Below are 56,426 nucleotides of genomic sequence, written 5' to 3'. Positions count from 1 at the left end.
AGCAAGCCGCATTGATGCCAGAACAGCAATTTGTTACAGACAGCAATTACAGCTTTTTGTCTGTAATTGGTTTGGGCTAAACGTCTACACTAGTTAATGAGGGCGAGTGCCTCGCCCCACCGTGGGAGGGGGTGAAGCCCAGCAGCCACGCCGCAGCTTTTAGCAGATAATCACACGACACAACGGGTATGGAGCAGACCCTTTTCCTCACCTTCCAACTCACTGTTGAAGAGGGCGAGGAGCTGCTTGAACCCACCCTCCTCAAAGCCCGTCGCCTCCGAAACGAAATCATCTGTCTCCACTACCAAGGATAGAGTTGGGGCGAAATCAAAGACGCCGCGGTCGGGAAAGCCGCCCTCGTCAACAACACCTGCCAGCAAATAATCGACAAAGCCCAACAGGAACTCACGAACTACGACGAGGGCGATGACGAGGACTGGGGCGCACCCAACCCCTACATCCACGAACCCTATCCAATGCGGATGAACCACCGCGAAGGCTACCGCATCACCGAAACCGACGATAACACGCACCGCTTCCCCATCTCAGCGAAACCATACCACCACGCCAAAGGCAAGTTGAAGGGCAGTCCTGACCACCACAATCTTCTCACGACTGCTCTCAACAAGTCCGCGTGGCGTGTCGGTACCGCGGAACTCCTCCAACATCGTGGTGACTGACAGTTCCACATCACCGTCACCAACACAGGCGCCAATGTCCACACGCCAGCGAATCCAATACGTGGTCGGCGTGGACATCAACGAGAACCGCGTCGCACTCGCCGCGATGAACTGGGAAAGCGGCAACGTACAGGACTCGCTCGTTCTCGAATACCTGGACGTGAAGCGTCGACGGCATGAGTGCTTCACGAAGCGCAGGTGGATACGAGAGGCAGGTCAGACCGCGTTCAAGACGGTCGTGGGACAGGAGAAACGAGACTCTGTTCACGACCAACTCCACAAGATGTCACGTACCGTCGTTAGGTAGGTCTCGCAGTTCGAGAATCAGGTCATCGTCTTTGGAGACCCCAAAGACATGCGAGACTCGATTAACTACGGGACCCGGATGAACCGCCACCTGCACTCGGTGCCGTTCGCCAAGCTTCGAGATCTGATCACGTACAAGGTGGCTCGTGACGGTGTGTCGTCGGATGACGTAGACCCGGAGTACACGAGTCAGCGGTGTCCTCGCACCGCGTGTTTATACACGGAGCGTGGGAACAGGCGGGAGAAGCGGTTCAAATGCCGAGACCGTGGGTTTCAGAACCTGATCCAGAATCCTATCACAGATAATTACTACAGACGAGTATTACAGACAAAATTTACTTTGAAGCAGGCAAAGATAATAGTGGCCGCAGGCGGGGGGAGTGGCGTGCAACGCACCGTTTGGGGTCGTCATCTACGACGACAGGCTCTAGCCCCGGACCAGTCGATGCGTTTGGGGTGGAGTAGGGAGCGATTGAGCGGGGCCAGTACCTAACTAATCAGTATCTGGTTGGTATCGAAAAGTTTTGTGACTCGGGGTTACAATCTCTCTATCTGCCATTACGTCGCATTTTCTCCGCAAGGTGTGAATGCAACCACTCTCCACTCGCCGGCAACACTCTCAAAGACGCTCGCAACCGATGGTGTTCCGTGGTTGTCAGCGACAGGTTCGTTCTGTAGGTCGCGCTCCGACACTAAATTGATGCCACAGAACGAGCACCCGTCTGCTTCAAGTTGCTAGAGCAGGAGCTTTCGGCTCTGGTCGGTTTTGAGTTCGGCCAGCAATACATCGGCGCTACTCACACAACTTTCTGCCAGGCTGGGCTCGCTTCGAGTTCTTGAAGCGCCGAGCGGAGCTCTGACTGAATTGCCCCATAATACCGCTTTCGGCCAACTGGTGTCTGGATACGGATAATGGCGGTCTCACTTGTCACCTCAAACAGCGATAGCGACCACTGTCCAGCTTGATAGGACCATTTGCCGAGCTCCACCGTTTGCTCATCTTGAATAGAGCGTGTGCCCAATTCCCAGCTCTGCCGTGTCAAATGAGGTAAATGGAATGGAACAACATCAGGAAGCGTGGCAGCACGGCCGGTCTCACATCGATTGTTATCTACTGCCATAACACGAAATCTAGAATCGATCAGTAAAAACGTGTCTACTTCCCCGGCTGGAAGCGCCGACTGAGGTTCCCCTACGACGAGTCCTCGGAGGAAGGTATTTGTCGACGTTCAGATACGTGGGCTGAGTTTGAGGGCACGCTCGACTTTGTGGACAGACACGAACTCCGAGACGCTGGCCTAAGGGACATTCCAAAACAGGAGTACCACGCGGGACCCCTGAAAATCGCGATGGAATACCCCCGGCTTACAAAACTCGTCACGGAAGACCAGAAGTCGTGAAATAACGCGTATTGGGGCGAGTGGATCAGCCGACAGTCGCTGTTTATCACTTCGCATTGGGATCGAGCCAGTAGTAGACCACCGTCATTGTGAGTCCGAGCATCATTGCGTCGGAGCCGAGTGGCCTCCCGATGGCTACGCCAATCCCAAACAGTATCGACGCCGTCATGGCTCCTGTGAGGAGTGCGTATTCAGCGCGCGAACGGTTGCGGAGCCACTGGTCGAGACGGTTGTAGAGGTCGTTCATTGCTCTGTTGCATCCCGCTGATAGCTGGTGAGTACTGTCGGCAACACGACGCCAAAGCCAACGAGAACGGCCCAAGATACCCACGTGGCGACACTGCCCAGTGAGACGTACCAGAGCAGCATTGCGACGACAATGAATGGGAGGGTGGTTTTCGTCTGTCTGGAGACCATGACTTAGAGTTGTTGGATAGAAAGTGTAAGTCCACCGCTCCCGCAACCAGGCTGTTACTCGACCGACTCCAACCCAGCTATTGTGCAGTGCTGTGTTGTGTCGCTGGAAACGGCGCAAAGTTGCCCATACCATCCTATAGCTGGCCGACACTGCCGGGGTTGACGGCGAGTCCGTCACCGAAGGGCTCGGCGTATTGGATACTTCTAGACGGTCCCCTTCGGGAACTGGCCGTCCCAGAACTTCTCTGTAGTAAGGGTGTTATAGAACTGTTCACACACCATCTCCAAGACTCCTGAATCACTCAGCGCAGAGCAAAATTCTATCAGTTCGTGTAACAAACATTTGCTTGAAACGCAGCTCACGGCACTAATGCTCGGATTAGAACGCGGGACAGTCGAACTCGTCCCGCATCAAGAGGAGTGGAAACACCACTATGAAAATGAAGTTGCACACCTGAAAGCCGTTGCAGGTGAGCGACTGCTCGATTTCGAACACATCGGTAGTACCGCAATCGAAGGAGTGCCGGCGAAACCGATAATTGACATACTCGCTGTTGTCGAAGACTTGGAAGCTGTGAGAGACCTGATTCCGGCTTTTGAAGAGAGCGGGTATGAATACCGAGCCGATGACGACGTACGCGGCCGGCTATTCTTCGCCAAAGGACCACGCACGAACCGGACGCACTACCTTTCACTCGCGGAACGGGATAGTGACTTTTATGACGAAAAAATCGCCTTCAGAGAGTACCTTAGAGCCCATCCAGAGGTTGCCGAACAATATGCGTCGATAAAGCGGGCACTAGCGGAGAAGTACCCGGAAACGAGAGAGAAATACACTGCTGAAAAAAGTGATTTCATCCGGGACGTACTTGACCGTGCAATGAGGACGTAGCTCATATTGAGCGGGATTCGTTGCGGTCAGCATTCTTGGAGTCTCCCATCCACTCGGACAGTAAGGCCTTCTTCACGAGCGTAGTCTGCGACGGCCTTGAACGGGAGACCGAACGAATCAACGGTTGCCTCATGTGGGATTGGCCAGTCATCGCTGTAGGCGACATAGGAGTTGGTGGCAAGCCTGTACTCTCGACTGGCTTCGATAGGCTGCCCGTTGACGGCAACCCCCAGTAGCCGTCCAGCCTCGGTGTCGTACTCAACAGTCATTCCGCTGATGTCGCCGTGCCAGAGCCGTCCGTCCTCGCGGTGGGGACGGAAGGCAGCCTGCAAGAGGGTTCGTAGTTGTTCACCCGAGACATGGAGGACGTCTACCCTGCCGCCGAATGGGTTTACGCTGGCCACCTCGCCAGCGGTGACCTCGCCGGACAGGGGGCGACCCGTTCGGAGACCGCCATTGTGGACGAAGCTGACGTCGGTATCAGCCGCCCAGCGATAGGCGTCGGCCACGAGGTTGCCAACACGACTCTCGCCGCAGGTTCGCCGGTCAAGGTCCCGATGGATCGGGTCGTCGACAGTGGCAACAGTCTCCAGCAGACCGACATCGTCCAGCTGTTCGCGGGTCGTGTCAGCCACGGACTCGTCGATAGGTCCCTCGGCTGTCGAATGACGGGTGGCAATCGGCGAGCGATTCCCGTTGAAGAGTTCGACTTCCCAGACCACCTGTCCGTTCGCTCCGGGACGGACGACCAGTGTTCCGTCGACAACCTCGTGGCGTTCCTTGTGGACGTGGCCGCCAAGGACCGCGTCAACGCCGTCAACGGCCGCAACGTCGGTCTCTAAGTCGCTCCGTAAGTGTGCGAGAACAACGAACTGGTCGACACTGTGACCGAGTTCGCTGACCGCTGTTTGCACGCTCTCAACAGGACTGGTCACGGTCAGCTCTGACGCGCCGGTGGGTGCAATCCGGGGAGTCGCAGGATCGATTACGCCGACGAATCCGACTCGCTGGTCATCCCGATGCAGGACTGTCGTTCCGTCTAACCCAGCGAAGGGAACGCCACGCCCGCCCTCCCTCTCCCCTTCAAAAACGTTCGCGACGATCCACTTCTGTGGACTCTCTGAAACCACGTCCAGAATGGGAGCAGTCCCGAAGTCGAAATCGTGGTTCCCTACCGTCCCGATGTCGGTACTCACTGCCCGGAAAAACGGTATCACTTGACGCCCTTCGCAGTAATGGGCGAGGACACCCGGTGCAGTGTTGTCGCCGGTGCCAGCGACTACTGCGTCCTCCCCGCGGATCGACTGGATGGTTCCGGCAAGCCGACCCATTCGCACAGGGTCGTCACAGGCGTTCTCAATGTCAGAGTAGTGGAGCAACCGGACCGACATCGCTCAAAGCTGATTCCAGCGGGGCATAAAAGTGTATTTCGCTTGTGATATATTAGCCCAGGGCTCCCGCTCTGGCCCCCTCTGTGAAACCGCCTCTATTGCTGGGCGAGATACGCTTTCGAAAAATAGCCTTGACTGGCGCGTCCACCACCTGTTCCGATCCGAGTTCTTTAGCTCGATTGTTCGGCCAGCGTTTTGAGTTCCACCAGCCGCGGCAGTTCCGTGACGCCGCTAACTACGACCAGAACCGACAGCGTGTTCCGGTCGGGTGTCGGCATATCGCCGCTCCGCACCTCGGGTGACTGGAGTTCCTCCGTGAGCCATCGTCGCCCGTCGGTAACAGCATCCCGAATCAACCACGCGGGCGGCCCGGCAAACACAGCCAGGGCTCTATCGGCTGAATCCAGCTCGCACTGGGCCGTCAGTTTGCCACGCACCGCTCGGCGAAGTGTCGTCTCGACGGCGTTGTACGCCTCGATTTCGTCGACATCGTCTGCGTTGTCACCGAGAAAGCGGTTCTTGAGTTGGTCTATGACCGTTCCGTCACCGCTGCCAGCACCCGTTTGCAGATCCTGACTGGCGTAGCCAAGCGTTGTGAAACCCGCGTCTGAGAGGGTATTGATTATTTCGCTGGCGTCGACGACACTCTGGCCGACAGCGTCGGGTGCCGTCGCCTCACCTGCTGCGAATAGCGCCCCCAGCCGCGCCACAATGGTCTCGTTCAGCGTCTCGGAGGCCGACTCGACCGTCTGTCCACTCCCGAGCCACGCTTCGTTGTCGAACAGTATTTGCCCGTCGACGGTCGATTCCAGCGCCCGGAGTGCCTGCATCGTGTTCGCGGCTGCGTCGTCGTCCCTACCGGCGGGTAACACCGACAGACAGTAGACTGGAATCGAGTAAACCTCTCTGAGTGCATCAGCGATGTGGGCCGTGGCGCCGCTCCCCGTCCCGCCTGCAAGCCCCGCCACGAGGACGACGGCGTCGATATCGCTTGTCACCAGTTCGTCTATCGCCCGGCGAACTTCGAGCCGTTCGTCTTCGATGGCGGCGGTGCCGCTCGTTCGGTCCCCGTTCGTTCCGGTCCCATTTGTTTCGGAGAGTCCGAAGGCATACCGCCGGTCGGCCGGGAGTGCGTCGAGTTCGTCGAGCGCTTCGGTGTCCGTGTCGACGGCACAGGCTGCGCCGAGATACGTTGTTTCGCGGCGTTCATTGTCCTGCCATAGCCGCTCAACGATCCGGCCCCCAGCACCACCGATTCCGACTGCCGCGACTCGCATACGTCGAGTTTGGTGTAGACTGACATTAATAGTCCGACTCGGTATGACGCCCCACTGGCACTTCGTGGCATGATGAATTACAGCGGAATAGCGTCTGATTTGCACTGGCGCTTCCCAAAGCTGGTGTCCGGGAAGATACTGTCGCGTGTCGGAGGAACAGAGGCCTTTCATACGGCAAGCGCTGAGAGGGGCCGTGTCTCAGGACCTCGCCAACGAACCATCTGATACCCTCTCTGTTACTATCTCCGGCGGGTCGATGGGTGGCCTGTTTACCGGCATTGCGCTCGACAGTGCAGGTCACGACGTGACTATCGCTGAGCAATCGGCCGGCGACCTCCGAAGTCGCGGCGGCGGCATCGTCGCCCAGCAGTCAATCCGCCAGTTCCTCTCGCGCCACGACATCGTCGACCCGGCGAACATAACCACCCGAGCCAGTGAGCGGCGCTTTCTGACCGCTGACGGCGATGTGCGAACGTCGACGCCGGATTCAATGGTGTTCACCTCCTGGGACGCCGTCTATCGTCAGCTGCGAGCGGCGTTCCCAGACGACCGGTACCACACCGGCCAGACTGTCACGGGTGTCAGGGCCACAGACGGCACGGTTACATTTTCCGACGGGGACCGGACCACCGCCGATCTGGTCGTCGCTGCCGACGGCGGGCAGTCTACAGCCCGTGCGCAACTGTTTCCCGACGCCGACCCGGAGTTTGCCGACTACGTCGCTTGGCGTGGTGTCGTCTCAGAAGCGGAGCTATCGGACGCAGTCATCGACGCGTTCGACGGCCGGTTCACGTTTTATCAGGGGGAACAGATGCTCATCCTCGCGTACTTCATCCCCGGCGAAGACGGTAACACCGCCCCGGGAGACCGCCGTCTCAACTGGGTCTGGTACGACACACTCTCCGGGCGAGAGCGTGAGACCATCTTCACCGACACAACAGGCACGAGCCAGCAGTTCAGCGTGTCGCCGGGACAGCTCCGAGACCCAGTTGAAAGTCACCAGCGCGAGCGGGCCGCCGAGACACTGCCGCCCGTGTTTACCGACCTCGTTGCAACAACAGCAGCCCCCTTCGTGCAGGCAATTTACGACCTGCAAAGCCCCCAGATGACAGTCGACAGAGTCTGTCTGGTTGGAGATGCGGCGTTCGTCGCCCGTCCGCACACTGCCGCTGGCACTTCGAAGGCGGCGAGTGATGCCGTTGAACTCAAAGCCGCTCTCGACCGCCACAGTTCCCTTGGAGGCGCACTGGCGTCCTGGGATGATGCCCGAACCGACTACGGAGCGCGTCTCGTTGCCCAGGGCAAGCGAATGGGTGACGAACGGTTGTCCCTCGGGAGTTGATGGACTACCGTTCTGTGTGCAGGTTTTCTCGGGCAGATGCTTGGTACTGATTTTTAGACGCTGGCACTGTCTTCCCGCGCTGTAAGAATTGAGGGGGTGTTACTTGCCTGCTGCTTCGCTAGTCAGCATATGACACTCGTTGTGCCGTTCGACGGCTCCGAACTGGCCGAGGCAGCACTCGTCCGGGCGGCGGAGTTCGGCACCGTCTTCGAAGAGGATGTGCTGGCCGTCAGTGTCATCCGGAACGGGAATGCCAAATACGCACGGGAACACGACTGGATCGGGCCAAACGAGGACTTCGATCTGGAGGCGGTCGTCACCTCACTGCACGAACAGGTGATAGACCTGTGTCCGAGTTCGGATTTCCGCCATACAGTCGTGGATCGATACGCGCCGGCCGGGGCTGTAGCGAAAGCCATCCGCAAGCTGGCCAAGAGAGAAGACGCCTCAATGGTATTCATCGGAAGCGAAAACGCCGGGCATCTCGTTACAAGCATCAGCAGCGTTGGCGGGTCGATTGCCTCGGACGACGCCTACGATGTCGTCATCGTTCGACATCGTAACCCGTCCAAGATCGCCAAGCTCAGGAACACGTCCCCGCACAGACAATCGAAATCCGATTTCTATCTTCCGGAATAGGTAATGTTGGTTGTTCAAGCAAGCCAAGTGGTACGAACGGGCACGGCGACTTTCTGGAGCAGTGGTAGCGAGGCATCTATCTGGTCACAGCTTCGGGAAGCATCTGAACGACTTGGTGATGGGCACCCGAACCATCCGGTCACAACCGATGTGAGCGAGATGTGAATCGTCTAAAAGAGAAGCACTACCCGTGACACAGACAGAGAGGGTGTCACTCTGGGACTGTTTCGGTGTTCCCGTAAACGAGTGGGCATAATTGTGACAGTCTCGCTGACAGTTGACCGGACAATTCGCCGCTTCTGATAGCGCGTGCGTGCTGCACAGAAATCACAGAATCGACAGACAGCAAGCAGATATCACAACCGTTTTTATTACCAACTGTATACTGGTCGGTTGGGTTCTGGTCCTCGCTCCATTTCCCCTTGAATCCAATCCAGATCATCGATTGGCCCGAGTCCAGAACCTGTCGTCGTGGATGACGACTTCGAATGGTGCGTGCATGCCACTCCCCCCGGCTGCCCACCATTTCTTTGCTGACCTGCAGTGAGGAGCTGGTGGTTCTCGTGACACTTGTGCGGCTATTCGGCTGCCGCCATGCCGTGGCTCTCCAGCAGCGAAGCGGCTACAGTGCGACTTGGGCATGACGGCGTGGCTCTGGAATGCGTGTATACATTAGAATCAATCGTATACATAGTAGTGCAAGTGCCAGGGTCGGACGGGATATTCAATTCGGGAATCTAGCCTGCTCCAGTGAATCAGGGGCACTGCCAAAATCAAAACCACCGACTTGGACCCGTACTCGTAAGTTCTGGTTTGATCACTGCATAGCCTATCTGACCATGCTTTGCCCGGAGTCAGCGTGGTCAATTTTTCGGCGGCGAAAGCAACGAGCGGACTGTAGCAGACTGCTCTGGTATTCGGGCCCAGACAACAGGTCGATGTCCTATGCATCTATCCAGAAGGACCCATCTCGCGAAACTGTCTCTGGCGAGAAGAGGTCTGTCAAAACGGAGAAGGGGAAAACCAGGTTGGCAGACACTGGCGTTGGCCCCACTGGCTATATATACTCCAAATACATAAGTCTTTTGACAATAGTTCTATAATATTATCTAAGCAGATATCAGAATAATAGGCGATGCGAGCTGCGATCGCCTACATTACTTTCTTGCGCAGATAGGCCGAGATACCTTCACTGATGAGCACAAGGCCCAGAATCGAGATGAGGATCGTCAGGACTGCTTCCCAGTTGAAGTAGTTGATCTCAGTCTGCAGCGGGACACCGATACCGCCTGCACCGACGAACCCGATGATCGTTGACGCTCTGACGTTGATGTCCCATCGAAGCGTCGCGACGCTGATGAACGCCGGCTTGATCTGTGGAACGATACTGTAGATGAGTACATCAACGGGCGATGCCCCAGCTGCAGTGACCGCCTCAACAGACCCGCGGTCGATCTCTTCGATGGCTTCCGCGATTAGCTTTGCAGTGAACCCGATAGATCTGATCGAAATCGCCAGCACGCCAGCGAGGGCCCCCGGGCCGAAGATGACCACGAAGATCAGTGCCCAGATGATGACGTTCACCGAACGGGTAAACGAGATGATGAACTTACCCAGCAGGTACGCCGGCTTGTTGGGTGTCGTGTTGCTGGCACCGAGGAACGCGACCGGAATCGCCATCACGATGGCCAGTGCCGTGCCGAGGATCGAGATATTGATCGTCTCAAGCAGCGGCCCGACAATCTTTCGCGAGTATCCGACATTGGGCGGATACATCCGACCGAAGAGGTCAGCCAGCTCACGCGGGGCAGTCACGGCGTAGCCGTAATTCACTTCCATGGCGCGCCAGGCTGCGACCAGAATGACGAGGCCAGCCAGCAGCCCGAAGAACCGGAGTAAGCGCTCACGGCGATCGAACCGACTCCAGGAGTCAGTGCTGTTTGACATTATTGGATCCGCCTCCGGGCGAGAGCGCTGACACCTTCACCGACCATGACGATCGCGACGATGACAGCGATAATCGCCATGCTGAACTGGTAATCGTACTTATCGAAGGAGTTCAGCAGCGTGATCCCGATACCACCGGCTCCGACAATTCCGACGACAGTGCTGTGACGGAGATTGATGTCGAGCCGGTAAATCGACAGCCCGACGATCCGGGGCATCACCTGCGGGAGGACGCCGTAGAGATACGTCTGGACGGGCGTCCCACCGGCGGCAGTTATTGCCTCCATCTGCCCACGGTCGATATCTTCGATCTCCTCTGCGAGGAGTTTCGCGAAGAATCCGATCGTTTTGAACGCAAGTGCAAGGACACCAGCGAGTGGACCGAACCCGACCGCTTTGACCATGATGATCGCAACAATGAGCTCGTGGAGCGAGCGCGTGACGGCAACGATGCTGCGACCGACATAGTAGACTGGCTTCGGCGAGAGGTTATTCGAAGCCATAATCGCGACCGGCACGCTGACGATGATGCCGATTGTCGTGGCGACAATCGTCATCACGATGCTCTCGACGATGCCCTGAATGAGGAGTTCCCGTTGCGACGGAGTGTATGCCGGTGGTAGCATACTCGTGATGAGTTCGACACCGGCTCCGATCCCGCGAACAAATCGGCTGGGGGAAATCCGAAGGTTCCAGAAGCTATACGCGAAGAACAACAAGATAAGCCCGTAGATGAGATACTTGACTTTCTTGTTGTAGAAGACTGTGGGCCGCTCCCAAGATCCTTCAACGGTCGATCCAGATTCAGCAGCCATATTGATTAGTCACCTCGTTCGGCAATGACGTCATCAGCGTCAGTGCTGTTACCAGCACTCGGCTCTTCACGGTCCGCAATTGATTCACCGCCGCGATAGATCTCGTCTCTGGCTGCCTGATCTAGGTCGTCAGGTGGGCCGTTAAAGACGATTTCACCGTCACTGAGGCCGATTATCCGGTCCGCGTAGTCGACCGCTAGATCGACTTCGTGGATGTTGATGATGATCGGGATATCGTCTTCGTGGGCGATGTCCGTCAAGAGGCTCATGACCTCTCGGGAGGTGTCAGGGTCCAGCGCGCTCGTCGGCTCGTCAGCGAGCAGGATTTTCGGCCGCTGAATGACGGCACGGGCGATACCAACGCGCTGTCGCTGGCCGCCGGAAAGTTCATCTGCACGGTTGTTCTCGACACCCTCCAGATTCACCCGGCTGAGAATCTCGCGTGCGCGCCTGATGTCCTCCGGAGGGAAGTTCCGCCGGAACGCGTTCCACGTACTGAGATAGCCCAGGCGACCGGAGAGGATGTTCTCCATGACCGTCAGGCGCTCTACGAGATTGAACTCCTGGAAGATCATGCCCATATCGCGACGGACATCGCGAAGGGCTGATTTCTCCAGCCCGGTCACCTCTGTATCGTCAAGCGAGATGCGCCCGCCAGTTGGCTCGGTCAGCCTGTTGATGCTACGAACGAGCGTGCTTTTTCCGGCCCCGCTTGGCCCGATAATCGCAACGATCTCGTTACCACTGACTTCGAATGAGACACCTTTGAGTGCTCGATCACCGGAGTCGTACGTTTTTTCCAAATTATCTACAGTGAGCATTATTTGGGTCTCTTCTTAGCCTTCGATGTTGTCGATCTGGTACGTGATATCGTTGTTCTCCTGAATCTGGAGGATGATATCGTAGGTCGTAGCGTAATCAATCTCCGTCCACGTTCCGCGACCACCGAACACCTCCGCGATTTTGGTGTCCGAGTAGTCGTAGTCGATGAACGCCGCCCTGATACCCTCCTGAAGTTCCGGCTTCAGGTTGTAGCGGTAACAGAAACTCGTCGTGGGGAACGGATTGCTGGCCCACACGACTTTGAGGTTCGTCGGGTCGATGTTGTCTGCTTCTGCAACGCGCGTGACACAGGTGCTACAAACGGGGGCAGCGTCGTAGTCGTCGTTTGCAACGCCCAGAATGCTCTGTTCGTGGCCGCCGGAATAACTCACCTCGTAGTCTTCGCCCGGAGTGACGCCCTGGTTCGAGAACAGCGCACGCGGGGCGAGGTTCCCGGAGTTGGACGAGGGCTCGGCGTGTGCGACGCGCTTGCCTTCGAGGTCCGCCAGCGAGGAGATATCGTCGTTATCTGCCTGCGTAGCCAGCCACAGCCGATAGCCGAAGTCACCTGCCTTCGAAATCTGGAGCGAGAACGGGACAGCACCGGCCAGGTTCACAGCAAAGGGCGTCGGCCCAGTAGAGAACCCGGCGACGTGGAGGCGTTCGGACCGCATCGCCTCGACCTGGGACGCGTACGAGTTGAGGGGGAAGTATTTAACGGATTTCCCGGTCTCTTCGGCGATGTTGTCCATCAGCGGCTGCATCGTATCTCGATAGACCGCCGGGTCTTCCGTCGGCGTCATCGCAAACGCAATACGGTCCGGGTCAATGAGCTCGTCTTCATTATCGGGAGTACTCTGAACGGGGTCACCGTAGCGAGGCTTCTCGCGTTCCTCCATGTTCTTCAGGTCCTGTAGAGACCCTGTCTCGAACCCGGCCTCGATGAGCGTCTGCATCAACTGCGGGAACTCCGGATTCGACGGATCGAACTCGGGGTAATCGTTACTCTGTCCGGACCCACCGTCACCGCTACTGGACCCGTCACTACCGTCTCCGCCGGATGTTTCGGTGCTCTGACTGCTCTCCTGAGAACAGCCTGCAACGCCTGCTGCGAGCGCAGTAGCGCCGATTTTTAACACAGATCGTCGGTCAACTGGGTTCTGTTTCATTGTCGACGCAGACATATGCGAAATCTGGGTTAAAAAGTATTTATGTTTAAATCTGACAAAACCATAATTACCTCGTATCGAGTTTTAGGCTCTCTTCATATAGAATTTAGAATAAGTATCAGAATTCAGTATATGACAGGCTCTATATACTAGCCGGTAATCGAGGGAGATTTTCCGGTCTCCGCAGGGGCCATGGCGATATTCAAGCTAGCCTCAAGGCCAACACCTATTACCCATCAGTATATTTGTCTCCATATAGAACATAGTAGTATATAGACTATATAAAAATGACGGAACCACCGTTTGTAAGATAAGATGACTGTAATGAGTGCAATCGCGAATACGGCTGTTTTCGGAGGTATAGAGGGGATAACTGTCGATACTGAGATACTACACCTTTTTATTGCAGGTGCACTGGGTATGCTGCTTGGGCTTGAACGAGAGTGGGCAAACAAGTCAGCAGGAATCCGCACGTTTACGCTGACCAGTCTGGTCGGCGCTGCCGCAATGTCTCTCAACGAGACGATACTACTTGCCTCGGGAGGGGCACTGGTACTCGTACAGGGCGGATTACTCGGAATCCGGGGCATAGTCGCACAGTGGACCGGCGACGATGGTGAGCTAGATTCTGGCCTGTCCCTGACAACATCGACTTCACTCCTTGTCGCGTACGCGGTCGGGATTCTGGTTGGAGCCAACCACGTCCTTATCGGCGTCATTATTGGCATTACGTCGTCATTCCTGCTCGTCCTTCGAAGGGAGTTACACGAGTTTGCGAACCAGCTATCGCGAGAGGAAGTACGCAGCGCCGGTGAGTTTGCGATTATTTCGTTTGTCGTGTATCCGCTCTTGCCCGGCGGAACGTACGGGCCATGGGATGCGATTGATCCGAAACTGGTCTGGATGCTCGTGATCGCAGTCAGCGGGATCGGGTTTGTGAACTATATCGTGATGCAGCGATACGGCAGTAAAGGGATCGCTGTCACCGGCTTCTTCGGCGGCTTGGTGAACTCAACTGCAGTGATCGGCGAAATCGCGGGCCGGGCAAAGAACAACACTGGGATCACAGAGCTCGCGGTGGGAACGATACTGATCGCTGATGCGGCGATGGCGGTCCGTAATTTAGCGATCATCGTTGCGTTCGTCCCCGAGTCGGCAGTCAGTGTTGGACTACCACTCGGCCTGATCGCTATCAGTGGCGTCGGACTCGCATATTACGATAGCGACTGGGAGGGTGATCTGGAACTGGATTTTGACTCGCCGTTTAGCAGCGCGAACGCGCTAAAATTCGGCGTGCTCTTCCTTGCCGTCTTGATTCTCACTGCTGGCGCACAGCGCATATTCGGAACAGCCGGATTCCTGATTACGAGCTTCCTCAGTGGCATCGTCTCGAGCGGCACGACGACAACGACTGCAGTGACGCTGACGTCGACAGGACAGATATCGCCGACAGTCGCGGCACAGGGTGTGCTGGCCGGGACGCTCTCCAGTATCCTCGTGAAAATCGGGTTTGCAACGAGTATCAACCGTTCACTGCTGTCACCGGTCGTACGAAAATCGCTCTACTTGTCCCTCATCGGGATCGGTGGCGTGGTCATCAGCGTCCAATTAGTATGAACGGGCAAAGCTATCGGCGTGTTTCGAGGGTTGTCGCGGTCCCTACAGCCAAGAAAGCGCCTGTGATCTCGCCAGCAGCGGCTGCTGCGGAAGCGTCACGGTTTGAGACGGAGGATTCTAGATGACATACACAAGTGCAATTATCGACCTCGACGGTACGGTATATCGTGGTGATTCGTTAGTTGAAAACGCCGCCGAAGGCGTACAGACAGTGCGTGAAGCGGGGCTTTCGACGCTATTTGTTACTAACAAGCCGATTGACCGGCGAGAGAAGTATTGTGAGAAGCTGAACGCGCTGGGCATTGATTGCAGCAGTGATGACATAATCACGTCCGCCACTGCAGCAGCGGATTATCTATCCGCGCAGTATCCGGAGCGCAAAATCTATGTTATCGGCGAGGACGCCTTGGTTGCGGAATTGCGCGCCGCTGGGCTGGACACGACAACCGACCCAGAGCGAGCAGGCACCGTGATCGCGTCACTTGATTTCGGTTTTGATTACCAGACGCTACAGGATGCGCTAATTGCACTCACTGAGAACAACGCGGTTTTCGTTGCCACCAATCCGGACCGGACGTGTCCTGTAGAGGGGGGTGAGATACCCGATGCGGCAGGGATGATCGGAGCGATAGAGGGAGTGACTGGGCAGGAATTGGACCAGTTGATCGGTAAACCGTCCAACGTAATCCTGCAGATGGCTCTGGAACGGGTCGGTGGAGAGCCGGACCGCTGTCTTATGATCGGTGACCGGCTTGGGACAGACATCAGGATGGGAAACCAAGCTGGAATGGAGACGGTACTGCCACTAACTGGCGTTACCAGTCCGGCGGACTTAGCGGAAAGTGACGTGATTGCTGACCACGTTGTGACCGACCTGTCAGAGCTGGCAGCGATCGTAGAAAACGGATGATAGGGCCGGGCGGGAACGAGGGGCGGTAACCCGTTCCCACTGCGCCGCTGCATCAAATATCAGTCGAGCACGCCGGGGTAGTCAGCGATGATGCCATCAACACCGGCCTCGACCAGTTTCTCCGCCTGATGCCATGTCGTTATCGTGTACGGGATTACTTTCCGACCTTCCTCGTGAGCGGTCTCGACCAGATCGATCTCAGCGAAACCTGGGTCTTCGAGGTAATAATCCTCGTTGAAGAAGGGGGTGTTCATAATCATGTTGTACGGCGGCTGGATGTACTCTGCGTCCAGGTCACGGACAACAGCAAGGCCCTCTTCGATTGAATCCCAGAGCAAGTACGCTATCGGAATATCGGGGTCTGAGTTTTGGACAGACTGCAGCGCAGCCTTTTGGAACGACTGGACAATAAAGTCGTTCTCGTGAGTGGAGAGGACATCAAGTGCCTGTTCGGTAAACGGGTCCCAGGTCTCGACAGCGGATGCTGACGCGTCATCATCGGGCGAGACACCTGCAGCTTTCCACTCAATGTTGAGCGGGATGCTATCCGGAGTGGCTTCGACGAACTCGTCTAATCGGGGTATCGTCTGACCGCTGTCACGGATTTCGGCGTTCAGCACAGTCTCTACATTGTTCTCCCAGACGTATCCGGATTCATCTGTCAGGTTATCCAGCTTATCGTCGTGGAAAACGACGATTTCGAAGTCTTCGCCCTTCCAGGGCTTACCGCCCGCAGGAACGAGGTCACACTCCATCATGTCGGTGTCGTACCCCTGACTGCGACGCCCACCGTACGCTGCCTGTTGGACGGCAGCAATGGTGTTTTGAGGATACAGACCGCGGTAGCCGCGGTGTGCAGCCAGAATCGGTGTGGTAGCGATAGGCGGCTCGGTACTGTCGTGGTCGTTTTCCCTGGCAGCCCCAGTTCCAACGATGGACCCCAGAGCGGCGGCAGACGTACTCTTCAGCACAGTTCGACGGCATATGTCTGGTATTCGAACCATTCCGTGGGCCATTACCTACACAATCTATATATAACTATTGATTGGTAATATTGGTATATACCGTTTTGTTTACCTGAGTTTATTTACGCTGTAGAGAGCCAGTAATGGCTGTAGAACGGGAGTATATATTGGTATATAGTATAAATATTAGTAGAAGGGATGCTGTAGTTATGTTGAAACGACAGGTAGCGCCCGAAATAGCCGGAAGTGTCGGTGTTTGGCTTTCTCGCCAGCAACGACTCTGCGATAGGGCTCCCCTGTTATCGGGTGAGCCCAGTGTTTGTCTCGGGTTTACAGCTGTGAATTCAGATGGTACAATCGACAGTGCCGGCTTGTTCGAGTGATTGTGCCGCCGCTGCATGATAGATGGCTTCGCCCGTCTGTGGATCGAACAGGTGGAGTCGCTCAGCATCAAGCGTCAACGCGACTTGGTCTCCCGGCTCGACGGCGGTTCGAGGCTCTGCGTGCAGCTTGAACGCCTGATCGCCAGTCCGACACTCCAGCAAGAGGCTATCACCGAGCGGTTCGGTAACCGTTATCTCAGCGGTAAACGAACTTCGGTCGGCCGAATCAGCTAACGACAGGCTCTCGGGCCGAATGCCCAGCAGTGCCTGTCCTCCGGCTGCTGTTTCCAGTCCGTCACCCTCGGGTAGCGGTACGCGAAACGTCGGACCGACGGCCTCGTATTCGCTTCCGTCATGGATGATATCCACAGAGAGCATATTCATCGCGGGGTCGCCGATGAACTCCGCGACAAACCGGGTCTCTGGATAGTCATACAGCCGCTGTGGACTGTCGACCTGCTGGATGCGGCCGTCGTTCATCACGACCACCCGATCACCAAGCGTCATCGCTTCTGTCTGGTCGTGAGTAACGTAGATAGTGGTGGTGCCAAATTCGCTGTGGAGTTTCGCCAGCTCAGCCCGCATTTTGATGCGGAGTTTGGCATCAAGGTTCGACAGCGGCTCGTCCATGAGGAACACCTCTGGGTCCCGGACCAGTGCCCGACCGAGTGCGACTCGCTGTCGTTCGCCGCCGGATAACTCACCGGGCGTCCGGTCGAGGAGGTCCTCGATGTCAAGCACCGCTGCGGCTTCCGCCACTTGGCGGTCGATTTCCTCGTCACTGAAGTCGCCGGCGGACTTCATCCCGAACGTGATGTTCCGGCGCGCGGTCATGTGAGGGTACAGCGCGTAGTTCTGGAACACCATCGCAACGTCCCTGTCTTTCGGTTCAACCCCGGTGACATCCTGATTGCCCATCTGAATCGTGCCGTCAGTGGCCTGCTCTAGCCCGGCGATCAGCCGGAGCGTGGTGCTTTTGCCACAGCCACTCGGCCCGACCACGGTCACGAACGCTCCGTCCGGGATCTGGAGGTCGATATTTTTCACGGCGACGACACCATCGAATTCCTTTCGTACGTCCTGTAAGGTTACGTCAGTCATAATTTTCTCTCATTTTTGTTGAATCGTGAACGTCTCCAGCAGCTGTCGTCGGAACAGCACTAGCAGCGCCAGCGGTGGCAACAGGGTCAGCATCGACCCGGTCATCACCATGGACCAGGCCACTTCACCGGTGCTGGCCTGGCCGCGAAGCAGACTCAGCCCGACCTGTGCGACCTGCAGGCTTTCAGCGTTGATGATCACCAGCGGCCAGAGGTACTGGTTCCACGTGTAGACGAACATGATCACCGACACGCCCACGAGAACGGCGCGGGACATCGGAACCAGTACCGACCACAGAAACCGCAGCGGCCCGACACCGTCGACCTTTGCCGTCTCAACGAGCGAGGCTGGAATCGACAAGAAGTGCTGGCGCAGGATGAACACGGTCGTCGCGCTGGCCAGATACGGGACCGTGATCGCGAAGAAGGTGTTACTCATGCCGAGCTCTGTCGTCAGGCGATACAGCGGCACAAACCTGACCGGGACCGGGAGCAAGAGAGTAAAGAGGATAAACAGGAACACGGCGTTCTTGTACGGGAACCTGTAGTAGACGATCACCAGCGCGGCCAGCAGCGACACGACCAGTTTCCCGACGACGACGGCAACAGACATCAGGAACGAATTGAGCATAAATCGCCAGAATTCGAGGCCAATGAGCGCACGCCGGTAGTTCGACAGCGCGTGGCCGCCGGGAGCCAGATCGCCGATAGACGTAACGATACCCGCCCGCTTCGTGGAGACGAGTGCCGCGATCAACACTGGCAGTATGATCAGGAACACGATTGTCGCTGCAAGCACGTGCAGCGTGAGCTGCTCCGTCTCGAATCGCCGAATGCGTTCACTGGTAGTTCGTCCCGCAGACCGGGAGGGCTCAGCAGCGGCGGTCAACGCAGTAAGGAGTGAGCCGAGCATTTTATCCTCCGTAGTAGGCATATCTGTCGCTCAGCCGGAACTGACCGTACATCAACAGCCCGACGGCGACGAACAGCACAACGGACTTCGCCGAGGCGAAGCCGAACTCGTAGAACTGGAAGGCGGTCCGGTAAAGGTCATAGATGAGGATGTTCGTCGCACCGGCGGGCCCACCCTTGGTCATGAGGTCGACCATCGCGAACGTCCCGAAAAAGCCGTAGATCGTGTTCATGATGACCAGAAACACGAGCGTCGGCGAGATGATCGGGACGTACACGCGGAGCAGTCGCCGCGTTCGGGAAACGCCATCGAGTTCGGCGGTCTCAGTCAGCGACTCGGGGACGTTGCCGAGTGCGGCTGTCATGAAGATAACGTTGTACCCGACCTGCTTCCACACCGCGGCGATCAGCACGACGACGAACGCCTGCGGACCATTGCTGAACCAGTTGACATCGACGCCAAAGGCCTCGATGTAGCTCGTGAAGATGCCGATGTTCGGGTGTGCAATGAACAGGAACACAAGCCCGGCGACGGCCGGCGGCAGTGCGTACGGCCAGATAACCGCCACCAGATACAGTCCCTTTCCGACATCAATCTCGTGGATAAGGAAGGAGATGCACAGGGCAACGGCCATCACGCCGACGACGACACACGCAGCGAACAGTACCGATATCAGGACGCTCCGGAGATACTCCGAGGAGCTGGCTAACCGTCTGTAGTTCTCTAGCCCGACGAACACGTCACCTCGGGCAAGCGAGGCCCGGTACAAACTGAGTCCAACTGCACGGACCGTCGGGTAGTAGAGGAACACCAGCGATACGACCATCGTCGGTAACAGCAACACGCCGGCCTGCAGGCGGTCTGTGAAGACTTCGCGCGTGGACATTAGCTGTAGTATCGGTCCAGTTCGTCCTCGACAGCCGACTTCAGCTCGGAGAGCCCCTCGTCGACGCTGACATCGCCACTGAACAGCTCGACTGACATATCTTGAATTGTTGTCTGGACCTGTCGAGCTGGGCCGATGAGCATTCGCTTCGTCGCCGGCGTGCTCTCGGCCTGTGTCAACTGGTCGAATGCGGTTCGGTACATTGGGTTCTCCGCAAACCAGCCGTCGTTTTCGAGCTGTTCGACAGCGCTCTGTCGGATCGGGTAGTAGCCGGTCCCCTTGTGCCAGGTGATCTGTGACTCCGGTCGTCCCATGAATTCGAGGAAGCTGCCGATGTCGTCCTGGCGCTCCTGTGGCAGTCCGGAGGGAACGAACCACGAAGCACCACCGATAACCGGCCCGGTTCGGTCACCGTCAATTGTTGGGTAGAAGGCGTTGTCCACCTCGAATCCGTTCTCCTCCGCGCCGGAGCGGATACCAGTGACCGATGCCGTCGAGGTCATCAACATAGCGGCTTTCCCGGTAAGGAATGTGGACGTTGCTTCCCCCCAGGCCTCGATCCCGGGGTTGCTGAACAGACCGTTGTCAGCCATTTCGTGCCACCACTCGTACAGCGACCGGGCCGTACTGTTGTCCGTCTGCATCGTCGTCGGTTGGCCGGCATGGCCGTTCTCGGCGTCAAGTAGCGTCTGTCCGTCGACGGAGTAGAAGTGCTCGACGAACCAGACGTGGTTCGGCCAGGTGAGCCCGGCTTCGGTGACTCCTTCGTCGACGAGCGTCTGTGAGTAGCTACGCACTTCCTCCAGCGTGGTCGGTGGGCTGTCCGGGTCAAGCCCGGCTTCCTTGAACGCCGACCGGTTGTAATAGAGAATAGCGTTTGAGTTGTTGAACGGCATCGATGTGAGCGTATCATCGATGGTGAAAAACGAGGTCACGTTCGACAGAAAGTCATCGACCGGGTAGTTGTCGGAGAGCAAGTTCTCGACGGGCTCGACTGCGTCCGTATCGAGGACTTGCTGGGCGAACAGACTGTCGATCTGGAAGACATCAGGGACCTCGCCGGAGTCGAGTGCGCTCAGTGTGTTCGTCAGCACTCCCTCGTAGGAGTCCTGAAACACGAGGTTGGCGTTGATGTCTGTCTCGGACTGGAACTGGTCGACCAGCCCCTGCAGCGTCTCACCGTTGGTCCCGCCCATGGCATGCCAGATAGTGAGACTGTCTTCATTGACCGGTCGGACGCTGGCACCGCTGCTACTGCTACACCCCGCTAAGCCCACGGTCCCGACCGTGAGCGCAGTCCCTGAGGCTTTCAACACCGACCGCCGCGATACACCGTCGTACCCGCCACCACTTTGCACCATATCCTGTGCGACCAAGGCATGAAGAATGAATGATTATAATTGGTCTCTATACTGTCCAATATGTATATAAAGGTATTATGATAGGACAGTAGGCGCTGTCCGTTGCGATGGCGGCTACTGCGTGTCTGTCGGTCCGGAAACACGCTACCGAAGTTCCGGTCCAGTCACGTCATATCAGAAACGCATGAATCGTAGTCACACCGTCAGTGTGCGCCTTTTGACAATTATAGGCACTGATTCGGCGTATGCTGAACCAGCCGTTAATTACGTTATCCGCTTACCGGGCGGTGTGACACTGTTCGACTCGACGACACTCAACGAGCTGCCATTAGATAACCGAGTTGGCCTTGCTCCGATGACACGGGTGAGCGCCACTGACGACGGCCGTGCGACGGCGGAGATGGCCCAGTACTATCAGCGGTTCGCTGACGGTGGGTTCTCGTTTCTCATTACAGAGGGGACGTATCCCGACGAAGCACATAGCCAGGGGTATCTGAACCAGCCCGGACTGGCGACCGACACGCAGGCAGCGTCTTGGCAACAGGTTACGGAGACAGTCCACGAGGCTGGTGTCCCGATTTTCGCACAATTGATGCATGCCGGTGCACAGAGTCAGGGGAATCCGCATGTTGCGGGGGAACAGACGATCGCCCCCTCAGCGGTACAACCGGACGGGCAAAAGGCCGAAGCCTACGGCGGAAGCGGAGACTTCCCGACGCCCAAAGCAGCCACGGTCGATGAGCTTGCCGACATCCGTGATTCATTCGTCACCTCGGCGCAGAACGCCATCGACGCGGGGTTCGACGGCGTCGAAATCCACGGTGCGAACGGGTATCTCCTTCACGAATTCCTCTCGGCTGACTTCAACCAGCGTGACGACGAGTACGGCGGTGAACCCGCAAATCGGGTACGCTATCCGCGCGAGGTTGTCGCTGCGGTCGACGAGGCCACACCTGCCGATTTCGTTGTCGGTATCCGAGTCTCACAGTCGACGGCCCTTGATGAAGACCACCGGTGGCCCGAAGGCGAGGACGCCGCCGCGGTGTTCTTCGAGGAACTGTCGGCGGCTGGGGCCGACTACATCCACGTTACTGAACCCGATGCGACCACGCCAGCGTTTGGCGACGATGGACCAACCCTGGCCGAGGCCGCGGCCGAATACGCCGCGGATGAGACGGTCATCATCGACAACGGCGGGCTTGGGACGCCTGACGCGGCCCGCGAGAAGATCGATGCCGGTGCCGACCTCGTAACACTGGCAACGAGTGCACTCGCCAATCCGGATTGGCCTGACAAAGTCGAAGCGGGCGAGGAACTGACTGCGTTCGACCCTGCAAAATTCCTCGCGCCGTCCGCTGCACTCTCCGAGCATGAAGTGCAGACAGGCGGTGCCTCAGCCGACGACTGAGAGTGATTGCTGTGAGACAGTCTCCGCTCGCTCTCAGAGAGTCAAACTGTTCGACACAGCGGCCATAGCTGTCAGGGCCACGTGTCTGAAAGCCGTGTGATAAGGAAAACAGCCGTTCCAAGAGACCTCTTCTCTGCGGGCCGATAGAAAACGATGTGTGTAGTTTGCCAGCCGAATACATCAAAAATATAGAAAATGAGAACGACTAACTAGGTCTGTTGAGACGTGAGTGGTACAGATGCCAGAGCCAGTCATCGCATCGGTCGGTGCCTCACCGCTCGGCCGCACAGACCTCCCGGGCCGCGACCTGTTCTCAGTGGCCCTTGCAGAGGCGTTCGACGAACTGCCCGACCCCGCCGAGATCGTCGAGGCGGTGTACGTCGGGAACCAGTCGGAGAGCTACGAACACCAGATCATGCACGGGACGCTACTGGCCGAATGGGCCGGCCTCCGTCACGTCCCCGCCGAGCGGGTTGAGGGGTGTGCCGCCGCGGGCGCGCTCGCGCTACGCCATGCAGTCAAGGACGTTCGCAACGGCGAACACGAGGCGGTGCTTGCCTGCGGCGTCGAAAAAATGACGTCTGCGGGCACCAGCGGCGCGACAGATGCGCTCTCGGCGGCATTCGACCGCGCCATCGAGCAACGCTCCGGCATCACCGCACCCAGCCAGTACGCACTGCTCGGCCAGCGGTACCTCTACGAGACCGACGCCACGGAGCGAGACCTTGCCGAGATCGCAGTGAAGAACCACGCCAACGCCGCTCGCAACCCCCGGGCGCAGTTCCCGAAAGAGATCGACGTGGCGACCGTGCTGGAATCGGACCCCGTCGCCCCGCCGCTGAAGCTCTACGACTGTGCGCCGGTCGGAGACGGTGCCGCCGCCGTCCTCGTGACGACCGCCGAACTGGCGGCCGAGCTTGACCAACCACAGGTGCGCGTCGCTGGCAGTGGGGCTTCTGCGAACAACATCGCGGTCGCTGAGCGAGATATGACCGATATCGCGGGCGCTCGCGTTGCCACCGAGACGGCCTACGAGGAAGCAGGCATCGACGCCACGGCCGTCGACATCGCGGAGGTCCACGACGCTTTCACCGTTTGCGAGGCGCTGCTTGCCGAGGCCGCCGGCTTCGCTCCCGCAGGAACGGGCTATCAGAGCTACCTGCCACCAGCGGAGCGGGCTGACGGCTGGACGGACGTGCAGTTGAGCCCGAGTGGGGGACTGAAGGCCCGCGGTCACCCTATCGGTGCCACCGGGCTCTTGCAGGCGCTCGAAGCCTACGAACAGCTCACGGGCGGTGCGGGCGACCGGGCAGTCGAGGGTGCCGAGACAGCTCTGTTGCTCAACGAAGGGGGCGTCGGGGATGCCGTCACCGTCAGCCACGTGCTCACGACGGCGGAGGCACCATGACGGGCAGCGACCTCGATGCGACCGACCCGCGGACGCTACCGGGCTTCTTCGACGCCCTCGCAGACGGCGAACTTCTGGGCGGAGTCTGTGCGGACTGTGGACAGGTCCTGTTGCCGCCGCGACCGGCCTGCTACGCCTGTGGCAGTCGCGCTGTCGACGTCGAATCGCAGTCCCGCGAGGGCCAGATATTCTCGTACACAGCGGTCCACACGCCGCCGCCGGCCTTCGAAGCGGACGCGCCCTACACGGTCGCCGTCGTGGAACTCGCGGACGGTGGCCGCCTGCTTGGGCGCGTCGCCGCCGACTACGCCGATGTCACCATCGGGGACCCGGTCGAACTCACGGTGCGTGAGCCGACGGCCACAGAGCAGGAAATCGCCCTTGACTACGAGACCGACTGGCCGGTTCACGTCTTTGAGCCGCGATGATAGACAGGCGACGGTGAGACAGTGTCAGCCACCGTAACCCGTCGACGCTGCTGATGGGGTGTACGGTTATCGTCGGCAGATTCGGAGCGGTCGGTCAACCAATGTTTCCGTCGTCGATCTGAGACCAGGTATCCAGACCGACGCGGAGAGCGGCTTTGAGCGCCCCGAGGACGACGGGACCGAAAAGCAGTCCCATAACCCCGAATGCGTATGCCCCGCCGAGGATACCGAGGAGGATGACGGCCGGATTGAGCTTCGCGTACCTGTCGACGGCGAACGGCCGGAGATAGTCGTCGGTGAGTCCAACAATGATGACACTGTAAAGGAATAACCCGACAGCAAGCAGGGGCTCGTCCGTGGCATACAGGTAGATTACCGCCCCACCCCAGACGGGAATCGTACCGATGAGTGGAACCATCGCGAGCACGACCATGACAGCCGTCCAGAACATCGCATTGGGGACGCCAGTGGCGGCGAGTCCGACTCCGGCGACAATTCCCTGAACGATGGCAACGAAAACGTGGCCAAAGAGCACACCCAACATCACGTCGTCGATCTCGGCATAAAAGTCACGCTGGACATCCACTGGAAGTGGCACCGTTCGGTGGAGCCAGTCGACCAGATCATCGCCGTCTTTGAGAAGGTAGTAGATGAGAAAGAGTGCTAACGCAATCCCGATGAGATGGAAGGTGATCGTACTGAACGCCTGTGTCGACCGTTCGACTATGATCGTCCCGATGTCCCGCCCTGAGCTGACGAGTTCACCGGCGATGTCGACCTCAACTCCGGTTAGTCCCTTGATCCGTGATTCGAGTATGTCGAGTTGCACCGGATCGGTGCCGAACTCTCGGAGTATCCGGTCGGCACTCTCCATGATTGATGCGAGGACGACGACGACCGGTGCGACGAATCCGGTGACTGCCAGAGTCACAAGCGAGAGGGCAGCGAGCATCGGGGAGACGTACGTTTCGAGGCGGATCTGCAGCGGATAGAGGACGTAGGCGAGGAGGACGGCACCGAGAATGTACTGGAGAAACGGCCGTATCAGCATGGCTGATAGCACGAGGAGGGTGACGATGAGGGTGAGGACAAACCCCTTGCTGAGGTTCACGACTGCGAGTTTAACGACCGATGACAAAAAGATTCGATATCTTCACAGCGGTCTGTGTTGTCTCCGGTGTGTCATGGCAGTCGTTAGCAAACGATCGATGGGCGGTTCGAACACGATAGTGGTACTTCCGTGTCAGTCAGAACATGACAGACAACGTCTCAGCGTGTGCGGAGTAATTACTCGATTTCTAGCTGCCCACTTCCGCTGCCGTCCCCGTCATCAGTCTCGTCCCATTCGAGTTCGAACTCGACACTCAGTTCAGTCATGTTACCTGCTGGACCTTCACGCTCAGCTTTGACTTCAAAGGTTGGCCGGGCAGGGGGAGCCAGCGTTACAGTCTCAGAGCCAGCTTTCAGGGTGATATCGGCTCCGCTGTCGAGATTGTCCGCGACTTTCCGGAGGTACGATGCAATTGCTTCTCGGCTCTGGTCACTTTCTGACTTGAACAGAACTTCTTCAGGCATACGGGAGGTGGTACACAGCCTGTCCCAATAAACCCGCCCGCCGGGCGACTACATTACATACAACTTCCGGCCTCCCGTCCCGGAACGGTCAGGAGGCTCGGCAACATCTATCTCGAAACCAATCTCGCCTACTCCTGCAGCTGTGCAACCGTCTTCGCGTTAAAATAGCCAGCTTCCGACATCTAGATGATGACAGAGTTCACGTTTCACGGTCTTGCTATCGGCCGAGTCGAACCAGACCGCAATCTCGTCGACTCTGTCGCTGACGAACTCACCACTGGGCCAGCATTGCTGTGCGGACAGGCAGACGAACAGCTACCCGTCACGGCTGTCCGGAGACTGGAGTATCAAGAGGGGGAGGGCATGCCGAATTCAGGCGGTGTCGTCCGCGCGGACTGCAGAGCACATCCAGTTAACGGCTCCCCTGAAGGCCCGCGAATGGGTTTGACAGCAACGCTGTGATGCGTTCTGTGCCGATAGTCACTCGGCCGCGCGATCCATCGGGTCTTCGAGTTCACCGGTGATCGCCTCGAACGCGTCTGTCGCAGTGAGGAGACCAACGATATCGTCATCTGCAACCACGAGGGCGAGTTCCTGATTTTCGGCCTGACACCGGTCGATGAAGTCACTGATAGTCGTTTTAGCAGCGACGGTCAGCGGCGGGGTTGCCAGCTCTTCCAGTGTGGTTGCCCCCGAATACAGCATTTCGTAGTTGTGCAACACCGTCGGCGCGTAGACGACGCCGATGAACGAGTCAACTGAGTCTTCGATCAACGGAAAGCGGACGTATGGCATTCCGTCGATCCGGTCCATGTTCGTCTCGAAGTCGTCAGTCGTCGAGAGCGCGACGATGTCACTGCGAGCAACCATGATCTCACTGACTGGTGTCGCGCCGATATCGAGGGCATTGATAACTTCACTCCGTCGCTCTTCGGAGATATCGAGGCGGCTGAGTGACTCACCCATCTCGCTGCGCAGTTCGGCGCGAGTGGTTGCGGGAGCGCTTTCGGCTTCCGATTCAGTCCACGAACGGGATATTTCGACGCCGAAGAGGCCCAGCAACGCCTTGGCCACCCAGTCCGCTGCGATGATTACCGGATACATGAGTTTTGTCCAGACGTACAGCGGGCCCGAGCCGTATCCGGCGACGAGCTTGGCACGCTCGATTCCCAGATACGTCGGTGCCTGCTCGCCGATGATAACGTGCATGAGATTGACCACTACCAGCGCGAGGAGCACGGACAGCGTCGTGTGTCCGCCGCCGGTGACGCCAACCGCGCCCAGCAGGGGCTCCAGCACTGCTGTGATAGCCGGCTCAGCGACAACTCCCAGCCCGACACTACAGATGGTGATTCCGACCTGACAGCCTGTGAGGAATATCTCCAGCCGCTTGGTCATGTTCCAGGCGCGTTCAAGTCCACGTCCGTTGCCGAGAAACGCGTCCTCCTCAAATTGCCTGACGCGGGTCATCGCGAACTCGGTCGTGACAAAGAAGCTGTTTCCCAGAAGTAAGGCGACACCACCGAACAGACGGAGCCACGTTACCAGCGAGATAGGCATCAAACGCTGGTTTCTCTGGCCGTTATCTAAATCTACTGCTGCTACGCCGTGGTCGGACGCCCTATATTGGTTTCCACCTCCAGCAGTCGATACTGAATGCCTAGCGCCAGACTCAGTCAGCTGTTGAGTCGGAACTCGGTGAAATAGTACAGAAGGCTGACCTTCGGGAAGCCGCGGTCATTATCGGTTTAGCGCAGGTTGTTGACCTCGCCGACATTCTCGAAGAGTGGGGATACGGACAGTAGAGCAGTCTTGCGATGCTGAAAAAGTGTGACCCGCATTCGTCTTTAGCTAAGACTCACACCTCGGTTGTGTAGCGGTAGCGAGCGTCTCTTGTAAGATCGGTCGTTGTTGGTGGATCTTCTGAGCATCCTCGATCAGCCGCTCCAGCAACGGCGGTGGCGAGTAGCCGAGGTACTCACCGAGTTCGTGGAGGATGAGCTGGGCGTGCGACCGGAAGGTCGCCGCCCAGCGTTCCGGCGGAAACACGATCTCATCGTCGGCCTGCTCGGTGACCAGATCCAACAACTCTCGGCTCACCAGCAGTGACAGCAACGCAGCGTATAGTAGAATTTTCACGACATCAGGGTTGTTCGTGTCGAATTCGTCCAGTTCGTACTGCGTTTTCAACTCACGGAACAACGTTTCTACCTCCCATCGACACCGATACAGCGTCGCTAGATCCGCCGGGAGAAACTCCTCTCTCGGCAGATTCGTGATGTACAGGTGGTAGTCGTCGGCGTCCTCGTTGCGGACGCCGACGACGCGAAACCGCTTCGTGTCCAGCGACCGAGTTCCCTCGTACTGGCCGCGCTTGAATTCTGCTTCCACCTCTACGTCGATGTACTTCCGCGAGAGATCATTGACCACGTCGTGGATCTGCTTGCCCTCCAAGGGAATGGCGCGGCCGCGCCATTCCCGTAATTCCGCCGTTATCACCGGATTTGCGTTCTGCTTCAGCCGACTCACAAAGTAGCCGTCGTTCTCGTCGATCAACGCAAAGCGGCGGTATTTGAAGTACGCCCGATCAAATAGAACCAGTCGTCCTTGCAGCCACGATCCCGTCTTGAACAGCGCGCTGTCGTGCGTTTTCTCATCAGTCACATCGATCCGTTCAATCGTCTGGTCGGTGGCGTTGTGGAGCAGGTGGAGCTTCGCTCCAGCCTGCTCCTCGTGGCGGGCTTGAAACTCATCAGAGAGGAACTCGTGCAACCGCAACACGGTTCCATCAGCGATCATCACGTCCCTGAATCGGTCGATATCAGCGTCAACAGCATCAGGGACAGCGACCTCGTCGAGCGCGGCCTCGACGAGGTCGCGGAGATACTCTGCAAGAGTAGGCGTCAACCGGTGATAGAAACCGCCAGAAGAGATCGGTTCGTCAGCTGTAGCGTTGTAGCAGCGTCTAAACCCAGCGAGTGTTCGGCTCTCGCCTGCGGCGAAGCCGAACACGAGCGCCCACACGAGGACAGGAATCTGAAGCTTGCCCTCTCGCTCGACCACGCCGAGTTCCTCGGCGTGCTCTTCGAGGAACTCGGAGGGAAACAGTGTAGTGAGCCGACGCATGATTCTCGACGAGGAGGTGTCAGTGTGCACAGCGGACTCCTCCTCATTCCTCTCGAAAAGTAGCCTCGATAAGCCGCTGCTGTCACGTGGTTCGTCTCTTAGCTAAAGACAGATGGTGTGACCCGAAAACGGCTGTCTAGTGGCTCACGCGAAAATCTCGGCGCGTCGTGAAATCTGGGTAGAGAGCGCTTCCCAGCAGTCCGTTCTCCGATGTACGTGTCTGAAACGGAGAGCATCGCTGAGTGGTGAGGCTGCCGACGCCGACCAGCAACCGCTTAATACAGCCTGGCCGATTGTGATGGCGTCCCCTCGCACTGCAGTCGGTCTGCCGCAGTCTCGGAGAAATTACTCTTCACGTCGCTGTGAATCGTGTTTACTGTCGTGGGAGGCGACAGCGAAGTGAGACTGCATCTCGCTCGAGCCAATGCCATCGACATCCAGCGGGAGTCATTGCACTTACCCAGAAGTTAGTTACTAGCTTAGCCTTTGGTTAGCGCACGCTCTTTACACGCTACAGCAACAGTTTGGCATGCACTGTTGGAGACAAGAGAGGAGCATATACCGAGGCACGGAGTGATGCAGGGCAACACAGATTCCGGGGACAACCATGCGAGTGTCCTGCTCGTCGGTGCAACCCCAATGGATGCCAGAGTGATCTCTTGTGGGCTCAAGCGCGAAGACATCTCAATGGACATTGCAGCAGATGTCCGCACAGTAATCGACCGCCTGACGACAATGTGTGAGGACGAGACCACTGTGGCGTCCTCCTGTCTCGTCGCTATCGACTTCACGACGGCCCCGGCCGACGGGCTAACCGTGCTCAACGCGATACGGGCGAGCCCCCGACTGCAGACGCTTCCAGCTATTGCGCTTGTCAATCACACAGTGGCCCCAGACGAGGCGAAAGAGCGCATACAGAGTGCGTACGAGCACGGCGTGAACGGACATATCTCGGGTGCCAGCGACATTGAGACCTACGCCGATGCCATTCAGGAGTTCGCCGCATTCTGGTTCAGCCAGGTGTCGCTACCGCCACAGTCGTTATATTCCGACAGTGCAACAATATCGTATGACTGATGTCTTTTCGGACGCTGAAAGTCCGCTCTTACCCGAATCTCTCCAGCAGAGCGTGTCTCTCGTCTCAAAGAAGTGGCATCCGGCCATCATCCGCTGTCTGGCGACGAGCGATGGACTGGGCTACAGCGACCTCGAGGACCGACTGGACGGTGTCTCCGCGAAGGTCCTAACCGACGCGTTATCTGAGCTTCAGGAACACGATATCATCGACCGGACCGAGGTCAGCCAGCAACCCCTCCGCGTTGAGTATACGCTAACCGAACGTGGGGATGAATTGGAGGGAGTCATTCAGTCGCTCGCGGACTGGGGCGAGACACATCTTGACAGTAACGATGAAGAACGCGTTGTCTTGATAGCTGACGACGATACGCGTGTCATCACCATGCATGAGACGTGGCTGGAAGACGAGTACACTGTCCGGACAGCACGAGATGGAAAGGAAACGCTAGACCAACTCGACACGGACGTGGATGTCGTCGTCCTTGACCGACGGATGCCGGGACTGACGGGTGATGAAGTGCTCGACTGGATCCGCTCGCAGCGCTACGACACTCGCGTGGTTATGGCCACTGCCGAAGACCCAGAAGTCGAAATCCTCGAGATGGGGTTCGACGAGTATCTCACCAAGCCGGTGCTGAAAGATGAGTTACAGTCGGCCGTGGCGAACCTTATCGAGCGAGCCGAGTACAACGAGCAAGTCAGGGAGTTGCTGGCACTCCGGTCGAAGCTAGCGCTGTTGGAGGCGGAAGTGCCGGGTGACGAGCTGGCAGCCGACGACGCGTACACCCGCTACCAGAAGCGCCTCGAGACGCTCGAACACGATATCGAGAACCCCTCAAAAGCCGCTGAAACAGCACTCGAACAACTACGGGCAAACAACACACAATGAGCACTGACAATATCGCGCAAGAAACAACACCTGAAACTGTCTTCGGCCGCATCGACGAGGCGGTTTTTGCGCTCGATACTGACTGGCAGTTCACTTACATCAATCAGCAGACGGCCGCGCTTGTCGACCGCGACCCGGCGACACTTCTCGGGGAGTCGCTCTGGGAGGTGTTTCCGGACAGTGCCGACTCGGCCGCGTTTGACGCGTGTCACAACGCGGTCGAGACACAGGAACCCTGTCACTTCGAGATGGTGTTTGGCCCCCGTGACACCCGATTCGTAGTGCATGCATACCCGTCGAATGATGGGCTGACCGTGTGCCTCCGCGAACTGACAGCGGAACGCGAGCGAAAACTCGAACTCCAGCGCAGTCAACAGCTGTTCGAGTCCGTGTTCCACGAGACGGAGGACGCTATCATCGTTGCCGACACCGACCGCCGAATCACTGATTTCAATCCCGCGGCGGAGCGGCTATTCGGGTACGACGCGTCCGAGGTCATCGGCGAGAAGTCACAGTTGTTGTACGCTGATCCCGAGACGTTCGAGCGCCAGGGTGACAAACGGTTCAACGAGCAAGCCCCGCAGCGCCGCGACCGATACGTCGTCGAATACGAGCGGGCGGACGGGACAACGTTCGAAGGAGAAACAGTCGGAACGCCGCTCAAAAGAGAGGCGGATGGGACGTTCGCGTTCTTCGCGACGGTCCGGGACGTGACGAGCCAACTCAACTACAAGCGCAGCATCGAGCAGCGCAATCGCGCGCTCAAGCAGTTTCACGATATAACGACTGACGAGAAGAAACCGTTCGCGACGCAGGCGGCGGCAGTGCTCAAGCTTGCGGTCGACTATCTCGATGTTGAAACTGGTGTGATAGCTGAGATAGACGGGCAGACGCGGATTCCCCGTCACGTATTCACCGCTGGGGAAGCGGCAACAGCCACTGAGCGACGCCCCCTCGACACGACGTTCGATGAGCGCGTCGCGACGACCCGCAAACCGTTTGGGTTCCACGACGTGAAGGAGGCAGAGTTCACAGAGCACCGTGCCGCCGAATCGGGGGAGATAGCGGCGTATCTCGGCGTCTCAGTCACCGTCGACGACAAGCAGTACGGAGTCCTCAGCTTCACGGACGGAGGCAGTCGGGCGTCGGCGTTCTCAGAGAGTGAGGAAACGTTCGTCCGCATCGTTGCACAGTGGGCGGGCAAAGAGATCAGCAGACGGCGAAATCAGAAGCGAGCGAACGCTGAGCGGGAACGATTGCGGCAGATAATCGACACCATCCCGCAGCAGGTATTTGTGAAGGACGCCGACGGCACTTACACGCTCGCAAACAAGGCCGCGGCAGCGGCCCACGGCGTCGCCGTCGAGAGGCTTGAGGGCGCAACCCATGACGAATTCGCGCTCTCGGACGAACAGCGAGACTTCAAATCAGACGATGCAGCGGTCATTGAGAACGGTGAGTCGGTCCACATCGAGGAGGACGGATTAGTCGAGGCAGACGGAAGCTCGCACACCGTCCAGACCGACATCGTCCCAATCGAGATCGCGTCCGGAGAGAGGCGGGCCCTCGTCGTGGCGACGGATATTACCGAACAGAAACAGCTGGAGGCGCAACTCGAGCAGAGTAAGCGGCGGTTGCGGCAGATAATCGATATGCTCCCACAGCTGGTGTTCGCAAAGGATGAATCGGGAACGTTCCTGCTGGCAAACGAAGCTGTCGCCGACGCGTACGGGACCACGGTCGACGAACTGGAGGGGGCAACCGACGCCGAGTTCGCCGACAGCGAGGCGGAGGCCGAACAGTTTCGGGCTGACGATCGAGCCGTCATCGACTCCGGGGAGCCAAAGCACATCTCCGAAGAGTCGCTGACGACCACTGATGGAATAGAGCGGATTTTATCGACGAGGAAAATCCCCTACGACCCGGTCGACACACCCGGCGACGCCGTGCTGGGCGTCTCAACGGACATCACGGAACTCAAACAGCGCGAGGCCGAGCTGGAGATGCAGTCGGCCGCGATGGAGGCATCGATGGACGGCATCTCCGTCCTCGACGACGACCGTGAGTACATCTACATGAACGAGGCGCACGCGGCGGTGTTCGGATATGACCCTGACGACCTCATCGGGAGTTCGTGGCGACGGTTGTACAGCGACGAGGAAGTCGAGCGAATCAGACAGGAGGTGTTTCCGGAACTGGAAGAGCACGGTCAGTGGCGCGGCGAGACGGTCGGACGGCAACGCGATGGGTCGCCGGTCACCCAGGAACTAGCGCTCTCGCTGCTCGACGATGGCAAACTCATCTGTACGAACCGTGACATCACGGAGCAGAAAGCCAGAGAGAACGTACTCGAACAGTACGAGGCGCTCATCGAAAACATGAACGAGGCAGCGTTCATCGTTGATGATGAGTGGCGACTCGCCTACGCAAACGAAAGAACGCTCTCGTTGGGAGATGTCGAGCCACGTTCGGTTCTCGGACAGGATATAATGGAACTGTTCGACGGCTTGGTTACCGACAAGGCTGATTACAAAACGTTCAACGACACATTAGAGCGAACGCTCGATGGGGAACAGGTCAATGAGCGGTGTGAATTACCGCTGCAACTACCGACCGGGGAGTACATTCTGGAGTGTCTGTTCTCACCGTTCACCTCCGCCGGCGAACAACGGGCAGCAGTCGTTGCCCGTGATGTCACGGCACGGAAAGCACGCGAACAGGAACTAGAGCGCAAGCGGGCACGGCTCCGGGCGCTGTTCGACGAGTCGCCCGATGGCATTATTGTCCACGACGAGAACGGCGAGATTATCGACACGAACACCACTCAGATCGACCAGCTCGGCTACGAAGAGTTGTGCGGGGTGAATGTCGCCGAGTTCGAGGTCGGACATAGCCGGACGGAACTTCGTGCACTGTGGAGCGACATGGCACTTGGCGAAACACGCCGGGTTGAGGGGAGTCACCGTCGTAAGAACGGGAGTATCTTCCCAGTTGAGGTCTGGATATCGAAAACAGAGGTCCACGGGGAGATACGGTTTATCGCCATCTCTCGTGATATCAGCGATAGAAAAGCCCGCGAGCGGGAGATGGTCCGCAACCGCGAGTTCCTCGAGAAAACACAGAATATCGCGTCCGTCGGCGGCTGGGAAATCGACCTCCAGACAGATGAGCTGCGGTGGACGGACGAGGTGTATCGCATTCATGACTTGCCGCTCGATGCCGACGTTACTGTCGAGGACGGCATCGACTACTACCATCCAGAGGAGAGGCCGACACTCAATGCGGTGTTCGATCGGCTGGTCGAAGAAGGCGAACCGTACGACGAGGAACTGCGCATCGTCACTGCGGCTGATGCGGTCAAGTGGGTACGGACTGTCGGTGACCCCGAGTTCGACGACGGCGAAGTCGTCGGGGCCCGTGGTATCTTTCAGGACATCACCGATCGAAAGGAGCGAGAGCAGGACGTGCAGGAGCTGACAGAGCGACTTGACCTCGCCGTCGAAGGCGCGAATCTCGGTGTCTGGGACTGGGACATGACCACGGATGCCGTGACGTTCAACGAGCAGTGGGCGTCGATGCTCGGCCTCTCGTTGGATGAGATTGCCCACACGCTGGAAACGTGGGAAGAACGCGTCCATCCAGCGGATATGGACCGTGTCGAGGACGCGCTGGAGGCACATATCGCTGGGGAGGCAGAACTGTACGACTGTGACCATCGGATGCGGACAGCGAGTGGTGAGTGGAAGTGGATTCGGGACGTCGGCGAAGTCGTTGAACGTGATTCTGACGGCCAGCCGACCCGTGCTGTCGGTATCCACCTGGATATCACTGACCAGAAGCGGTCCGAGAACGCTCTCGAAGAAGAGCGTGATATGTTCGCACAGGGTCCCGCGGTCGTATTCAAGTGGCAAAACGAACCCGACTGGCCTGTGGAATACGTCTCGGAGAACGTCACCGAGACGTTTGGCTTCACGCCGGAAGAGCTGGAGTCGGGTGACATCCCGTACAAGACGCTGATTCACGACGAGGACATGGATACGGTCACCGCGGAGGTGCAAGCAAACACCGACACCGAGACCGAACGGTTCAGTCACGACCCATACCGGATGGTCACGGCCGACGGCGAGGTGAAGTGGGTCACGGACAACACGAAGATCATCCGTAACGACGGCGAGATAACGCACTATCTGGGCTACCTTATCGATATCACTGACCGAAAGCGACTCGAACAGTCTCTTCGGCAGAGTGAGCAGTCACTGCGCGAAATGACCGAAGTCGCATCCGATACAGACCGTGGGTTCGAAGGCAAATTGGCCGCGATACTCGAACTGGGCTGTGAGCGACTCAACCTGCCGTATGGCTTTTTGACCCGTATCGACGATGGGACACAGCATATTGTTGAGGCGTCGGGTTCCCATTCAGAGCTACAGGCCGGGGCATCCGCACCGATGTCGAAGGCGTACTGCCGGCGGACTATCGAGCAGGACGAACCGCTCACCATCCAGAACGCGGTCGAAGAGGACTGGCCGGACGACGTCGCGTATGAAATGTTTGGACTGGGCTGCTATGTCGGCGGGAAAGTGACCGTCAACGGCGAACTCTATGGGACACTCTGCTTTGCTGACCGCGACAACCGAGACCACCAGTTCGATGAAAGCGAGCGCGCGTTCGTCGAACTCCTTGTCCAGTGGGTGCGGTATGAACTCGCCGGTGAGGCCGTCGAGACGAAGCTCCGCGAACTCAACGAGACCGCGCAGCGACTCCTGTCGGCCAGCGACGCGTCGGAAGTCGCGTCTACCGCTATCGAGAGTGCAAAGCGGGTACTCGGCCTGCCGATGACGGGAATCTGGTGGTACGATGAGGGGAAGGACGCACTCGTTCCGGCGGGACTAACAGATGAAGCGGGGGCGCTACTGGGCACGCAGCCGACGTTCGATGGAGAGGGATCGCTCGCCTGGGAGACCTTCGAGAGCGGCGAGGTGCGGGTCTACGACGACCTACAGGAAGTGGAGGCACGGTTCAACGACGACACACCGATACGCTCCGAGACCCTCGTGCCGCTGGGCGATAAGGGGATTTTGATAAGTGGGTCCACCGAACAGCGGGCATTTTCCGAGACCGACCGCGGGCTGTTCGAAATCCTCGCTGCGACCGTCGAAACGGCACTCAGTCGGGCCGAGCGCGAGCAGGTGTTGCGAGACACTCGCGAACGGCTGGAGCAGTCCAACGAAGAACTCGAACAGTTCGCGTACGCGGCCTCCCACGACCTGCAGGAACCGCTTCGGACCGTTTCGAGCTACCTCACGCTCCTCGAACGACGCAATGAGGAGGTGCTGGACGACGACGCGCTGGAGTTCATCGACTTCGCCGTTGACGGAGCCGAGCGGATGCGGGAGATGATACAGGCACTGCTGGCCTACTCGCGTGTCGATACTCGCGGGCAGGCGTTCGAATCAACCGATATGGATGCAGTGTTTGACACAGTCGCTCGAAACCTTGAGGTGAACATCGAAGAGTCCGGCGCGGTCGTGAACGTCCCCGATGCAGGCGGCCACGTCGTCGGCGACACGAACCAGCTCGTTCAGTTGTTCCAGAACCTCGTCGAGAACGGGATCAAGTACAGCGAAGAAACGCCACACGTGGATATCTCTGTCGTCCGGTCCGACGACGATACCGTCGAGTACGCGGTGTCCGACGACGGAATCGGAATGGAACCGAGCCAACTGGACGATATCTTCGAAGTGTTCCAGCGACTCCACACGCACGAAGAAATCAGCGGGACTGGTATCGGGCTCTCGATGTGCCGGAAGATCGTTGACCGACATTCCGGCCAGATACGGGTCAAATCGGCACCAGACGAGGGCTCGACGTTCTTCGTGACACTTCCCGCCGCAGGTGAGGAACATGAGTGAGCCGACGCCGCTTGTCGTCTCGGTTGAGGACAACCCGGCCGACGTACGACTCATCGAAGAGGGTGTCGCTGCCGTCGACCGGGATATCGACTTCCGCGTATACAACAACGGCCGAAATGCCATCGAACAGTTGACCGGCGATGGTGGCGTCCCCGCAGAGTCGGTACAATTAGTATTGCTTGATCTCAATATACCAGGCAAGTCAGGGCTTGAAATCCTCCGATATCTCCGCAAAGATTCGGAATTAGACGCTGTGCCTATCCTCACTGTGTCGAGTTCGGAGAACCCGGACGACATCCGCCGTGTGTATGAGTCGTCCGCGAACGCGTACTTGACGAAGCCGACCGACCCCGACGAATTTATCCAGATGATCACCGCCGCAGTGCGGTTCTGGATGCCACCAATCAGTAGCTCAACTACCAATGACTGACACACAGCAATACAATATCCTGCTCGTGGAGGACAATCCCAGCGACGCGCGGCTCATCAAAGAGTATCTCAAAGAGCCGGGCTGGTCGGGGCAGCAAACAGTGCCGACCATCCAGCACTTCGACCGGTTGTCTGCGGCGGTCGATGCCCGGGACGAATCGATTGATATTATCTTGCTGGACCTTGGGCTGCCGGACAGCAACGGGTTCGAGACGCTCGAAACGATGCTCGAAGCAGCCGGGGACGAACCCGTTGTCGTCCTCACTGGACTTGACGACGACAGCGTCGGGATTGAGGCCGTCGAACGCGGCGCACAAGACTTTCTCGTCAAGGGCGACATCAACCCGAAACTCCTCCAGCGGACACTAAGCTACGCTGTCGAACGTGAACGCCAGCAACAGGTGCTTGAACGACGTAACAAGGAACTCGCTCTACTCAATCAGGTCATCCGCCACGATATCAAAAACGACCTGACAGTCATTCTCGGCTGGGGTGATGCGCTCCGTGAACACGTCGAACCAGCCGGACAGGACCATCTTGAGCGGATTATGAATGCAAGCGAGCACATTGCCGGCATCGCTGAAACCGCCGGTGACTTCATGGAGATACTCGAAGGGAACAGGGAACCAGAACTCCATCCCGTTGCGCTCAAACCCGTTCTGCAGAGCGAAATCAAGAAGTCACAGTCCGCACACTCGGCGGCAACCATCACAGTCAACGGCGAACTATCCGAGACGCTCCAGGTTTCGGCAACCAATCTGCTCTCGTCCGTGTTCCGCAATTTACTGAACAACGCTGTCACACACAACAATAAGTCAAGCCCCGAGATCACAGTCGAAGTGGACGTCAGCCCGGATACAGTCGAGGTCTCCGTCGCTGACAACGGCCCGGGTGTGCCCGATAGCCAGAAGACAGAGATATTTGGTCGTGGGGAGATGGGGGCAAAGAGTCAGGGGTCAGGAATCGGCCTCTATCTCGTGGATACGCTGGTAGAGATGTACGACGGGACGGTCACGATTGCAGACCGCGACGAATGGGTCAGTGAGCCGGACGTGGATGGCAGCGTCTTCACAGTAACCCTCAATCGGGCCTGACAGCCGGTGACAGTTGCTCTGGCTAGCCTGCGTTCTGTTGGCCGGCACTTGTGACCACAGGTGTCCAGTGCGTTTGTCGGCCTGTTTCCGTCATATGGAGATAAAAAGGACATACAGGTAGCAACTTACCCTCTTTTTCGCAGACTCTCGCTCGCCGGCACGTGCAGTGTCACTTCGGTCCCGCCCTGAGTCACATCAACGGAGACATCGCCGCCCACCTGCTTGACGATCATCCGCACCATACAGAGGCCGATCCCCTGTCCGTGGTTTAGTGGCGTCTCTTCGCCCGTCCTGAGTACGCTTGCTTCCGCATCCGGCAGTCCAAAGCCGTTGTCTGCAACGGTAATACCGACCCAGTCGTCAGCGGTTTGCGAGAGCGTTACTGTAATCTGTCCATTCGAGTCGGGAGTAGCATCGGCGGCGTTTCCGAGTAATTCACTGACCGCTTCGCGCATGACAGTCGGGAGGTGTGGTGTCACACCATCTGGCAGGTCGTTCCTGATTCTTGTCTCGGCAACGAACTCGTCAGCTCTGGCGGTCGCGTGGGCAACGAGTTCGTCTACCGCCGTGGTGGCTTGCGAGTGTCGTTGTTCTTCAAGCACCTGTCCAATCTGCCGTGTCTTTTCGGTCATGTCGGTCCACTTATCCAGAATCGCTTCAATGCGCTCGAAGTATCTCGACTGCGCTTCCGAATCAGGCAGGGTGTACAGCGCTCCAGTGAACCCCCGGAGCTTCGTCAGGTCGTTGCGCATATGATGTCGCATCACACGCTGCATGACCTGTAGATGATCTCGATGTCGGCTCTGTTTTGTGATGTCCCGCCCCTCGACCACCAACATATTTACACACCCGTCTTCGTTGGTCACGGGCTTGACGGTGAAGTCGATAGTCCCGACTTCCTGACGGTCCCGAACTTCTGTCTCGTAGCGGGCAGACTCACCGTCGGCCGCGCGCTTGAGAGCGTCCCAGACACGGTCACGGACGGTTTCAGAGTGACTCCACCATGGCGCTTCAGCGAAGGGTTTCCCAACCATATCTGCACGGTTGAAGCCACCGAATTCGAGGGTCGCATCGTTGGTCTCGATGACCGTTCCATCGGGTTCGAGCAGTGCAGTGAACTGATAGGTCTGGTTGAACACACTGTCAAAAAGTCGGGCTCGTTGTTTGCTGGCAGTCGTGCCGCGGGTATGAGATAACAGGTCATCAACTGCGTCGGTTTCAAGTGTGTGGGCCGGCTCATCAACAGTTTCCAGTGCCATTTCACACCGTTCCAACCGTTTGCTCTGTCTCTCCTGCTCGATTTTACTCCCGAGCCACTGTGCAGTGAAGTCGACAAACTCCCGTTCGGACTGCCCAAACGCACCTTCGCGTGTCGCCAGACCAGTGAATTCAATGACACCGTAGGTATCTTCACCGACTGTCACGGGTGCGCCGGCGTACGCTCCGTGCGCGTCTAGAGAGCTGTGCTGGCCTTCGCCCACGACAAACGTGGCAGGATCCGTTACGGCACCAGTGACTACTTCACTGGCGATAGTCTCACCGAGGGGCATTGACTGCCCCGGTTCGTACACGGTGGATTCACTGCTGGTATACTCAACCGTGTACGTGGCATCGTCGATGCGTGCAAGCGCGCCGGCGTCAGCTCCAAGGTAGTCACATCCCAGCGTCAGCAATCGCTGTGCGGTGTCTGCAACGCTCTCGCTCTCCATCGCAGCTTTATGCAGTCGTCGGAACGCATCCTTTCCCGGCAGCGTCAACGACCCAGGTTCTGCCGCTGGCAGCCGAAGCGTCGTGCAGACGTATGTTTGCGGCCCGATACGAACCGTGTAGCTATGCTGTTCGACGGTTGTCCGCGTCCCGTCGGCACATTCAAGAACTACATAAGATCGTCCGTCCGTCTCGGATAACGCCGTCCCAACTTGCTTGTCGGAATCATCCGTACCTGCGGCACAGAACAGGGCAGATAGTGGCATCGCAAGCAACTCTGCTTTTGAGTAGCCGGTCACCCGTGAGACCAGCCCAGTTGTCTCAACGATTTCCCCGTCAGAAGCACTCACAACCAACCCTTCATTAGTGCCAATGTCTGGACGTGGACTCCCGCACTCGTTGTTACTCATGTGAAAAACTTCCCCTGAGTTCAGTCACGTTTAGGCGGGCCATTGGGGAAAGAACGCAATGTTTCCACTTAACGAGTTGCGAACTGTGCAGTGAGGCAGGGACATACTCGGAAGTAAGTACCGGCTCAATTGAGGGTGCGTGTCAGACCGTGAGAAAAAAGTGGTCTGACGCACCCTCACGCGGGCGATGACGACTGACGCTCTTCCCGGAGCGCAGTGATGCTGCTGTAGACGACAGCACCACTGACCAGCAACGCGGAGCCGAGGATGAGCACCAGACTGACCGTGTTCAGGGCGTCGATACCGTAGACGTTGCCGATTTCACGGACCGCGACAGCGAGGGCGCCGCCGAGCAGCATTAGCCCGAAGTACACCTTGATTTCGTCTTCGTCGACGATGCTCGTCGCAGCGGAACCCACACGGGCCCCGAAGGCGCTCCCTGCCAGCAGCGGGAGCACAATGGAGAGGTCGACACCACCGTCCAGCGCGTACAGGAAGCTCCCGAGCCCGCCTGAGAAGACGATCTCGAAGAGGTCGGTCCCGACAGCGATGGGGACGGGAACTCCGATGAGATAGAACAGCGCGGGCATACGGATGAATCCGCCGCCGACACCGAGGAAGCCCGAAAGCAGGCCGGTAACGAACGCGACGCCAAGTATCATCCAGAGGGAGACGCTGACGCCGCCGCGAAGCGATATCATCGGCGGGATGCGGTACGATTGAATCTTCTTTGCGATGTCCGGGATGTCGTCGGCGTCGACGTCGCCCTCCGCGGCATCGTGGTCGATCCCCTCGCCGCCATCGCCACCTCGAAGTGCCTCGTAGGTGACGAACGCGCCGATACCGCCCAGAAGGACGACGTACGTGACGCTGATGATACTGCCAGCCAGCCCGAGCGTTTCCAGATGGAGGACTATCTCTTTCCCGGCTTCGATGCCGGCGGTCGTTCCGGCGATCATCAGCACCCCCAGTTTGTAGTCGACCTGCCCCATATCTCGGTGTTTCAGTGTAGCGATAACCGATGTGCCAAACACGAATGCGAGCCCGCTCCCGACGGCAACCCGGGTGGGATACCCCATCACCAGCAGTGCCGGGGTGACCAGGAACGACCCACCCATCCCGAAGAAGCCAAACAGGACGCCGATGAGCAGGCCGAACCCGACAAACAACACCACCATCGCCAGGCTGAGTCCCAGTATCTCCATTCGTCACTCCCCTCGTAACCGCTCGACGACACGCTGTCCGAATGCCTCTTCTACTGCCCCGTACCCGACGTAGAGGATGGCCGCCTCCAGCAGCACCGCGCCGATGAGCATTGCCGCGTCGATGCCGTCTGCGCCCATCGATGTGAAGGCCGCGAGGTCTACCATGGGGATTCACCTCTGATATTGTGCTGTCGTGAACGTATCATACTTTTCTACTCAATCACCCCTAATCGGAGGGTACTGATAACAGTTTTGGGACTGTCGAACAATATTATCGACGGGTATCACACCGCTATCCCACGGAGATATCTGCATACGTTACACAAATATCGGCCACATATGGTCACTGTTCAAACCCCTGCTTCTTGCCCGTAATAATGTTGCGCGCGCTGTTCTGTCGCGTTTATGTAATCGGCTCTCAGTACGGCGTGGCTACCTAGATTGACCTACCGTCAGGTGAGACAGCAGCTCTACAGACCAATCCAAATCTGGCTGTCTTGTACAAACAAAACAATATTAACAGTTGGCTGCGTACTGTCGAGTATGAGAGCCATCTATGCGACAGACCTCTCGGCGGCGAGTGAAGCGGCGATACAGAACGAGACCTGTCTTGAGTGCCTCGGACGCATCGGTGTCGATACGATCCACCTTGTCACCGTCATCCCATCGAACGTCCACGCAGGGATGCCGGGAATGAACTTCAGCAAGCGACGGGAACAGGGACTTACGCGGTACCAGAACGTGATGGAGGACGCCGGGTTCGACACTGAGACCCACGTCGTGCGTGGGACTCCCCACCGCCGCATCAACGGTATCGCGGAGGCAGAGAAAGCCGACGTGACAATAATCGGGTCCCGGGGGCAGAGTCCACTCAATAACCGCGTCATTGGTTCCACTGCTCGGAACCTCGCGCGAACCACGGTGGTGCCGTTGCTGGTCAACCGCATCGAACGCAGTACAGACGAACCGGACGTGCTCAGGGAGCACCTGTTCCAGCGGGTGCTCTACGCGACTGACTTCTCTGAGAACGCAACGCGTGCCTTCGACGCGTTTCAGTATCTCCGCCACGCGACCCAGGAAGCGACGCTCGTCCACGTGGAATCACCGAAAGATGCGACGAGCGAGGCGGACCCAGCTGAACAGCTTGCGTCGCTCGCCGACACACTGTCACAGTGGGACATCGAAACGAACGTCGAGGTCCGCCGTGGCGACCCCGCTGAGGAGATTCTCGATGTCGAAGCGGCCGTGACGCCAACGACAACGCTCGTCGGCTCTCGTGGCCAGAGCCGGATGCGCCGGCTGTTGCTCGGCAGCGTCTCCGAGGATATCATCGCGCAGGCGACCGGGAACGTCTACCTCGTCCCGCCGCCACGAACCGCCTGAAACGGGGGGTCAGAGCGCGCCCATCGCGGTCATTGACCCGAAGCCAACGGCCAGCGCAAGCGTGAACGACCCGGCCCACGCGCCAACTGTGACCACAATCTTCTGTGGGTCGATCGCCTCGCTGCCGCCGACTGCGGCACCGCTCCCGATGATAGCGCTGACAATAATCTCGTTGAACGACACCGGCACACCGAGGAAGACGGCGAGTTGCGCGATGAGGAACGAGGGGACGAGCGCGGCGATAGAGCGCCGCGGGCCCAGCGAAGAATAGTCCTGTGCGAGCGATTTTATCATCCGTGGCGCGCCGGTCCACGACCCGACCAGAATTCCGAGGCCACCCCCCAGCAGGACGACCGCTGGCGAGAGCGCCCCAACCTCGTCCAGCAATGGGAGCAACGGACCGACCGCCAGCCCGACCTGACTCCCACCGGCTGAAAAGGCGACCAGAGAACCGAGCGCTAGCAGGACGTGTCTGAGTCCGCCCGCCTCGTCGTGGCGGATGTCTCGGTACACCGCGGCCCACACCACGGCGGCGACAGTGCCGGAGAGAACGACTGTCGCCACGACGCCGTCGATGCCGAGCAGTCGCTGGCCGAGGCTCGTCAGCGAACCGGGGCCGCCGCCGGACCCGAGAAACGCGAACTCGACGTTGGCCAGCACGACGCCGACCAGCGCCGCGAGCGTCGGAATGGTGGCCTTTTCGGGGGCATCAGACCGCGGCAGCACGCTCGCGATGGCGTAGGCGAAACCGCCGCCGACGACCGGTGTCAGGACCCAGACGGCACCGATTTGCTGGTACTTCCCCCAGACGGGGGTGCCACCGAGGGCCAGCCCGACACCGATGATTGCGCCGGTCACAGTAAACGCCGTCGCGATGGGGTAACCGGTGTAGATACCGACGGCCATGAGCCCAGCGCCGGCCAGCAGCGCGACGATGACCCCAGTGGCGGGAAGGGTGACGCCGCCGATGAGGCCGCGGCCGACCGCTTCCGAGACGTTCGACCCCTGTGTCACCGCGCCCGCGAGACCAAAGATGCCGACGATGAACGCCGCCCGCATCGTCGAAATGGCGTTGGCACCGACAGCGGGCGCGAACGGCGTCGCGCCGCTAGAGCCAGCACCGATAACCCACGACATGAACAGGCTCGCGAGACCGGCGGTCAAGAAGAGCGCGAGAAGCTGGAGTTCCATTGTGAAAATCGGGGTACGTTCAGTCCGCTCCCGTGGGGGACGGGTCGACGCCGTCGGTTGCGCGGCTTCGCCACCACCCCTGGAGGTACGCACCGAGGAACATCCCGGCGAGCGCCCACAGAATAGTCACGTTTCCGATGCCGAGGCTGGCATAGGCGGCACCCGGACAGATCCCGGAGAGCCCCCAACCGACGCCGAATATCGCGCCGCCGATCAGCACGTTCCGGTCGAAGGACTTCAGCCGACGTTCGAATGGGTCGCCGGTCAGCGGTGCCCGGTCCAGCACGCGCGGCATGACAAAGAACACGATCCCTGTCACGGCCGCGCCGCCGAACATCACGAACAGCAGGCCGAAGTCCTCGAACTGGAGGAAGTTCAGCACCACCTCGGGACGGGCCATGTGGCTGTAGCCGAGGCCGAAGCCGAAGATGAGCCCGCCGACCAGCACGAGCGGGATGAACAGCGGGTGCCGGTCCGTCGACGTCGCCATTACGGCGTCACCCCCAGTGCGGCGACGACCTGTGCAGTCAGTATCGCGACCAGCAGGAAGGCGAGGACGCCCGCCAGTGACGTTTTCGAGGCCGATCCCACGCCACAGACGCCGTGGCCCGAGGTACAGCCCTTCCCGACGCGGGTTCCGATACCGACGAAGATGCCACCAAGCAACAGCCGCCACCAGGAGACATCCGTTGTCCACGCGCCACCCTGGTAGACGACCGCGTACACGGCCGCGCCGAGGATGATGCCGAGCGTGAACACGAGCCGCCAGTCACGAGAGGCGACGTACTGCTGGAACCGCGACTGGCCGGAGACGTACGACAGCGTCGATTCGAGGAACGTGCTCGCGCCGGCGCTAATGCCGGTGCCCACGTAGATTACCGCCGCGCCGAGACCGACGAAGAGGCCGCCGATGGCGTACCGGCTGATACCGTTGGGGAACAGCTCGGCGGCCAGTTGCAGCGGGACAGGGTCAGCTACCATCGACGGTTAGTCACCCGCGAGCGATTCCTGGCTCGCCGCGCAGTTGTTCGGTCCGAGTTCCAGCGTGAACGCCTCCTCGTCGTCGACGGTGTTCTGGCCGAGGTTCGTCGCGATGATGTCCTCGTAGTTCGCCGGTCGCGGTGGCATATCGGCCAGAATCGTCTCGACGAAGTCGTCCTCGTCCATAGTGAGAGCGTCCATCTCCTCGACAAGCTGGCCGATCGGTGCGGTGTAGGTGCCGTCGTTCGCCGGTTCGGCCGCGTCGCTGAAGTGCGCGCCCCCGATGAGCGTATCATCGGGCAGTGTCAGCACGCGCTCCTGCAATGACTCATAGAGCATCCGAGCTGCGTCGGGTGCGCCCTCGTCGCCCTCTTCGAGGTCCGGTCGGGCGACACTCTCGATGAAAAGCCCGTCACCGGTGGCGAGCAGGCTGTCGTCGACGAGATACGAGGTCATCCCGGTCGTGTGGCCGGGTGTCGCGACGGTCTCGATGGTGACGTCGCCAACCTCGAAGGTGTCGCCGTCCTCGGCAGTCGTCAGGTCGTCGGCGTCCTGCCGAGCTTGCGAGACAGGGCTCGCGGAGCTCTGCTCCGCGGCGTAGGTGACCCCGCGGTCCACGGCGGCTGCGGGGATGACGCCCTCGACGCCCGCCGCATCGAGGCCGCGGACCCCCGAAATGTGGTCCGCGTGGATGTGCGTGTCAAGCGCGTATTTCAGGTCGACGCCCAGCTCGTCAGCATCGTCGAAGTATCGGTCGGCAAAGGCGCGCAACGGGTCGATGATAGCGGCTTCGCCGTCGTCGTAGACCAGATAGCCGAGACAGCCGGAGGACGGCCGCTGGTACTGTAGGAGTGTGCCGGCTCCGTCGTAGTCAGTGACTTCGACGGTCTCGTAGATGCGCGCCCACCCGTTCATGCCGTCTTCGAGGTGGTGAACGTCGTAGCCGCGGTCTGCGAGTGTGCCCGCGACATACTCGCTGGCCCCACCTTTCGCACAGAGAACCGTGACTTCGCGGTCGTCCGGCACGTCCGCGATGATGTCTGCATCTAGCTCGTCTTCCAGAAAGTGGAAGTACGGGACGTTGATGGATTCGACGTTTTCCCCGTCGATGTGCCATTCCTCGTAGTCCCCGGACATACGCGCGTCGAGGATCGTGACCGACTCTCCGTCGTCGATACGCGATTTCAGCGTTTCGGGCGTGACCGATTCGACGTCTGCGTCCGGCGTCGGGAAGTCTTCAGCGTTCATGTAGTACACTCATTGCTACAGGGTTGAGGCATAAAAGAGTTTGTATAGAAATTCCCAATCTACACAATATCATTTCGTTAGAGAACACCGATAAAGTACAGTTATGGTATAAGAAACTCTCTGAAAGCTATTTGAGGGCATATTGTCCAAGGATGGTGTTGCTAGAATAGCACAATAATCGATATTCTTTTAACCATCCACCCGATATTGTGTAGTAGCTCCAATACAGTAGCTGGAGTCTTTCCAACAATGAGTGAAGCATTCGACATCGCAGAGACGCTCGACGTGAAAGGTGCATCGTGCCCAATGCCGGTCGTCAAGACGAAACAGGCGATAGACGACCTCGCCGAGGGGTCAGTACTGGAGGTCATCGCGACCGACAGCGGCAGTATGAGTGACATCGAGGGCTGGGCCGAGGGAACGAACGGCGTGGCACTACTCGAACAGGTCGACGAAGGCGACGTGTACAAACACTACGTCGAGAAGACGGACTAAAATGAGCACGGACACACCATCGGCGGGCGACGGCGATTCGATGACCGAGGCGGAGCTGCAGGCTCGGATCGAAGAGCTCGAAGAGACCGTCGCTGACTTGGAAGCCGACGACGAGCAAAAGAAGATGACTATCGTCGCGACCCAAGGGTCGTTTGACATGGCATATCCGCCGCTCATTCTCGCCAGCACCGCGGCCGCGTTCGGCTGGGACGTGGTCGTGTTCCACACGTTCTGGGGTCTGGATATCCTCCACGAGGAGAAGTCCGAGAACCTCCAGTTGTCGGCCGTCGGCAACCCGAACATGCCGATGCCGAACGCGCTCGCGGCGCTGCCTGGCATGGACCGCATGGCGACGCGGATGATGGAAAAGCGTATCGACGACAACGGGACGGCGACGATCGACGAACTCATTGAGCTGTCGCTGGATCAGGGCGTCGAACTGCAGGCCTGTCAGATGACCATCGAACTGATGGACTACGACGAGGACGACTTCTACGACGACGTTACTGTCGGCGTCGGGGCGGCCACTGCGCTCCAGCATATGGCCGAGTCCGACATCCAACTGCTCGTCTGAGCGACGAGAGCCACTGAGCGGCTTTTCCCGGCCCCCCAAACATGAACCAGACAATCGCAATCGTCGATGCATCAGTCGGTGAGACACCCGCAGAACGAAACCTGACCCGGTCGCTTGACGCCGAGACGACGGTGTACAAAGTCAGCGATGGTCATCTCCCACCGGTGCCCGCGGGCGGCGACTGGCGGTACGACGGCGTGGTTATCAGTGGGTCACAGACATCGGTGTACGACGACCACGGCTGGATTCACGACCTCACGTCGTGGGTCCGGGACGTCCACCGGGCGGACGTACCAACCCTGGGGATTTGCTGGGGCCACCAGTTCCTTGCGCAGTCTCTCGGTGGGCGCGTGGTCGACATGGGCGAACACGAACTCGGATACCGAACAGTTCACCGGCGAGGCGAGGACCCGCTGTTTGCCGATATGTCGCCGTCGTTCACCGCGTTCCAGACACACTCTGACCGCGTCGCCGAACTGCCTGCGGGTGCGGTAGAACTGGCGCGAAACCAGTACGGCATACAGGCGTTTCGGCTCGGCACACGCTACGGCGTGCAGTTCCACCCCGAGTACGACCGCGAGACAGCCGAGTGGGTCATCGGCAACAAGGACCTCACCGACGAACGGCGGGAGACAGTAACGGCAACGATCACTGATGAGTCGGTCGCAGCCGCCCGGGAGGCGACGACGGTGTTCGAGAACTTCCTCGGACTGGTCGCCACCCATCAGCGGCGACCGGGTCGACTCGACTGACTCGGTACGTCAGAATTCCGCCGTCAGTGCCGTCGCAAGCCGGTCGACTTCTGACTCAGTATTGACTGCGTGTGTCGACGCCCGCACCGCCGATGGCTCGGGTAGCGAACGGACGACGATGCCTTCATCGGCCAGCCGTTCGTCGGCCCCACCGGATTCTTGCCATCCTCCCCGCTCTGAAGGGCGGCACGTTCGCCCCGAACTTTACTTAAACTGGTGTGTGGTCACCGAGGGTGTTTGCGTATAGATAAACTGCTTTCTCACAGTCTTGGAACACCCATACATTATTAAATTCATAGCTTGCCTATGTACAGATGAGAAAGCATGACCACCAATCAAAGTCACACTGAGGCTGACACGACTGTCGACGCTCGGGGCGCGACCTGTCCGGGTCCGCTGATGGACCTCATCTCGGAGGTTCGGGCCGTCGACACCGGCTCCGTTATCGCCCTGTTGAGCGACGCTGAGAAGTCGTCGTCGGAGGTCCAGGAGTGGGCCGACGAGTCCGGCAACGAAGTCCTTGATATCGCCGATGAAGGCGACCACTACAGGATTCACGTGAAGAAACTATGACCGAACATATCGCAATCGTCGGTGGCGGCACCGGTGGTACCGTACTGGCGAATACCCTCGCGGAGAAACTCGATGCGGAGCTAGCCGCCGGCGAGGTCGAGATCACGCTATTCAACGACAGCGGGGACCACGTCTACAAGCCGGTCTGGCTCTACGTCGCTTTCGGACAGCGCGAACCTGCGGACGGCCGCCGGCCCCTTCGAGAGGTCGTCGATAACCGCGTCACCATCCGGCAGGACTCCGTCGTTGATGTTGACCACGAGCGCAAGGAACTCGAACTTGTCGACGCTATCGACCCTGCGCCGTACGACAAACTTGTCGTCGCGACAGGGGCACAGCTCGAACCAGAGCGGGTTCCGGGCCTCGCCGAGGGCGGGCACCACTTCTACGGCGAAGACGGTTCCCAAGCTCTCCGTGACGAACTCTTGGAAATGAACGGCGGCCACATCGTCCTGAGCGTTGTCGGGACGCCACATATGTGTCCGGCCGCGCCGCTTGAGTTCACGTTCATGGTCGACGACTGGCTCCGAGAACGCGGCCGTCGGGACGCGTTCGACATCACCTACACCTACCCCATCATGCGGGTCCACGGAAACGAACACATCGCGGAGTGGGCCGACCCGCGACTCCGGGAGCGCGATATCGCCATTGAGACGATGTTCAACGCCGAGGCTGTCGACCCCGATGCGGAGACGATTACGTCGATGGAAGGGACGGAGCTGGACTACGACCTCCTCGTCGCCATCCCGCCACACACCGGCAGCGACTTCGTCGAGTCGGCCGGCCTCGGCGATGGAGGGTGGGTAGATGTCGACAAGCACACGCTCGAAGCGACCGGCTTCGACGACGTGTACGCCATCGGCGATGCCGCCCAGACCGGGGTCCCAAAGGCCGGGAGCGCGGCGCACTATCAGGCCCACGTCGTCGCTCAGCGACTCGCGAGTGAGGTCCGCGGCCAGCCAGCGACAGCTGTCTACGGCGGCAAGACCGTCTGCTTCATCGAGACTGGGATGGATGACGCCACGTTCGTCGAGTTCGACTACGAACGCCCGCCTGAGCCGAGTGAACCGAGTCGGGCCATGCACTGGTCGAAGCTTGCGTACAACGAATCCTACTGGCTCACAGCGCGGGGGCTACTCTGAGGTGACAAACAATGAGTGAACAACAATCATCGGCTGACGATCTGAGCGAGGAACTGACCACCGCCATCGAGGAGAACCCCGAGGCCTTCGCCACGTTCGTCCGCAATCTCGATACGGTCAACGAACTGGTCGAAGTAGCCGAACTCGGGACCGCTGCGATGGACGACGAGATGGTCACCTCCCTCGCCGGGACTGGCGCCTCGCTCGGCGAACTCGCTGAGACAGCCGCCAGTGATGACACACGAGGCGCGCTACAGACTGTCCTCGGCGCACTCGGCGACGCGAACTCTAGAGGGCCAGTCGATCTGCACGATGTCTTGGATGGGATTCGAAGCGGCGAGTTTCTTACCGGCATCCGATACGTGCTCGCCATCGTCCGGTCGCTCGGTCGTGCGGTCCAGAACCAGTGAAATCGTATTTTTCGTCATTGCCAGATGCCTGGCCACCTGTCTGAGAATAGGCTGACCGGGAACCTCGATTCGAAGAATCAGTCGCTGCTCGGCGTAAGCCGATCAGGCCCCGCCCCGATTGTTCACCGGGTGTCGACAGAGCAGGTGTCGACACCCAGGAGTCCGTACAGCCCGCAGAATCTGGTGAAGCCAGTGACGAGCAGCAGCACCGCGGCGAGCCCGAGCACAGGTGCAAGTATTGCTGGCAGCGGAACGGTGCTGGCGAGGATACCGAGCGATACCAGCCCCGCGATGGCACCGATGAGGATTCTGGCAGTCTTGTCTGTCGAACCGACGTTACGCTCCATACAACACAGTTAGTCCTACAAGAACAATAAATCTTTGATTGTACAATATAAACAATAGTAGCTCTGTTGAAACACTGGGTCGCTACCAGCGCTCAGAAGCCATACTGGCTAAAGTCTAAGCCGGTTAGCGATCTTCCGCTGGCGATTGAGACGTGAATCCACCAATACACCAGATGTGACTCCAGTGCGGTAGCAAACTGGGATGACACAGCCGAGAGAATCAGGTGTAGCTCTCGATGAGCGACCGGAGTTGCGGTTCCTGTTGCATCCCCACTAAGCGCTCGACCGGCTCCCCATCAACGAACAGCAACAGCGTCGGTACGCTACGGACGCCGTATTTGGCTGCCAACTGCTGGTTTGCGTCGATGTCGACTTTCGCTACGGTCGCGGCGGTGCCAGCGGCGATGCGCTCGACGACGGGTTCGAGTTGCTTGCACGGGCCACACCAGTCGGCGTAGAAGTCCACGAGGACGACCCCATCATCAACGGTGTCCTGTAGGTCGCCTGCGCCGTGGACGTGGACTGGTTCGGCTGCCGACTCGCTGTTCTCGTTCTCAGCAGCGGTCCCTCGCTCTCCGTTTCGGAGCTCTTCGAGCTTCTTCTGTCGGATCTCTGCTAGCTCGTCGGTCATCACCGTTTAGTATGCGCTCGTGGCGTTTATTTGTTTTGTAGCTAACGCACAATACCGCTCTCTGGAACGGGGGCCCTGAGTTCGTTGCGACACACTCGCGAGTCATCTCGCCGACACCTGTGTTCGCCAGGTAGTTCGGACACGCACAGACTAATTTCCGATTATGACTGTTCATCTGTCCACCACTCCACATTTCCTGTGAAATCTGGTCGCTATCTGGTGGTATTTTACTGGAAACAGTGGTGTGTCCAGAACCGTGGCAGTAGCGTGATAGCGCTCGCCATCGATGACACTGGTTTCATGTCTGGCCGTCACCGCAGTCAGTCAGGTAGAGCCGGTGATGATATCTGCCACCCGCTGCCGGTCGAACACTGTCTCCTCGGAAAACTCGTCGGAGTAGATCCGCTGGGCCGCGGCTTCGGTCTGGAAGAGGTTGATGATCGGCCCCTGATCAAGATATCCACCACGGTAGACTGCGTCGTTCTGGACAGCGGTCAGTTCGCTGGCGACAGGGTTGTTCCGCAGCGAGTCGACGATGGTCTCCTCGAAGGTCGCCTGATCCTCTTCAACCTGTCCACGGACCAGCAGAACATCCGGATCAATATCCAGCAGCGTCTCGAAATCCACCTTGAGACTCGTGTTGCCCGAATAGTGTCCTACGTCGGTCCCCTCGAAAGCGTCCCGGAGCCGTAGATCACGCCAGTGTTTCTTTCCGACACCACCGTCATAGAGCTGGTAGAGGTAGAACGTCTCCGGTGTCTTGTCTGCGGGGTAGAGCAGTGCCGCCTCTGGAGTCGTTTCGGGCAGTCGCTCCTGGAGGTTGGTCAGGAACTCCTCGTGGAACGACGCGAACTGCTGGTAGCGCTGCTCGCGGTCGAAGACCTGGGCAATCTTCTCGAAGGCCCCGTACAGCGAGTAGTACGGGTAGTCGTGCCAGTCGTCGCTACGCCGCCGGATGAAGTTCCCGAAGAAGGGACCGATGTTCTCTTTGACTTCCCGAATGTCTCGGTCGTCCCAGTCGTACCAGTTGCGTAGCTGGTTTGGTTCCATGAAGTGGACGTCGGCATCTATCTCGTAGAACAACTCTTTATCGACGCCATCCTGATAGAGGGTCGTCACCGCATCGGGGTCGTACTCGACACCGGGGAGTTCTTCGTAAAACCCGGTGGCATACCGGTATGGCAACTGTATTCCGAGCGTCTGGCCTGCGTCGAGGGCCATCCCCATGTCGGCGTAGCTCGGGAGCAGTGCCACCCAGTCTTCCGGAGGCCCGTCGAAGGTCACGGGCCCCATCGGTTCCATCGAGACAGTGTAAGAGTCGGCCGATTCGGGCGTTGACTCACTCTCACTGCTCCCACTACTACAGCCCGCCAGCAGGCCGCTTGCCATTACTGTTCCACTTGCGATATAGGTTCGTCGTCGCACAGATTTTAGGCTAGCCTAAAAACATAAAGGCCTATTGGAATGTATCTCTGGCTGAAATTAGTCTGCGCTGCTGTGCAGAATCACAGCATTCTCCGCCGGTTGCCGTGACTCCGACGTGCCCGAAGCACAATGCTTATTGTATTTAGGCCAGCCTAAAATTTTATGGATGACAGCGAGGCGACATCAGTGACGAGGCGTCGCATCCTGCGAACGAGCGTCGGTACTGTTGGGACGCTGGGGGTAGCTGGTTGCCAGTCCGGGACCGAAGAGGCGGCGTCCGCGACTGGAGACACGCCAGCAGAGAACGAGGACACGGCGACACTCACCGATGAGCAGGGGACTACGGCCGAGGACGCGGCGACCGCGAGCAGTTCTTACTCAGTGTCGATGGAACCGGTCGGGGAGGTCACCTTCGAGTCCGTCCCCGACCGCTGGATCAGGTAGTTCGCTGTGCGCTTGTGTCCGACGTACTGCCACTACTCGTGGTTCATCCGGGCTTCTGCGCTGGCTACCATATGACACTTCGTCTGTTCGAACCCGAGCTTCTCGTAGAAGGCGTTGGATCGGTCGTTGTCGACATGCGGATCGAGACTGAACTCTTCACACCCGGCGTCGTGTGCCCAGTGTCTGAGACGGTCAAACAGGTCCTCTGCCAATCCCGTTCCACGATACGGTTCGTCAACGTAGATGTCACAGATGAACAGTCGGTCGGGGCGGTCAAAGACACGCGGCGCTTCGTCGATTTCGGCCGCGATATACCCGGCAAACTCACCGTCGATATCGGCGAGCGGAGTCCCATCGGTGAATCCATCGACGGCGATCCATGTTCGATAGTCCGGCGAATCGAGGCGGTCGACGCGGAATGGGAGTTCCGTCGCGACGAGGTCGATGTCGTCGGCGAGTGAGAACGCATCAACGGTCGATTCGAGTTCACCGCAGTATGGAGACGCACCCCAAACCGCCGGACGGGTGTCGGCGTGCGCTCATTCTCCCAAACGTCTTGGTTGTCCTCATCTAACGTTTCTCTGAGGAGGTCTGCGAGTTGCATGGACACTTCTCGCTACGACCTCCTCGTTTCTCAAACTCGCCCAACTAGACAGTGCCTGCAATCCTAAGAGACTAGATATCCGAGGGGATCCAGTTTTCATCCATTTATATATGCCACTTGATCGAAACCAATGTATGTACTGTCAATTGACGCTCCTCGACCGCTATTCACTCCGATAGAATGAGCGGGTTGTTTCGCCGGTACTTGGTCGTTCTCGTCCGGTTTTTCCCATTCGCGCTGGCATTTCTCCGCGATCGACGGCGGTTCATCCTGTTTGGCTCACGAAGGCAGGTCCCGGACGAGGCCCATCGACAGCGAGCCGAGCAGATCCGGGATACGATGCTCGAACTCGGACCAGCGTTCATCAAAGTCGGGCAGGTACTCTCGACACGCCCCGATATCGTCCCGCCGGTCTATGCCGACGTATTCGGAACCCTCCAAGACGAGGTCCCCGAGGGCGCGGGGGGAGATCCAAAGCACGTCATTGCACAAGAGCTTGGCGACGAACTCGATCAGTCGACACTCGAACCGGTCGCCGGCGGGTCGCTCGCGTACGTCTATACGGCGACCTACCGAGGTGAGCGAATCGCACTGAAGGTGCGACGTCCTGAACTGAAGCCCATGATTACGCGTGACCTTCGGGTCGTCCGGGGACTGGTTCCGTTGATTCGCCCCTTCGCTACCGAGCGCCAGCAGTATTCGATCGAAAATGCGGCTGACGATTTTGAGGACATAATTCTGGACGAACTGGACTTCGACCGCGAAGCGACGGTCATGGCTGACATCAGGGAGAATTTCCACGGCGATGAGCGAGTCGTGATCCCTGCCGTCTATGAAGACCTGTGCTCGGAACGAGTGCTAGCGATGGAGTATCTGACCGGGCAGAAAGTAACTGACGGCAACGCCTTCGACGGTATCGATATGACGCCACACGAGATGGCGACACGGATCATCAATGTGTATCTGGAGATGGGACTCGTCGACGGCGTGTTCCACGCTGATCCCCATCCGGGTAACCTCGCCGTCACAGACGACGGCCGTCTGTTGCTCTTCGATTTCGGCATGAACGAACGCCTTCCACCCACGGTTCAGGAGGACATTGTCGCGCTCTATCGGGCACTCGTCCGTCGTGACGTGGATGATCTGGTAGATGTGCTTGTCGCGCTCGATGTCCTTGAGCCACACGTCAACCGTGCTGAGGTCGGCCGGGTGCTTGCGCTCGTCATCGAGAACCTCGAAGGCCGCTCGGAAATCACTTGGCGGATGATAATTACGGAATTGACGACAAATCTCCGTGCGTTCCCGTTCCGGATTCCGCCGGACGTAATGTTACTCATCCGGGTCGGGACCGTCGGTGAGGGTGTCTGTCGGCAGCTCGATCCGGAGTTTGACTTTCTCGCCGCTGTGCGCTCATTCCTCGTCGAACAGGGGCTCATCGAGAACGAACTCAATGCACTCATCGAGGAAACGCGGGCAGATATTCGCCGGTCGCTTCCTGCACTGGCACGGGTCCCCTCTCGGGTCGATAGAACGTTGTCCCGGCTTGAGCGGGGCGAACTGGTCGTCCGTACAGACCCGGTTGAGGGACGCGGAACGGGTGCACAGAAGCTCGGCTACGCGGTGGTCGCCGGCGCGCTCATCGTGGCCGCAGCAATTCTGACGTTCCACGAGCGCCCGTACGAAATCCCCGTGGGTGCCGCCGCAGCCGGCTTTCTGCTGTTCTATCTTGTCGACATCGGGTCATAATTTTCAGATTCACCGGGTCCCAGAAGAACAGACGGCAATTCGCTCAAGGAACAGGACAGAGAGTGACAGCACGGGGAGACGGTCATCTGAAATGGCTCGTCCAGTTTGCTGCTCTCCAAATAACTCGAACCGAGCATGGCCCCATAGCACCCACAGTAGACAATTGATTCCGGGCCTCACACCCGAAGTTTGACAACTTGGAGGACTGAACTCTAGAGAATGGTCGAGATCATCGACTCGCTTCTCCTTCGTCTCCTCGTTGCATTCGGTATTGGCGCTCTCATCGGACTGGAACGGGAACAGGCGGAATCTGGGGGAATGTTCGCCGGCAGCCGGACGTTTCCGCTGTTTGCCCTCGCCGGCGCAACCGTTCAGGCGTTCTTTCCTGCCCTCTTCCCTGTCACAGTCCTCGCTATTGCAATCCTCCTGACCGTCGCGTATGCCGGGAAAGTTCTGACCGAAGGAGATATCGGACTCACGACGGTGACTGCTGCATTGCTCACTGTCCTTCTGGGCGCGTTAGCAGTGTCCTCCGAACGCGGGACGGTCTTCGCGATCATTCTCGGCGGGCTTGTCACTA

55 protein-coding genes and 3 pseudogenes (1 of these 58 only partly in view) are annotated in these 56,426 nt (G+C 58.7%); 26 read left to right on the top strand and 32 right to left on the bottom strand.

Features of this window, described 5'->3' with window-relative positions; all coding sequences use genetic code 11:
• Positions 1-170: 170 nt before the first annotated feature.
• Positions 171-533 carry a hypothetical protein gene (locus tag RR_RS21120; RefSeq protein ID WP_137440595.1) on the bottom strand — a complete coding sequence of 121 codons (363 nt, stop codon included), beginning with the start codon at positions 531-533 and terminating at the stop codon, positions 171-173.
• Between the two features lie 181 nt (positions 534-714).
• Here RR_RS21120 and RR_RS21110 point away from each other — a divergent pair, with 181 nt between their 5' ends.
• Positions 715-987 carry a hypothetical protein gene (locus tag RR_RS21110; RefSeq protein ID WP_011224874.1) on the top strand — a complete coding sequence of 91 codons (273 nt, stop codon included), beginning with the start codon at positions 715-717 and terminating at the stop codon, positions 985-987.
• Between the two features lie 18 nt (positions 988-1,005).
• Positions 1,006-1,479: pseudogene (locus RR_RS21105) on the top strand (IS200/IS605 family accessory protein TnpB-related protein); the annotation flags it as partial.
• 304 nt (positions 1,480-1,783) lie between these two features.
• On the opposite strand, the gene RR_RS21100 reads toward RR_RS21105, so the two are convergent.
• The 3 genes from RR_RS21100 to RR_RS22660 all read right to left on the bottom strand — a co-directional run bounded on the left by RR_RS21100 (position 1,784) and on the right by RR_RS22660 (position 2,803).
• Positions 1,784-2,107, bottom strand: a complete 324-nt coding sequence (locus RR_RS21100; RefSeq protein ID WP_011224875.1) for a hypothetical protein — start codon at positions 2,105-2,107, stop codon at positions 1,784-1,786.
• 325 nt (positions 2,108-2,432) lie between these two features.
• The gene (locus RR_RS21095; RefSeq protein ID WP_049939245.1) at positions 2,433-2,633 is read right to left on the bottom strand and encodes a hypothetical protein; all 201 of its coding nucleotides are present in this window, start codon (positions 2,631-2,633) and stop codon (positions 2,433-2,435) included.
• The gene (locus RR_RS22660; RefSeq protein ID WP_011224876.1) at positions 2,630-2,803 is read right to left on the bottom strand and encodes a hypothetical protein; all 174 of its coding nucleotides are present in this window, start codon (positions 2,801-2,803) and stop codon (positions 2,630-2,632) included. Before RR_RS22660 ends, RR_RS21095 begins: the two co-directional genes overlap by 4 nt.
• 370 nt (positions 2,804-3,173) lie before the next feature.
• Between RR_RS22660 and RR_RS21090 the strand changes: the two genes are divergently transcribed.
• Positions 3,174-3,695 (top strand): GrpB family protein, encoded by a 522-nt coding sequence (locus RR_RS21090; protein ID WP_011224877.1) that lies wholly within the window; start codon positions 3,174-3,176, stop codon positions 3,693-3,695.
• 26 nt (positions 3,696-3,721) lie between these two features.
• Here RR_RS21090 and RR_RS21085 read toward each other — a convergent pair whose 3' ends face one another.
• Together RR_RS21085 and RR_RS21080 are read right to left on the bottom strand one after the other, a co-directional pair.
• On the bottom strand, positions 3,722-5,086 hold the full coding sequence (locus RR_RS21085; protein ID WP_011224878.1) for a bifunctional metallophosphatase/5'-nucleotidase: 1,365 nt from the start codon (positions 5,084-5,086) through the stop codon (positions 3,722-3,724).
• Between the two features lie 170 nt (positions 5,087-5,256).
• The gene (locus RR_RS21080) at positions 5,257-6,363 is read right to left on the bottom strand and encodes a tubulin/FtsZ family protein (protein ID WP_049939244.1); all 1,107 of its coding nucleotides are present in this window, start codon (positions 6,361-6,363) and stop codon (positions 5,257-5,259) included.
• 193 nt (positions 6,364-6,556) lie between these two features.
• Here RR_RS21080 and RR_RS21075 point away from each other — a divergent pair, with 193 nt between their 5' ends.
• Positions 6,557-7,705 carry an FAD binding domain-containing protein gene (locus RR_RS21075; protein ID WP_079891026.1) on the top strand — a complete coding sequence of 383 codons (1,149 nt, stop codon included), beginning with the start codon at positions 6,557-6,559 and terminating at the stop codon, positions 7,703-7,705.
• Between the two features lie 129 nt (positions 7,706-7,834).
• Positions 7,835-8,344, top strand: a complete 510-nt coding sequence (locus RR_RS21070; RefSeq protein ID WP_011224881.1) for a universal stress protein — start codon at positions 7,835-7,837, stop codon at positions 8,342-8,344.
• Between the two features lie 1,152 nt (positions 8,345-9,496).
• Here the strand turns inward: RR_RS21070 and phnE (RR_RS21065) are convergent.
• From phnE (RR_RS21065) to phnD, 4 genes are read right to left on the bottom strand one after another with little or no spacing between them, the layout of a single operon-like run.
• The gene (gene phnE / locus RR_RS21065) at positions 9,497-10,291 is read right to left on the bottom strand and encodes a phosphonate ABC transporter, permease protein PhnE (protein ID WP_004966651.1); all 795 of its coding nucleotides are present in this window, start codon (positions 10,289-10,291) and stop codon (positions 9,497-9,499) included.
• Positions 10,291-11,106: a phosphonate ABC transporter, permease protein PhnE gene (phnE, locus tag RR_RS21060; protein ID WP_004966650.1), complete on the bottom strand. Its 816-nt coding sequence runs from the start codon at positions 11,104-11,106 to the stop codon at positions 10,291-10,293. The genes phnE (RR_RS21065) and phnE (RR_RS21060) overlap by 1 nt, the downstream gene beginning before the upstream one ends.
• A gap of 5 nt (positions 11,107-11,111) precedes the next feature.
• Positions 11,112-11,927 (bottom strand): phosphonate ABC transporter ATP-binding protein, encoded by an 816-nt coding sequence (gene phnC / locus RR_RS21055; RefSeq protein WP_004966649.1) that lies wholly within the window; start codon positions 11,925-11,927, stop codon positions 11,112-11,114.
• A 15-nt stretch (positions 11,928-11,942) separates the two neighbouring features.
• The gene (phnD, locus tag RR_RS21050) at positions 11,943-13,112 is read right to left on the bottom strand and encodes a phosphate/phosphite/phosphonate ABC transporter substrate-binding protein (protein WP_007187975.1); all 1,170 of its coding nucleotides are present in this window, start codon (positions 13,110-13,112) and stop codon (positions 11,943-11,945) included.
• A 300-nt stretch (positions 13,113-13,412) separates the two neighbouring features.
• Between phnD and RR_RS21045 the strand changes: the two genes are divergently transcribed.
• A complete protein-coding gene (locus RR_RS21045) occupies positions 13,413-14,714 on the top strand; it encodes an MgtC/SapB family protein (protein ID WP_011224882.1) in 1,302 nt (433 codons plus the stop codon).
• Positions 14,715-14,835: 121 nt separating this feature from the next.
• Positions 14,836-15,624, top strand: coding sequence for an HAD-IIA family hydrolase (locus RR_RS21040; RefSeq protein WP_007187973.1), 789 nt, complete (start codon positions 14,836-14,838; stop codon positions 15,622-15,624).
• A gap of 59 nt (positions 15,625-15,683) precedes the next feature.
• Here RR_RS21040 and RR_RS21035 read toward each other — a convergent pair whose 3' ends face one another.
• The 5 genes from RR_RS21035 to RR_RS21015 all read right to left on the bottom strand — a co-directional run bounded on the left by RR_RS21035 (position 15,684) and on the right by RR_RS21015 (position 21,067).
• A complete protein-coding gene (locus RR_RS21035) occupies positions 15,684-16,595 on the bottom strand; it encodes a glycerophosphodiester phosphodiesterase (RefSeq protein ID WP_049939253.1) in 912 nt (303 codons plus the stop codon).
• Between the two features lie 338 nt (positions 16,596-16,933).
• On the bottom strand, positions 16,934-18,073 hold the full coding sequence (locus tag RR_RS21030; RefSeq protein ID WP_007188616.1) for an ABC transporter ATP-binding protein: 1,140 nt from the start codon (positions 18,071-18,073) through the stop codon (positions 16,934-16,936).
• Between the two features lie 9 nt (positions 18,074-18,082).
• The gene (locus tag RR_RS21025) at positions 18,083-18,985 is read right to left on the bottom strand and encodes a carbohydrate ABC transporter permease (protein ID WP_049939243.1); all 903 of its coding nucleotides are present in this window, start codon (positions 18,983-18,985) and stop codon (positions 18,083-18,085) included.
• A 1-nt stretch (position 18,986) separates the two neighbouring features.
• A complete protein-coding gene (locus RR_RS21020) occupies positions 18,987-19,871 on the bottom strand; it encodes a carbohydrate ABC transporter permease (protein ID WP_011224885.1) in 885 nt (294 codons plus the stop codon).
• Entirely contained in the window at positions 19,871-21,067 is a 1,197-nt protein-coding gene (locus RR_RS21015) for an ABC transporter substrate-binding protein (protein WP_049939252.1), read from the bottom strand. Before RR_RS21015 ends, RR_RS21020 begins: the two co-directional genes overlap by 1 nt.
• Positions 21,068-21,521: 454 nt before the next feature.
• Here RR_RS21015 and RR_RS21010 point away from each other — a divergent pair, with 454 nt between their 5' ends.
• The 3 genes from RR_RS21010 to RR_RS21000 all read left to right on the top strand — a co-directional run bounded on the left by RR_RS21010 (position 21,522) and on the right by RR_RS21000 (position 24,476).
• Entirely contained in the window at positions 21,522-22,640 is a 1,119-nt protein-coding gene (locus RR_RS21010; protein ID WP_049939242.1) for an NADH:flavin oxidoreductase, read from the top strand.
• 238 nt (positions 22,641-22,878) lie between these two features.
• On the top strand, positions 22,879-24,048 hold the full coding sequence (locus tag RR_RS21005) for a thiolase C-terminal domain-containing protein (protein WP_007188612.1): 1,170 nt from the start codon (positions 22,879-22,881) through the stop codon (positions 24,046-24,048).
• Positions 24,045-24,476, top strand: coding sequence for a Zn-ribbon domain-containing OB-fold protein (locus RR_RS21000; protein ID WP_011224888.1), 432 nt, complete (start codon positions 24,045-24,047; stop codon positions 24,474-24,476). The genes RR_RS21005 and RR_RS21000 overlap by 4 nt, the downstream gene beginning before the upstream one ends.
• Positions 24,477-24,570: 94 nt before the next feature.
• Here the strand turns inward: RR_RS21000 and RR_RS20995 are convergent, their stop codons facing one another.
• Positions 24,571-25,587, bottom strand: a complete 1,017-nt coding sequence (locus RR_RS20995) for an AI-2E family transporter (protein ID WP_049939241.1) — start codon at positions 25,585-25,587, stop codon at positions 24,571-24,573.
• 176 nt (positions 25,588-25,763) lie between these two features.
• On the bottom strand, positions 25,764-26,051 hold the full coding sequence (locus tag RR_RS20990) for an amphi-Trp domain-containing protein (protein WP_011224890.1): 288 nt from the start codon (positions 26,049-26,051) through the stop codon (positions 25,764-25,766).
• Between the two features lie 186 nt (positions 26,052-26,237).
• On the opposite strand from RR_RS20990, the gene RR_RS20985 reads away from it, so the two are divergent.
• Complete coding sequence (locus RR_RS20985; RefSeq protein ID WP_011224891.1) at positions 26,238-26,513, top strand: hypothetical protein; 276 nt, start codon at positions 26,238-26,240, stop codon at positions 26,511-26,513.
• An 18-nt stretch (positions 26,514-26,531) separates the two neighbouring features.
• Here the strand turns inward: RR_RS20985 and RR_RS20980 are convergent, their stop codons facing one another.
• Both RR_RS20980 and RR_RS20975 read right to left on the bottom strand, forming a co-directional pair.
• Complete coding sequence (locus RR_RS20980) at positions 26,532-27,611, bottom strand: CNNM domain-containing protein (RefSeq protein WP_011224892.1); 1,080 nt, start codon at positions 27,609-27,611, stop codon at positions 26,532-26,534.
• A 291-nt stretch (positions 27,612-27,902) separates the two neighbouring features.
• Positions 27,903-29,177 carry an IS4-like element ISHma1 family transposase gene (locus RR_RS20975; RefSeq protein WP_011222252.1) on the bottom strand — a complete coding sequence of 425 codons (1,275 nt, stop codon included), beginning with the start codon at positions 29,175-29,177 and terminating at the stop codon, positions 27,903-27,905.
• A 576-nt stretch (positions 29,178-29,753) separates the two neighbouring features.
• Between RR_RS20975 and RR_RS20970 the strand changes: the two genes are divergently transcribed.
• From RR_RS20970 to RR_RS20950, 5 genes are read left to right on the top strand one after another with little or no spacing between them, the layout of a single operon-like run.
• Positions 29,754-30,254, top strand: a complete 501-nt coding sequence (locus RR_RS20970) for a response regulator (RefSeq protein ID WP_011224893.1) — start codon at positions 29,754-29,756, stop codon at positions 30,252-30,254.
• The gene (locus RR_RS20965) at positions 30,247-31,143 is read left to right on the top strand and encodes a winged helix-turn-helix transcriptional regulator (protein ID WP_011224894.1); all 897 of its coding nucleotides are present in this window, start codon (positions 30,247-30,249) and stop codon (positions 31,141-31,143) included. Before RR_RS20970 ends, RR_RS20965 begins: the two co-directional genes overlap by 8 nt.
• Entirely contained in the window at positions 31,140-37,055 is a 5,916-nt protein-coding gene (locus RR_RS20960) for a PAS domain S-box protein (protein ID WP_011224895.1), read from the top strand. Before RR_RS20965 ends, RR_RS20960 begins: the two co-directional genes overlap by 4 nt.
• Positions 37,048-37,485 carry a response regulator gene (locus tag RR_RS20955; protein ID WP_004966630.1) on the top strand — a complete coding sequence of 146 codons (438 nt, stop codon included), beginning with the start codon at positions 37,048-37,050 and terminating at the stop codon, positions 37,483-37,485. The genes RR_RS20960 and RR_RS20955 overlap by 8 nt, the downstream gene beginning before the upstream one ends.
• Positions 37,478-38,578, top strand: coding sequence for an ATP-binding response regulator (locus RR_RS20950; protein ID WP_011224896.1), 1,101 nt, complete (start codon positions 37,478-37,480; stop codon positions 38,576-38,578). Before RR_RS20955 ends, RR_RS20950 begins: the two co-directional genes overlap by 8 nt.
• A 125-nt stretch (positions 38,579-38,703) precedes the next feature.
• On the opposite strand, the gene RR_RS20945 is transcribed toward RR_RS20950, so the two are convergent.
• The 3 genes from RR_RS20945 to RR_RS22655 all read right to left on the bottom strand — a co-directional run bounded on the left by RR_RS20945 (position 38,704) and on the right by RR_RS22655 (position 42,065).
• Positions 38,704-40,635, bottom strand: a complete 1,932-nt coding sequence (locus RR_RS20945; RefSeq protein WP_117614935.1) for an ATP-binding protein — start codon at positions 40,633-40,635, stop codon at positions 38,704-38,706.
• A 236-nt stretch (positions 40,636-40,871) separates the two neighbouring features.
• On the bottom strand, positions 40,872-41,900 hold the full coding sequence (locus RR_RS20940; protein WP_011224898.1) for a sulfite exporter TauE/SafE family protein: 1,029 nt from the start codon (positions 41,898-41,900) through the stop codon (positions 40,872-40,874).
• Between the two features lie 3 nt (positions 41,901-41,903).
• Positions 41,904-42,065: a DUF7512 family protein gene (locus RR_RS22655; protein ID WP_004966626.1), complete on the bottom strand. Its 162-nt coding sequence runs from the start codon at positions 42,063-42,065 to the stop codon at positions 41,904-41,906.
• Between the two features lie 378 nt (positions 42,066-42,443).
• On the opposite strand from RR_RS22655, the gene RR_RS20935 reads away from it, so the two are divergent.
• Positions 42,444-43,283: a universal stress protein gene (locus RR_RS20935; RefSeq protein WP_011224899.1), complete on the top strand. Its 840-nt coding sequence runs from the start codon at positions 42,444-42,446 to the stop codon at positions 43,281-43,283.
• 9 nt (positions 43,284-43,292) lie between these two features.
• Here the strand turns inward: RR_RS20935 and RR_RS20930 are convergent, their stop codons facing one another.
• From RR_RS20930 to RR_RS20915, 4 genes are read right to left on the bottom strand one after another with little or no spacing between them, the layout of a single operon-like run.
• Complete coding sequence (locus tag RR_RS20930; RefSeq protein WP_011224900.1) at positions 43,293-44,474, bottom strand: inorganic phosphate transporter; 1,182 nt, start codon at positions 44,472-44,474, stop codon at positions 43,293-43,295.
• Positions 44,475-44,493: 19 nt separating this feature from the next.
• A complete protein-coding gene (locus tag RR_RS20925) occupies positions 44,494-44,964 on the bottom strand; it encodes a YeeE/YedE family protein (RefSeq protein WP_004966623.1) in 471 nt (156 codons plus the stop codon).
• The gene (locus tag RR_RS20920) at positions 44,964-45,455 is read right to left on the bottom strand and encodes a YeeE/YedE family protein (RefSeq protein ID WP_004966622.1); all 492 of its coding nucleotides are present in this window, start codon (positions 45,453-45,455) and stop codon (positions 44,964-44,966) included. The genes RR_RS20925 and RR_RS20920 overlap by 1 nt, the downstream gene beginning before the upstream one ends.
• A gap of 6 nt (positions 45,456-45,461) precedes the next feature.
• On the bottom strand, positions 45,462-46,703 hold the full coding sequence (locus tag RR_RS20915; RefSeq protein ID WP_011224901.1) for an MBL fold metallo-hydrolase: 1,242 nt from the start codon (positions 46,701-46,703) through the stop codon (positions 45,462-45,464).
• 249 nt (positions 46,704-46,952) lie between these two features.
• Here RR_RS20915 and RR_RS20910 point away from each other — a divergent pair, with 249 nt between their 5' ends.
• The 3 genes from RR_RS20910 to RR_RS20900 are packed head-to-tail and all read left to right on the top strand — an operon-like array spanning position 46,953 to position 48,524.
• Positions 46,953-47,198, top strand: a complete 246-nt coding sequence (locus RR_RS20910; protein WP_004966620.1) for a sulfurtransferase TusA family protein — start codon at positions 46,953-46,955, stop codon at positions 47,196-47,198.
• A gap of 1 nt (position 47,199) precedes the next feature.
• A complete protein-coding gene (locus RR_RS20905; protein WP_004966619.1) occupies positions 47,200-47,772 on the top strand; it encodes a DsrE/DsrF/DrsH-like family protein in 573 nt (190 codons plus the stop codon).
• Between the two features lie 41 nt (positions 47,773-47,813).
• Positions 47,814-48,524: a type 1 glutamine amidotransferase gene (locus RR_RS20900; RefSeq protein WP_011224902.1), complete on the top strand. Its 711-nt coding sequence runs from the start codon at positions 47,814-47,816 to the stop codon at positions 48,522-48,524.
• A gap of 9 nt (positions 48,525-48,533) precedes the next feature.
• Here the strand turns inward: RR_RS20900 and RR_RS23170 are convergent.
• A pseudogene (locus tag RR_RS23170) lies at positions 48,534-48,665 on the bottom strand (aminotransferase class V-fold PLP-dependent enzyme); the annotation flags it as partial.
• A 183-nt stretch (positions 48,666-48,848) separates the two neighbouring features.
• Here RR_RS23170 and RR_RS20895 point away from each other — a divergent pair.
• The 3 genes from RR_RS20895 to RR_RS20885 are packed head-to-tail and all read left to right on the top strand — an operon-like array spanning position 48,849 to position 50,649.
• Positions 48,849-49,097, top strand: coding sequence for a sulfurtransferase TusA family protein (locus tag RR_RS20895; protein WP_004966617.1), 249 nt, complete (start codon positions 48,849-48,851; stop codon positions 49,095-49,097).
• Complete coding sequence (locus RR_RS20890) at positions 49,094-50,239, top strand: NAD(P)/FAD-dependent oxidoreductase (protein ID WP_011224903.1); 1,146 nt, start codon at positions 49,094-49,096, stop codon at positions 50,237-50,239. Before RR_RS20895 ends, RR_RS20890 begins: the two co-directional genes overlap by 4 nt.
• 11 nt (positions 50,240-50,250) lie before the next feature.
• On the top strand, positions 50,251-50,649 hold the full coding sequence (locus tag RR_RS20885; protein ID WP_004966615.1) for a hypothetical protein: 399 nt from the start codon (positions 50,251-50,253) through the stop codon (positions 50,647-50,649).
• 122 nt (positions 50,650-50,771) lie between these two features.
• On the opposite strand, the gene RR_RS20880 is transcribed toward RR_RS20885, so the two are convergent.
• The 3 genes from RR_RS20880 to RR_RS20870 all read right to left on the bottom strand — a co-directional run bounded on the left by RR_RS20880 (position 50,772) and on the right by RR_RS20870 (position 53,016).
• Positions 50,772-50,996: a YgaP family membrane protein gene (locus RR_RS20880; RefSeq protein ID WP_011224904.1), complete on the bottom strand. Its 225-nt coding sequence runs from the start codon at positions 50,994-50,996 to the stop codon at positions 50,772-50,774.
• Between the two features lie 220 nt (positions 50,997-51,216).
• Positions 51,217-51,627: a thioredoxin gene (gene trxA, locus RR_RS20875; RefSeq protein WP_004966613.1), complete on the bottom strand. Its 411-nt coding sequence runs from the start codon at positions 51,625-51,627 to the stop codon at positions 51,217-51,219.
• A 324-nt stretch (positions 51,628-51,951) separates the two neighbouring features.
• Complete coding sequence (locus RR_RS20870) at positions 51,952-53,016, bottom strand: ABC transporter substrate-binding protein (protein ID WP_011224905.1); 1,065 nt, start codon at positions 53,014-53,016, stop codon at positions 51,952-51,954.
• Positions 53,017-53,214: 198 nt separating this feature from the next.
• On the opposite strand from RR_RS20870, the gene RR_RS20865 reads away from it, so the two are divergent.
• On the top strand, positions 53,215-53,496 hold the full coding sequence (locus RR_RS20865; RefSeq protein WP_011224906.1) for a hypothetical protein: 282 nt from the start codon (positions 53,215-53,217) through the stop codon (positions 53,494-53,496).
• A 32-nt stretch (positions 53,497-53,528) separates the two neighbouring features.
• Here RR_RS20865 and RR_RS21705 read toward each other — a convergent pair whose 3' ends face one another.
• Together RR_RS21705 and RR_RS21970 are read right to left on the bottom strand one after the other, a co-directional pair.
• Complete coding sequence (locus RR_RS21705) at positions 53,529-53,873, bottom strand: GNAT family N-acetyltransferase (RefSeq protein ID WP_332379647.1); 345 nt, start codon at positions 53,871-53,873, stop codon at positions 53,529-53,531.
• 113 nt (positions 53,874-53,986) lie between these two features.
• Positions 53,987-54,100: pseudogene (locus tag RR_RS21970) on the bottom strand (IS6 family transposase); the annotation flags it as partial.
• A gap of 180 nt (positions 54,101-54,280) precedes the next feature.
• On the opposite strand from RR_RS21970, the gene RR_RS20855 reads away from it, so the two are divergent.
• A complete protein-coding gene (locus RR_RS20855) occupies positions 54,281-55,846 on the top strand; it encodes an ABC1 kinase family protein (RefSeq protein WP_011224908.1) in 1,566 nt (521 codons plus the stop codon).
• A 219-nt stretch (positions 55,847-56,065) separates the two neighbouring features.
• Positions 56,066-56,426, top strand: the beginning of a protein-coding gene (locus RR_RS20850) for an MgtC/SapB family protein (RefSeq protein WP_011224909.1). Its footprint extends 878 nt past the window's final position; 361 of the gene's 1,239 nt are visible here — the first part of the coding sequence; the start codon lies at positions 56,066-56,068; the stop codon falls past the right edge of the window.

It is taken from the genome of Haloarcula marismortui ATCC 43049 (genome assembly GCF_000011085.1).
Classification (GTDB): domain Archaea; phylum Halobacteriota; class Halobacteria; order Halobacteriales; family Haloarculaceae; genus Haloarcula; species Haloarcula marismortui.
This window is presented reverse-complemented; position numbering and strand designations above follow the sequence as displayed.

Excerpts from the sequence above, each read along its gene's own strand:
- RR_RS21110 (WP_011224874.1), top strand. The coding sequence starts at position 715 with ATGTCCACACGCCAGCGAATCCAATACGTGGTCGGCGTGGACATCAAC.
- RR_RS21100 (WP_011224875.1), bottom strand. The coding sequence starts at position 2,107 with ATGGCAGTAGATAACAATCGATGTGAGACCGGCCGTGCTGCCACGCTT.
- RR_RS21095 (WP_049939245.1), bottom strand. The coding sequence starts at position 2,633 with ATGAACGACCTCTACAACCGTCTCGACCAGTGGCTCCGCAACCGTTCG.
- RR_RS22660 (WP_011224876.1), bottom strand. The coding sequence starts at position 2,803 with ATGGTCTCCAGACAGACGAAAACCACCCTCCCATTCATTGTCGTCGCA.
- RR_RS21090 (WP_011224877.1), top strand. The coding sequence starts at position 3,174 with ATGCTCGGATTAGAACGCGGGACAGTCGAACTCGTCCCGCATCAAGAG.
- RR_RS21085 (WP_011224878.1), bottom strand. The coding sequence starts at position 5,086 with ATGTCGGTCCGGTTGCTCCACTACTCTGACATTGAGAACGCCTGTGAC.
- RR_RS21080 (WP_049939244.1), bottom strand. The coding sequence starts at position 6,363 with ATGCGAGTCGCGGCAGTCGGAATCGGTGGTGCTGGGGGCCGGATCGTT.
- RR_RS21070 (WP_011224881.1), top strand. The coding sequence starts at position 7,835 with ATGACACTCGTTGTGCCGTTCGACGGCTCCGAACTGGCCGAGGCAGCA.
- phnE (WP_004966651.1), bottom strand. The coding sequence starts at position 10,291 with ATGTCAAACAGCACTGACTCCTGGAGTCGGTTCGATCGCCGTGAGCGC.
- phnE (WP_004966650.1), bottom strand. The coding sequence starts at position 11,106 with ATGGCTGCTGAATCTGGATCGACCGTTGAAGGATCTTGGGAGCGGCCC.
- phnC (WP_004966649.1), bottom strand. The coding sequence starts at position 11,927 with ATGCTCACTGTAGATAATTTGGAAAAAACGTACGACTCCGGTGATCGA.
- phnD (WP_007187975.1), bottom strand. The coding sequence starts at position 13,112 with ATGTCTGCGTCGACAATGAAACAGAACCCAGTTGACCGACGATCTGTG.
- RR_RS21045 (WP_011224882.1), top strand. The coding sequence starts at position 13,413 with ATGACTGTAATGAGTGCAATCGCGAATACGGCTGTTTTCGGAGGTATA.
- RR_RS21040 (WP_007187973.1), top strand. The coding sequence starts at position 14,836 with ATGACATACACAAGTGCAATTATCGACCTCGACGGTACGGTATATCGT.
- RR_RS21030 (WP_007188616.1), bottom strand. The coding sequence starts at position 18,073 with ATGACTGACGTAACCTTACAGGACGTACGAAAGGAATTCGATGGTGTC.
- RR_RS21025 (WP_049939243.1), bottom strand. The coding sequence starts at position 18,985 with ATGCTCGGCTCACTCCTTACTGCGTTGACCGCCGCTGCTGAGCCCTCC.
- RR_RS21020 (WP_011224885.1), bottom strand. The coding sequence starts at position 19,871 with ATGTCCACGCGCGAAGTCTTCACAGACCGCCTGCAGGCCGGCGTGTTG.
- RR_RS21015 (WP_049939252.1), bottom strand. The coding sequence starts at position 21,067 with ATGGGCGGGACCAACGGTGAGACGCTGCAGGGGCTGGTCGACCAGTTC.
- RR_RS21005 (WP_007188612.1), top strand. The coding sequence starts at position 22,879 with ATGCCAGAGCCAGTCATCGCATCGGTCGGTGCCTCACCGCTCGGCCGC.
- RR_RS21000 (WP_011224888.1), top strand. The coding sequence starts at position 24,045 with ATGACGGGCAGCGACCTCGATGCGACCGACCCGCGGACGCTACCGGGC.
- RR_RS20990 (WP_011224890.1), bottom strand. The coding sequence starts at position 26,051 with ATGCCTGAAGAAGTTCTGTTCAAGTCAGAAAGTGACCAGAGCCGAGAA.
- RR_RS20985 (WP_011224891.1), top strand. The coding sequence starts at position 26,238 with ATGATGACAGAGTTCACGTTTCACGGTCTTGCTATCGGCCGAGTCGAA.
- RR_RS20980 (WP_011224892.1), bottom strand. The coding sequence starts at position 27,611 with ATGCCTATCTCGCTGGTAACGTGGCTCCGTCTGTTCGGTGGTGTCGCC.
- RR_RS20975 (WP_011222252.1), bottom strand. The coding sequence starts at position 29,177 with ATGCGTCGGCTCACTACACTGTTTCCCTCCGAGTTCCTCGAAGAGCAC.
- RR_RS20970 (WP_011224893.1), top strand. The coding sequence starts at position 29,754 with ATGCAGGGCAACACAGATTCCGGGGACAACCATGCGAGTGTCCTGCTC.
- RR_RS20965 (WP_011224894.1), top strand. The coding sequence starts at position 30,247 with ATGACTGATGTCTTTTCGGACGCTGAAAGTCCGCTCTTACCCGAATCT.
- RR_RS20960 (WP_011224895.1), top strand. The coding sequence starts at position 31,140 with ATGAGCACTGACAATATCGCGCAAGAAACAACACCTGAAACTGTCTTC.
- RR_RS20955 (WP_004966630.1), top strand. The coding sequence starts at position 37,048 with ATGAGTGAGCCGACGCCGCTTGTCGTCTCGGTTGAGGACAACCCGGCC.
- RR_RS20950 (WP_011224896.1), top strand. The coding sequence starts at position 37,478 with ATGACTGACACACAGCAATACAATATCCTGCTCGTGGAGGACAATCCC.
- RR_RS20940 (WP_011224898.1), bottom strand. The coding sequence starts at position 41,900 with ATGGAGATACTGGGACTCAGCCTGGCGATGGTGGTGTTGTTTGTCGGG.
- RR_RS22655 (WP_004966626.1), bottom strand. The coding sequence starts at position 42,065 with ATGGTAGACCTCGCGGCCTTCACATCGATGGGCGCAGACGGCATCGAC.
- RR_RS20935 (WP_011224899.1), top strand. The coding sequence starts at position 42,444 with ATGAGAGCCATCTATGCGACAGACCTCTCGGCGGCGAGTGAAGCGGCG.
- RR_RS20930 (WP_011224900.1), bottom strand. The coding sequence starts at position 44,474 with ATGGAACTCCAGCTTCTCGCGCTCTTCTTGACCGCCGGTCTCGCGAGC.
- RR_RS20925 (WP_004966623.1), bottom strand. The coding sequence starts at position 44,964 with ATGGCGACGTCGACGGACCGGCACCCGCTGTTCATCCCGCTCGTGCTG.
- RR_RS20920 (WP_004966622.1), bottom strand. The coding sequence starts at position 45,455 with ATGGTAGCTGACCCTGTCCCGCTGCAACTGGCCGCCGAGCTGTTCCCC.
- RR_RS20915 (WP_011224901.1), bottom strand. The coding sequence starts at position 46,703 with ATGAACGCTGAAGACTTCCCGACGCCGGACGCAGACGTCGAATCGGTC.
- RR_RS20910 (WP_004966620.1), top strand. The coding sequence starts at position 46,953 with ATGAGTGAAGCATTCGACATCGCAGAGACGCTCGACGTGAAAGGTGCA.
- RR_RS20905 (WP_004966619.1), top strand. The coding sequence starts at position 47,200 with ATGAGCACGGACACACCATCGGCGGGCGACGGCGATTCGATGACCGAG.
- RR_RS20900 (WP_011224902.1), top strand. The coding sequence starts at position 47,814 with ATGAACCAGACAATCGCAATCGTCGATGCATCAGTCGGTGAGACACCC.
- RR_RS20895 (WP_004966617.1), top strand. The coding sequence starts at position 48,849 with ATGACCACCAATCAAAGTCACACTGAGGCTGACACGACTGTCGACGCT.
- RR_RS20890 (WP_011224903.1), top strand. The coding sequence starts at position 49,094 with ATGACCGAACATATCGCAATCGTCGGTGGCGGCACCGGTGGTACCGTA.
- RR_RS20885 (WP_004966615.1), top strand. The coding sequence starts at position 50,251 with ATGAGTGAACAACAATCATCGGCTGACGATCTGAGCGAGGAACTGACC.
- RR_RS20880 (WP_011224904.1), bottom strand. The coding sequence starts at position 50,996 with ATGGAGCGTAACGTCGGTTCGACAGACAAGACTGCCAGAATCCTCATC.
- trxA (WP_004966613.1), bottom strand. The coding sequence starts at position 51,627 with ATGACCGACGAGCTAGCAGAGATCCGACAGAAGAAGCTCGAAGAGCTC.
- RR_RS20870 (WP_011224905.1), bottom strand. The coding sequence starts at position 53,016 with ATGGCAAGCGGCCTGCTGGCGGGCTGTAGTAGTGGGAGCAGTGAGAGT.
- RR_RS20865 (WP_011224906.1), top strand. The coding sequence starts at position 53,215 with ATGGATGACAGCGAGGCGACATCAGTGACGAGGCGTCGCATCCTGCGA.
- RR_RS20855 (WP_011224908.1), top strand. The coding sequence starts at position 54,281 with ATGAGCGGGTTGTTTCGCCGGTACTTGGTCGTTCTCGTCCGGTTTTTC.